Consider the following 55,892-nt stretch of genomic DNA (forward strand, 5'->3'; position numbering starts at 1 on the left):
TATCCATTATTCAGTGCCATCCCAACATTGCGCCCAATGATGAAATTGCGGGAAAAGCAGATGTTCGCCGTCAATTTCGCGTATCGGGCAGCGCTGTTGCCAGTAGCGCCGTTGATTCCGCGCCGGGAAAATTTTGTCTTTATTGCCGATCACCGCATGCGTCCAATCAATCAGATCAGTACGCGAATCCTGCCGTAAGGCCTGATAAAGTGCGGTCAGTTCGGCCTCAATTTGTGCAAGCGCAGGGCGCGCTGCAAGCTGTTGGTAGGCGCTGAAGGCCTGCTGATTGCCGCACATGCGGCGTTCGAATTTCAAACGGTTGGCCGCATTTAACCCCGCCACGGTGGCGGCAAAAATGTCACGCGGAATGCCGAAGCGGTCATCGCAAGGCAGCCCGGTGCCATTAATGGCGGTGGCGGAGGTCAGCGCATAAGGCGCCATCACCCGTTCCGCCGCCCAAACGCCCATTGACCACGCCACCAGCCGAATCTGCCGATAGGCGGTAAAGTCAAACTCGCAGTGTAGCTGACTGTAGTCATAACACAGCAAAACATCGTAATTTTGCGGCGCAAGCAAATGCCCGACCGCACTCGGCGGCGTTCCCCAGCCGGCAAAATAGACGATCAAATGCTGCCCATGATAATCAAAATATTGTGTTTTCATCCGGCGCAAGCCTCCAGACAGGCCGCCAGCCCCGCCACTTCTTCAAAGGTCATATCCGCGGTTAATGAAAAACGGATGCGCGAGGTGCCTTGCGGCACAGTCGGCGGGCGGATCGGCAGACAATAATAGCCCTGTTGCCGCAGCCGCTGCGCCAGCTTCACCGTGCGGTCGTTATCGCCCACAATATAAGGCACAATGCAGCTTTCGCTCGGCATCGGCACATCGAACGTGCGCGCAATATGCCGGCGTAAATTATCGCTCAGCTGCGCCAGATGCCGGCGACGGGCGGCAAAGTGCGGTAGTTTTTGGTACAGAAATAAACTCCATGCCACATTCAGCGGCGGCAGCGCGGTGGAAAAAATCAGCGGGCGCATGTGGTTCACCAGATAATCCTTCATCACCTGATCGCACACCACATAAGCGCCCATGGAAGCCAAGGCTTTGCCGAACGTCCCGACCAGAAAATCAATCTGCCCGCAACACTGCAACGGTTCGGCAAGTCCCAGTCCCTGTTCGCCGTAAACGCCGACGGCGTGGGCTTCGTCCACATACAGCAGCAGATTATCAAACTGCTTTTTCAGACCGACCAGCCGGGTTAAATCCGCCAGATCGCCGTCCATGCTGAATACCGATTCGGTCACTACAATCATGCGCGTGAAAGAGCGGTGGTGTTTGTGCAGAATCTGTTCCAAATGGGCATAATCGTTGTGGCGGTAACGCAGAAAATCCGCGCCGCTTAAGCGGATGCCGTCGATCAGGCTGGCATGCACCAGTTTATCGGCGACGATCAGCGTTTTCTTGCGCGCTATCGCCGGTAAAATCCCGATGTTAGCATGATAACCGCTGTTGAACAGCAATGCGCTTTGGCGCTGAAAACGCTGGGCGAGCAGGGTTTCCAGCTGCTGATATGCGGGAAAGGAGCCGGTTAATAAACGGGAGGAAGATGAGGTTAAGTGCGGTAATGCTTCCGCGTATCGGGCAAAAAACGCCTGTTTTAAGGCGCTGTCGTTCGCCAGCCCCAGATAATCGTTGGAAGACAGATTCAGCATGCGGCGCCCGTCCTGTTCGATATAGCGTCCGCAATGGTTCAATTCGGGCAGACGACGAAACTGTCCGATTTCCTGTAAATGCGTTAATTCCTGATAAAAATCAGTCACATGATTCATGATAAACGTCCCTGATCACCGCCAGCAAGCCGCCGGTCAGGCGGGATAACTGTTCCGTTGTAATAATAAACGGCGGCATAATGTAAACCAAGCGTCCGAAAGGCCGCAGCCAAATACCTTTGGCGACAAATTCGGGCTGTAGCCGCGCTATATTAACAGGTTCTTTCATCTCAAGTACACCGATCGCCCCCAGAACGCGGACCTCTCGCACCGATTTAAACCGCGCGGCGGGCGCCAGTTCGGCTTTCAGCTGACGTTCGATATGACGGACTTTGGTTTGCCAGTCGCTGGCCAGCAGTAAATCGATCGAGGCGCAGGCGATGGCACATGCCAGCGGATTGCCCATAAAAGTCGGGCCGTGCATAAAACATTGCGCCTCACCATTGCAGATAGTCTGTGCCACCGTTTGCGTGGTCACGGTGGCGGAAAGGGTCATATAACCGCCGGTCAGCGCCTTGCCCAGACAGATAATATCAGGCGTTATCGCGGTATATTCGGTGGCGAACAGTTTGCCCGTGCGCCCGAAGCCGGTGGCGATTTCATCGAAAATCAGCAATACGCCGTACTGATCGCATAAGGCGCGGGCGTTTTCCAGATAACGCGGCGAATAGAAATACATTCCGCCGGCGCCCTGCACCACCGGTTCCAGAATTAAGCCGGCGATTTCCTCACCGTGCCGCGCCAATAAATCGCGCAGCGGCTGCATATCCTGTTCGTTCCAAGGCTTGCCGAACGCCGTTTGCGGCTGCGGCAGAAAATACTGCACCGGCAGGCAGGCGGAAAACAGTTGGTGCATGCCGGTAACCGGATCGCACACCGACATGGCATGCCAGGTATCGCCGTGATAACCTGCCCGAATGGTGGCGAATTTGCCGCGTTTGCCCTCGCCTTTGGCCTGCTGATACTGCAACGCCATTTTCATCGCTACTTCCACCGCCACCGAGCCGCTGTCGGCAAAAAAGATTTTATCCAGCCCGTCGGGCAACAGCTTAACCAGACGCTGCGCCAGCTCGCCCGCCGGATCATGAGTAAAACCGCCGAACATAATATGGCTCATTTTCGCCAGCTGCGCGGCCGCCGCCTGATTGAGCGCAGGGTGATTATAACCGTGCAGCGCCGCCCACCAAGATGACATGCCGTCGATCAGGCGCTGACCGTTTTTCAGCGTAATCATCACACCGTCGGCGCGTTCCACCGCATACATCGGCATGTCAGAATCCATCGCGGCATAAGGATGCCAGAGGTGTTGTTTATCCAGTTGCAGTAAATCCTGTTCGTTCATAAGTGCGGTTCGATTTTCCCTGATTTTTTTAAACAGGCTACCCTACCGCGATTTCGCCGCCAAGGCAAGGCATTCGGCTTGCCGTTGCACAAGTGAAATAAGTTGTTATAATCCCAACTCAAATTTCATTGAGGGAATCGTTATGTATAACGCTGAAAAAAAACAACCTGATTACTGGCAGCGCCTTAAAATCGCCTTTCAATATGTGATGCCGCAGCTTTATTTAACCCGTCTGGCGGGCTGGTTTGCCAAGCAGCAATGGGGCGCGGTGACCCATTGGGTGATTAAACTTTTCGCCAAAAAATATGGTGTCAATATGGCGGAAGCGGCCAAAACCGAATTTAGCGATTATGCCAGTTTTAACGCGTTTTTTATTCGCCCGCTGGCGGACGATGCGCGAAAAATCGAGCAAAATCCGACCGCACTTTGCCTGCCGGCGGACGGCCGTATCAGCCAGCTGGGGCATATTGATGACAATTTATTATTGCAGGCGAAAGGGCATTATTTCCGGCTGGAAGATTTACTGGCGGGCGATCAGACATTGGTCGAGGCCTTTAAAAACGGCGAGTTCGTCACCACCTATTTATCGCCGCGCGATTATCACCGCGTGCATATGCCGTGCGATGCCACATTACGCAAAATGATTTATGTTCCGGGCGATCTGTTCTCGGTCAATCCGTTTTTAGCGGAACATGTGCCTAATCTGTTTGCCCGTAATGAGCGGGTAATCTGCCTGTTTGATACGCCGTTCGGTGCAATGGTGCAGATTCTGGTGGGCGCCACCATCACCGCCAGCATCAGCACCAGCTGGGCGGGCGTGATTAATCCGCCGCGCGCAAAAGAGGTGAAAACCTGGACTTACGAAGGTGAAAGCGCAATAACATTCACCAAAGGACAAGAAATGGGCGCGTTTCAGCTGGGTTCGACGGTTATCAATCTGTTTCAATCCGGCCGGGTTGTACTGGCGGATAATCTGAGCGTGGATGTGCCGGTGCGCGTCGGCGAAGTATTAGGCTATAAAAAATAATTTTTAACCATAAGGAAAAATAATGACAGCACAATTTTTTGCACAAATCAGTTTAGATGATGTCTCGGCCAAAGGCAGTTACGGCATCGGTTTACAAATCGGCCAGCAGTTGATCGACAGCAAACTGGCGGTCAAGGCCGAAGCGGTGGCAAAAGGCATTTATGACGCCCTAAACGGCAATGCGCCGGCTCTGGATTTAAACCAAGTCGGTCAGGCGTTACAACAATTGCAGCAACAGGCAGCACAAGCCGCTCAGGCGCAGTTCAAGCAGGTTGAAGAAGCCGGCAAGCAATTCCTTGAGGAAAATGCGAAAAAAGACGGCGTACAGATCACCGACAGCGGCCTGCAATATGAAGTATTGGTGGAAGGCAAAGGCGCGGTGCCGAGCCGTCAGGATCAGGTGCGCGTGCATTACACCGGCACCTTAATCGACGGCAGCGTGTTCGACAGTTCGGTGCAACGCGGTCAACCGGCGGAATTTCCGGTCAGCGGCGTCATCGCCGGCTGGGTTGAGGCGCTCTCGATGATGCCGGTCGGTTCAAAATGGAAACTGACCATTCCTCATCAATTAGCCTACGGCGAACGCGGCGCCGGCGCCTCTATTCCGCCGTTCAGCACGCTGGTGTTCGAAGTGGAATTACTTGATATTCTGTAAACCGCACAACGAAAAAGCAGCCCGCGCTGCTTTTTCACTTTTCAAATTACGACAAACTTAACCGCGGGCAAACATTCTGCGTTCTTTTTCAATCCCGAAAATTATTGCTCCCTTTAATCTGCCCGCCATCCGCGCTAAAGCACGATCATATCGTCGCGGTGCACCGCCACGGCGCCATATTCATAGCCGAGAATTTGTTCGATTTCCTGCGATTTTCGCCCTTTGATTAACGATAACGCGTCGCTGTTATAACGCGCCATCCCCAAGGCAATCGCTTTTCCGCCGCGGGTACAGATTTTCACCACTTCGCCGCGCGAAAAACGCCCTTCCACCGCCACAATGCCCGCCGGTAATAAGGATTTATACTGAATCAGCACCGCACTTTCCGCCCCGTCGTCAATAATCAGCGTGCCGGCGGAAGGCGCGGCAAACAGCCATTGCTTACGGCTTTCCAGATGATCGGTCTGCGCGCAGAAACGGGTGCCGATCGACTCGCCATAGGCCAAATCCACAATCACATTGGCGCGATTGCCCGGCGCAATAATGGTTTCCACCCCGGAACGGGTAGCCACATCCGCGGCGATCACCTTGGTGGACATCCCGCCGGTCCCCAGATGAGTGCCGCTGCCGCCGGCGATAGCACGAATATGATCGGTAATTTTTTCCACTTGCGGAATCAGTTGCGCCGCCGGATTTTTGCGCGGATCGCTGTCGAACAGGCCTTGTTGGTCGGTCAGTAAATACAGTTGCTCCGCCTGCGCCAAAATGGCAACCAACGCCGACAGATTATCATTATCGCCGACTTTGATCTCCGCCGTCGCCACCGCGTCATTTTCATTAATCACCGGAATAATGTGATTATCCAGCAGCGCGTGCAGGGTGTCGCGCGCATTTAAAAAACGCTCGCGATCTTCAATATCGGCGCGGGTCAGCAAAATCTGCCCGATATGAATATCATAAATGGCGAACAATTGTTCCCAGGTTTGGATTAATTGACTTTGCCCCACCGCGGCCAGCAATTGTTTTGAGGCAATGGTCGGCGGTAGTTGCGGGTGAGCCAGATAATGCCGCCCGGCCGCCATGGCGCCGGAAGTGACGATAATCATCCGAAAACCGGCGCGATGCAGCTGCGTAATCTGCCGTACGATTTCCATCATATGCGGGCGGTTTAATTTCGGCGTACCCTGAGTTAAGGTGCTGGTACCGAATTTCACCACGATCGTTTTCTGATTTGTTACATTTTCCATGATTTTGCGTTCTGTGAATTAAGCGTCGCCATAAATTAGCATTAAAAAGTTAAAAAATCATCCGATTTCCACCGCACTTCCATGACTTAGAACAAATTTTATTTTTATCAAGTGAATATAATAAAAGCGAGTTTATCGTCATGGGATCGGATAATGGAAACACAATGCGAACAAAGTGCCCAACACCAGCGCGAAGTGACCCGGCTGTGTGTTCAGGTCGCCTTAATGCTGCTGCAATACGGCGCGGAAAGCACTATCGTGGTGCAAATGGCGCACCGTTTGGGGCTGGCGCTGGGGATGGACAGCGTGGAATGCGCACTGACGCCGAACGCGGTGATCCTGACCACCTTATATCAGGGACACTGTATCACCACCGCGCGCAAAAACGCGGACAAAGGCATTAATATGCAGGTGGTGACCGAAGTGCAGCGCGTGGTGATTACCGCCGAACATAAAATTTACGGCATTCATCAGGTGCGCGAACGTCTGGCGCGGATCAAACCGCTGAAATACAACCGCTATTTCGTGGTGCTGATGATCGGGCTGTCCTGCGCCAGCTTTGCCCATTTATCCGGCGGCGATGCGCTGATTTCGCTGATCACCTTTTTCGCTGCGGCGGGCGCGATGTATGTGCGGCAAAGCCTTGCCCAGCGTCATTACAATCCGTTGATCGTCTTTTCCATCACCGCCTTTGTCGCCTCAATCATTTCGGGCATGGCGTTAAAATATCACCTCGGCAATGATCCGCAAATCGCACTGGCCTCCAGCGTTTTGCTGCTGGTGCCCGGTTTTCCGCTGATTAACTCGCTGGCGGATATTCTGAAAGGGCATGTCAATATGGGACTGGGGCGCTGGACCATCGCCACCATTCTGACGTTCGGCGCCTGTCTGGGCATTGTGTTCGCCCTCAGTCTGCTGAACATCACCAGTTGGGGGCGCTAAGATGATCGAATTATTACTGCACTTAGCCGACGATATGTTCTTCGCCGCCATTCCCGCCGTCGGGTTTGCTTTGGTTTTCAACGTGCCGCCGCAAGCGCTGAAATACTGCGCGATTTTAGGCGCGCTGGGACACGGGCTGCGCACCTTGCTGGTGCATTTCGATATGCCACTGGTCTTCGCCACTTTTTTAGGCGCCAGCCTGATCGGCTTTATCGGCGTGCAGCTCTCGCACCGCTATCTGGCACACCCGAAAGTGTTCACCGTCGCCGCCATTATCCCGATGATCCCCGGCGTCTATGCCTACAAAGCGATGATCGCCATCGTACAGATTCACCATTACGGCTTTTCCGATCAGCTGTTCACGCAAATGATTGACTATTTTATCAAAACCGGGTTTATTCTGGGCGCCATCGTTTTCGGCCTGGCATTGCCGGGATTATTGTTCTATCGTCAGAAACCTGTGGTATAGTAAGAGCCCGTAATCAAGACAGACAGAGAGACAGCATGACTTTAAGCCTTATCGTCGCCATGACCCGCAACCGCGTCATCGGCAAAGACAACCGAATGCCCTGGCATCTGCCGGCGGATCTCGCGTGGTTCCGCCAACAGACCACTGGAAAACCGGTGATTATGGGGCGCAAAACCTTTGAAAGCATCGGACGGCCGCTGCCGAAGCGCACCAATATCGTGCTGTCCCGCACGCCGTATCGACACAAGGGCGTTATCTGGCAACCCGATTTCCAAAGTGCGGTGGATTTTGTGCAAGATTCGCCGGAAATTCTGCTGATCGGCGGCGGCCAACTGTTCAGCCAATATCTTCCCGCGGCGGATAAACTGTACCTCACCGAAATTCAGACCGAACTCGACGGCGACACCTTCTTCCCCGCCATTCATCTGCCGGACTGGCACACCGAATTTGACACCTACCGCCCCGCCGACAACGACAATCCTTACGATTGCCGCTTTTTAATTTTGCGCCGGAAGGGGTAGCGGTAATCCGCTATTTCTTCTGACATGTCGGGCAAAAGAAACTGTTGCGCTGTCCGATCACTACACTTTCGATTTTTGTGCCGCACTTCGGGCAGGGGCGGGCTTTATGGCCGTAAACCTGCAATTCCTGCGCGAAATAACCCGGTTTGCCGTCGGGTTGCAAAAAATCTTTTAATGTCGTTCCGCCCTGTTGAATGGCGCGGGTCAATTCCTGTTTAATGGTGTGAACGAGGCGTTCGCACTGCGCTTTGGTCAGCGTTTTTGCCGTTTTCTGCGGATGCAGTCCGCATAAGAACAAACTTTCGTTGGCATAAATATTGCCGACGCCCACCACCACGGCGTTGTCCATTAAAAAGGTTTTCAGTGCGGTCTGTTTTTTGCGTGATTTTTTAAACAGATAATCCGCATTAAATGCGTCGCTAAGCGGTTCGGGGCCGAGTTTCAGAAACAGGTGAAAATCCGTCAGGTTATCCGTCCACAGCCAGGCGCCGAAACGGCGCGGGTCGTTATAACGCAGCAATTTGCCGTTATTCATCACAATATCCAGATGATCATGCTTTTCCACCGGGCTTGCATGCGGCACAATCCGCACCGAACCGGACATGCCCAGATGGCCGATAATATAGCCTTGCGGCGTATGAATAATCAGGTATTTGGCGCGGCGCGAAAGTGCGGTCACTTTTTGGCCGGAAAGTTGCAGTAATTCGGGGCTTACCGGCCAGCGCAGTTTGGCCTGACGCACAACAATTTTTTCAATCGTAAACCCTTTCAGATAAGGGCTTACACCGTTAAGCGCGGTTTCAACTTCGGGAAGTTCAGGCATTGCAGTTCTCTTATCACCAATGGAGGAAACGACATAAGGCGAATTATAGCCCATTTTGCGGGCAATAAAAAACCCGAACAGGTCGGGCTTTTTAAGTTGGTAAGAGCTAAATTATTTGATTTTAGCTTCTTTATAAACAACGTGTTTACGCACGACCGGATCAAATTTTTTGATTTCCATTTTTTCCGGCATATTACGTTTGTTTTTCGTTGTGGTATAGAAATGACCGGTTTCAGCAGTTGAAACTAAACGGATTTTTTCACGAGCACCTTTAGCTGCCATTTTTTAGCTCCTTAGATTTTCTCGCCACGGGCACGGATGTCAGCCAATACTGCATCGATACCTTTTTTATCAATAATACGCATACCTTTTGCGGTTAAACGCAAAGTTACGAAACGGTTTTCACTCTCAACCCAGAAACGGTGAGTGTGTAAGTTAGGTAGAAAACGACGACGTGTCGCGTTCAACGCGTGAGAGCGGTTGTTACCGACTGCCGGACGCTTGCCTGTGACTTGACAGACTCTAGACATACTAATCTCCAATAAATCAAATATAAGCTCGAGCTTAGGGTTCGGATTACTTCGAAATCGCAACGATTCCGACGCTACCTCGTCAGGCCGCGATAACCGACCCGTACTATATTAAAGGTGGCAAATTATACTGACTTTATTCATGATTCTCAAGTCAAAATACGCCGTTGTGTCAAATAAATGATAAAAATTTGCCCAAAAGCCGGTCGGGATCAGAAAACGATCTCAGATCCAACCGTTTTCGGAAAAGGAAAAATAATCGCCCTTACCAATCACAAAATGATCCAGTACGCGGATTTCCACCAGCTCCGCCGCCTGTTTGATAGTTTCGGTGATTTTCCGATCCGAAGCGCTGGGCTGCGCCACGCCGGAGGGATGATTGTGCGCCAGAATCAGCGCCGCCGCATTGCAGGTTAATGCGCTTTTTACAATTTCACGCGGATAAACCGCCGCGCTGTTAATGGTGCCTAAAAACATCTCTTCTTTTTTTATCAAACGGTGCTGATTATCCAGAAACAGCACCAGAAAAACTTCCCGTTCTTTATGCGCCAGCTCCGCCTGTAAATAGGTGCGCACCGTTTCCGGCGCGTTAAAGGTATGGCTGATTTCCAGTTGCTGCAATAAATAGCGCTTGGTCATCTCCGTGCAGGCGCGCAGCTGGATAAACTGCGTGACGCCCAGTCCTTTTACCGCGCAGAACTCTTGCCGTTCGGCGCTGATTAACGCGCGCAAACAACCGAAATGCGCCAGTACATGATGCGACAGCTGCATCACCGGGCAGTTTTTAATGCCGGTACGCAGGAAAATCGCCAGCAATTCCGCATCGCTCAGCGCAGCGGCGCCCAAACGCAACAGTTTTTCGCGCGGCATCAATTCGTTCATGCGTCTTCCCTCAACAATACATGACCTTACTCTGACGGAATGCGCACCGGCCGGCGAGACGATCATGCCGATTTTGCGCGCCGGATCGCAAAATGAATTTTTTCTTTGCCAAAATTACAGTAAAATGAACCGCACTTTTTGATTGTGATTAAAGGCTAACCATGCAACATATTCAGGGAAAACGCGTCCTAGTGGGGATTACCGGCGGGATCGCCGCCTATAAAACCATTGAACTGATCCGGCTGCTGCGCAAAAATGAAGCGCAGGTGCGCGTGGTGCTGACTCCGGCGGCAGCGGAATTCGTCACGCCGTTAACGCTACAGGCGATTTCCGGGCACGCGGTGGCGCAATCGCTGTTGGATCCGCAGGCGGAGCTGGCAATGGGTCATATCGAGCTGGCAAAATGGGCGGAAGTGGTGGTTATCGCCCCGGCCAGCGCGGATTTTATCGCCCGGCTCAATGCGGGCATGGCCAATGATCTGCTTTCCACCCTGTGTCTTGCCACCGCAGCGCCGATTTTGCTGGCGCCGGCCATGAATCAGCAAATGTATCGCCAGCCCGTCACCCAACAAAATTTACGCCGCCTGACTGAGCGTGGCATTTATACCGTCGGGCCGAACAGCGGCGAACAGGCGTGCGGCGATGTGGGATTCGGTCGGATGTCGGAACCGGCGGAAATTTACACCGCACTTTCCGAACTCGTCAATAAACCGTTGGATCTGCAAGGGTTAAATGTTGTCGTTACCGCCGGCCCGACCCGTGAAGCCATTGATCCGGTGCGCTATATCAGCAACCACAGTTCGGGCAAAATGGGCTTTGCGATTGCGCAGGCCTTTGCCGAAAGAGGGGCGAGCGTCACCTTAATCGCCGGGCCGGTTAATTTACCGACACCCCATCAGGTGAAACGGATTGATGTTATTTCCGCGCAGGAAATGTATGCGCAGTCGATGCAAAGTGCGGTGGAAAACCATCTGTTTATCGGTTGTGCGGCGGTCGCCGATTATCGTCTGGCACAAGTGGCGCCACAAAAAATCAAAAAAAGCGCCGAAAATGATGCGTTAACGCTTAATTTAGTGAAAAATCCCGATATTATCGCCGCGGTCGCCCGCTTAACCGAACGGCGTCCGTTTGTGGTCGGTTTCGCCGCCGAAACGCAACATATCGAACACTATGCCAAAGATAAATTGCAGCGTAAAAATCTGGATCTGATTTGCGCGAACGATGTTTCCGACGGGCAGGGATTCAATGCCGAGCAAAACGCGCTGCATTTATACTGGCGCGACGGCGACCATGCGTTGCCGAAAAGCGACAAAACGGACTTGGCCCGGCAGTTAGTGCAGCACATTATCGAACGCTATAATCGATCCTCTCAACAAGAATAAAAAAGGAACAACATGAAAAAAATCGATGTAAAAATTCTCGATCAACGCATCGGCTCGCAATTTCCGCTACCGACCTATGCCACCGCAGGCTCGGCGGGACTTGATTTGCGCGCATTGCCGGAACAAAGTATTGAATTGGCACCGGGCGCAACCGCATTGATCCCGACCGGTTTATCCGTTTACATTGCCGATCCCAATCTGGCGGCGGTGATTCTGCCGCGTTCGGGCTTAGGCCACAAACACGGGATCGTGTTGGGCAATTTAGTTGGGCTGATTGATTCGGATTATCAGGGCCCTTTAATGGTTTCAGTGTGGAACCGCGGTAGCCAGCCGTTTAGAATTGAAGTGGGCGATCGCATTGCGCAATTGGTTTTCGTTCCGGTGGTGCAGGCCCAGTTCAATATCGTCAATGACTTTGACCAAACCGAACGCGGCGAAGGCGGTTTCGGTCATTCGGGTACGCAATAATGGAGAAACCGGCCAAACGCAGCGTCAAAGAGCGCCGTCAGCAAGTGCTCACCGTACTGACCCATATGCTGCATTCGGAACGGGGCATGGAACGGATGACCACCGCACGTCTGGCGCAGGAAGTCGGGGTGTCCGAAGCGGCGCTGTATCGCTATTTTCCGAGCAAAACCAAGATGTTCGAGGCGCTCATCGACAATATCGAAACCAATTTGCTCAGCCGCATTGCGCATTCCATCAAAAATGAAACCAACACCATGCAGCGCATCCGTGATATTATGCAGATGATTTTGGATTTCGCGCGCAAAAATCCGGGTCTGACCCGCGTGCTGACCGGTCATGCGCTGATGTTCGAAGATGCCCGCCTGCAGGCTCGGGTGGCGCAGTTTTTTGATCGTCTGGAGCTGCAATTCGTCAATATTCTGCAAATGCGCAAACTGCGTGAAGGCAAAGCCTTCGCCGCAGACGAACGCACCATTGCGGCTTATCTGGTGACATTTTGTGAAGGACAGTTTATGCGCTATGTGCGTTCCAACTTCCGTCACAGCCCGAATCAGGGCTTTGAGCAGCAATGGAAACTGATTGAAGTGCTATTTGCATAATCCGAATTTTTAGGTAACATTATGATTATCCCCTGGCAGACACTGAAAGAAGAGACGTTACTGAATATCGTAGAAAGTTTCGTGCTGCGCGAAGGTACCGATTACGGCGCCGCAGAACTCTCTTTAGAGCAGAAAACGCAGAATCTGTTAACCGCGATCCGTCAGGGAAAGGTAGTGATAGTCTGGTCAGAATTACATCAATCCATTGATATCAAAAATAAAATGGAATTTCTTAAGTAACGGAAACATAACATTACGGGGGCTTCAGTGCAAGAACAGCAAGGTCAAATGACACAATCAATGGATCCAACCTTAGAATGGTTTCTTTCACATTGTCACATTCACAAATATCCGTCCAAAAGCACATTAATTCACGCCGGCGAGAAAGCGGAAACCCTTTATTATCTGATCAAAGGCTCCGTTGCCGTGCTGGTTAAAGATGAGGACGGCAAAGAAATGATCCTGACGTATCTCAGTCAAGGTGATTTTTTCGGTGAGGCCGGTTTGTTTGAAGAAGGTCAGTCGCGCTCCGCTTGGGTAAAAGCCAAAAGCTCCTGTGAGATCGCGGAAATTTCCTATAAAAAATTCCGCCAGCTCATTCAGGTTAACCCTGAAATTCTGATGTATCTGTCCGCCCAGCTCGCCCGCCGCCTGCAAAACACTTCAAGACAGGTCAGCAATCTGGCGTTTTTAGACGTCACCGGACGCATTGCGCAAACCTTATTGAATCTGGCCAAAATGCCGGATGCCATGACGCATCCCGACGGAATGCAGATTAAAATTACCCGTCAGGAAATCGGCCAAATGGTCGGCTGTTCGCGCGAGACCGTCGGGCGAATTCTGAAAATGCTGGAAGATCAACATCTGATTTCCGCCCACGGCAAAACCATTGTGGTGTACGGCACCCGCTAATCCGGCCGACAAAAAAAGCAAAAAGTGCGGTGAAAATCACCGCACTTTTTTGTATTCCACGCAAGTTATCACTGCCCGGTTAACGCCAGAAACGCCTCTTCCGTGAGAAGCTGTACGCCCAACTCCTGTGCTTTAGTCAATTTCGAGCCGGCGTTTTCCCCGGCAAGTACGAAATCGGTTTTTGCCGACACGCTGCCGCTGACTTTCGCGCCCAGCTGCTGCAACAGGGCTTTCGCCTCATTGCGCCCCATGCGGCTTAATGTGCCGGTCAGCACGACGGTTTTACCTTTCAGCGGGTTGTCTGCCGCCTCGTTGCTTTCCACATCGTCCCAATGTACGCCCTGAGCGATTAAATCCTCGACCACTGCCACATTATGCGCCTCGCGCCAGAAAACATAAATGCGGTTCGCCACCACTTCGCCCACATCCGGCACCTCCCGCAGCGCCTCGATGTCCGCCGCTTTCAAGGCGTTAAGACATTTAAAATGATTAGCCAGATTCAGCGCCGTCGCCTCGCCCACATCACGAATACCCAACGCGAAAATAAAGCGCGCCAAGGTGGTTTTTTTCGCTTTTTGCAGGCTGTTTAGCGCGTTTTCGGCAGATTTCGACCCCATGCGTTCCAAACGCATTAACTGCGCCGCATCCAGTTTAAACAAATCCGCCGGCGTGCGAATCAGTTCGCGATCCACCAATTGTTCAATCAGTTTCGCTCCGACGCCGTCAATATCCATGGCTCTGCGCGAAACGAAATGCTTCAACGCTTCTTTGCGCTGAGCCGCACAAATCAAACCGCCGGTACAACGCGCCACCGCTTCGCCTTCGATACGCACAATCTGCGAATCGCACACCGGGCAAGTCTGCGGAAAGACGATCGGTTGAGCATCCGCCGGTCGGCGTTCATGCAAAACGCCGATAATCTGCGGGATCACATCACCGGCGCGACGAATAATCACCGTATCGCCGATCGCAATATCCAGCCGCGCGATTTCATCGCCGTTATGCAGCGTGGCGTTGCTGACGGTAACACCGGCGACAAAAACCGGTTGCAGCTTCGCCACCGGCGTAATCGCACCGGTGCGTCCGACCTGAAATTCCACCGCGTTTAAAATCGTCAGTTCTTCCTGCGCCGGAAATTTATAGGCAATCGCCCAACGCGGCGCTTTCGAGATAAAGCCCAGTTGTTGTTGCAGCGCAATGTCATTGATTTTCAGCACGGTGCCGTCAATATCATAGCCTAAGGTAGTGCGCTTGCCGGCAATCGTGCGGTAAAAATCCAGCGCCTGTTGCGCGCCGTTGCACAGGCGGATTTCAGGATTTACCGGGATACCGATGGATTTCAGCCATTGCAGACGTGCAAAATGGGTATCCGGCAGGCGCACGCCTTCGGCGATGCCGATACTATACGCATTGAGTACCAACGGGCGACGGCTGGTGATTTTCGGGTCAAGCTGGCGCAACGAGCCGGCGGCGGCATTGCGCGGGTTGGCGAAGGTTTTTTCGCCCTTTGCCAGCGCCTCTTCGTTCAGTTTTTCAAATCCGGCCTGCGGCATAAATACCTCGCCGCGCACTTCCAGACGAGCCGGCGGATTATCGGTTAATAAACGCAGCGGAATATTGCGCACGGTGCGGATATTGGCGGTAATATCTTCGCCCGTCATTCCGTCGCCACGCGTCGCCGCCTGCGTCAATTGACCGTTCACATACAAAATGCTCACCGCTAGCCCGTCCAGTTTCGGTTCGCAGCAAAACGTCAGCGCTTCCGGCAATAACGGCAGGCGATCCTCAATCCGTTTGACGAAGGCATAAAACTCCGCATCGGAAAAGGCATTATCCAGCGACAGCATCGGAATTTCATGGGTAATCTGCGCAAAACCGGCCAACGGCTTGGCACCGACCCGCTGAGTCGGCGAGTTTGCGTCGGCAAATTCGGGATGCGCCTGCTCCAGCGCTTTCAGCCGGTGAAACAAACGGTCGTATTCCGCATCGGGAATCAGCGGATTATCCAAGACGTGATATTGATATTCATGATAGCGTAAGCTGTTTCTCAAGGCTTCGATTTGTTGTGAAACCGATTCGGGCATAATACATTCCTTATAAAAAAACCGCCGATATTCGCACCGCACTTTCGTGTTGCCGGCGCCCTGCAAACGACTTTCGCGCAAACAGGCGGCGGCTTATTATAGCAATTAGCCGGGCGAATACCTATGTTTAAAAATAACAATCCGCACTCAGGTCAAAGCCTCAAGTGCGGATTAAAAGTGCGGTGAAATTATTCGCCGTTTTCAGCTTAGGCGGAAACCCGGCTTAAATAATCCTTTTCCGCCTGTTCATTGAAAATAGCCTGTTGATCCGTCAGCACGAACCCGCCCAGTTCGTCGGCAATGGTTTTTGCCGCGCGAATCATCATGCGCAGGTTGGCCAGATCATTACCGTGCGACGGCAGCTGCATAAATAACGCGATGCCCACAGTATAGAAATCCGCCATATTCTCCGCATCAAAGGTACCCGGCTGCTGAATATTCGCCGCACTGAATAAAACCGGGCTGGCGACACTGAGATCCAAATGGCGGTGGTAAATCTGCTGCTCGCCGAAAATAAACCCGAGATCGTCTAAAACCTGAGCAAGATTGCTGCCGTTAAACTCGCGGTTTTCCGGCGCCACCACATACAGCATGAGAAACGCGTTCGCCGGCTTCTCCTGCCCCGCGTTATCGGCCGGCGCCGTTTGCGCTGAACTCGCCGCGGGTTCGTCCGGCTCGGAAAACGGTTTTTGCGCCGCCTCGGCCAGCTGTTCACGCAACGCGACGGAAGACGAATTAATACCTTCGTTGACATCGACGGAAGATTCGATATCGGCAATCGTGCGCTCGCCTAAATGGGAATGCTGCGTGTAAGACGGCGGCTCAATAGTGGCATTGACCGGCTGCGGCGAATCCGGCAGGCTGATTTTGATCCGGCTGACCGCCTGTTCCACATTGAGGGTTTCCTGCCCGGCGACAGACTGCGCGCTTTCAAAATCCAGATTTTGCTGAGTCGGCTGCGGCGGACGGGATTCGCTGCGGGAATAATCCGGTACGGGGGTTTGCAGGTTCGGATTCGGATTAACATTGTCCTGCGCCTGACGAATACGGGAATCTTTGGTAAAGGTATTGGCATTCTGGAAATAGCGGGATTTTTCACGGCGGTTTGCCCATAAGCCGTGCGCGACTAAAATAATTAATGCGATTACACCTAAAATAATTAAAATCGTATTTAAATCCATTATCTCTTCTCCCATTGCGTCTGCGGGCGAAACATTACAAATTGCGGTTAGCTTACCATATTTTCTCAATCCGATGATATGCAAAAATTGATTTTTTTCACCGCACTTTGCTATTCTTAAGCGCCTATTTTATGCAGGAAACTTATTATGTTACAAACAACCGAATTCAAGCTGGGATTTCATTATTTTGTGCTCGGCTGGCACTTAATCGCACAGAAAGGTTTACGCCGCTTTGTGATTATGCCGATTTTACTCAACATACTGCTGTTAGGCGGTTTATTCTGGCTTTTTCTGTCGCAAATGGAATCGCTGATCGACGGCATTGTCAGCTATATTCCGGACTGGCTGAGCTGGCTCGGCGCCGTTTTGCTGGTATTATCCGTCTTTATGGTGCTGATTTTGTTTTACTTTATTTTCACCACCCTGTCCGGCTTTATCGCCGCCCCGTTTAACGGGCTTTTGGCGGAAAAAGTGGAGAACAGGCTGACCGGGGAAACGCTGATTGACATGAATACGCTGGATTTTATTAAAGATATTCCGCGGATGTTACGGCGCGAATGGCAAAAACTGGTTTACAGTTTGCCTAAATTTATCCTGCTGTTTTTGCTCAGTTTTATTCCGCTGCTCGGGCAAACGCTGATTCCGCTGCTGACGTTTTTATTCAGCGCCTGGATGATGGCGATTCAATACTGCGACTACCCTTTTGATAACCACAAAATTCCGTTTTCCGTAATGCGGGACGAACTGAGCGGTAAACAAACCTTAAATATTACTTTCGGCACCTTCGTCACGCTCTGTACGCTGGTGCCGGGCGTCAATCTGGTGATTATTCCGGTTGCGGTCTGCGGCGCCACCGCCATGTGGACGGAACAATACCGCACACGACTGCTGCATCGTGCCAACAGCACCGAAGGCAGCACGCTGCCCGGCAGATTCGGCGCCGGCAGCCCGTCGGTTAAATAGCATTTGGTTATAAAATATAGCCAATAACTATTTTTTGATTATTAAACCTTATGTTAAAACTAGTATCCGCTTAATACAAAAAACCAAAAGGGGAGAGAACATGACCATCTATGCAGACAATTCCTATGCTATCGGTAACACACCTTTAGTCCGTTTAAAACACTTCGGTCATAACGGTAACGTTGTGGCCAAAATTGAAGGCCGCAACCCGAGTTTCAGCGTGAAATGCCGTATCGGCGCCAATATGATCTGGCAGGCGGAAAAAGACGGTACACTGACTAAAAATAAAGAAATCGTCGATGCCACCAGCGGCAACACCGGTATCGCGCTGGCTTACGTTGCCGCCGCCCGCGGTTATAAAATCACCCTGACCATGCCGGAAACCATGAGCCTTGAACGCAAACGCTTATTGCGCGGTCTGGGCGTGAATCTGGTACTGACCGAAGGGGCGAAAGGCATGAAAGGCGCTATCGCCAAAGCGGAAGAAATCGTTGCCTCCGATCCGAACCGTTATATCATGCTGAAACAGTTTGAAAATCCGGCTAACCCGGCCATTCATCAGGAAACTACCGGCCCGGAAATCTGGCAGGGCACCGACGGTAAAGTGGATGTTGTGGTCGCCGGCGTCGGCACCGGCGGTACGATTACCGGTATCAGCCGCTACATCAAACAGGATCAGGGCAAAAAAATCATCTCCGTCGCGGTGGAACCGGAAGAATCCCCGGTTATCACGCAAACCTTAGCGGGCGAAGAAGTCAAACCGGGTCCGCATAAAATTCAAGGCATCGGCGCCGGATTCATTCCAAAAAATCTGGATTTATCCTTAATCGACCGGGTAGAACGCGTCAGCAGCGACGTCGCTATCGCCACCGCTCGTCGCTTAATGGCCGAAGAAGGCATTTTAGCCGGTATTTCCTCCGGTGCCGCCGTAGCCGCCGCGGATCGTCTGGCAAAACTGCCCGAATTTGCCGATAAACTCATTGTGGTGATTCTGCCTTCCGCCGCGGAACGCTATTTAAGCACGGCCTTATTTGAAGGTATTGAGGGCTAACGATTTTCCCCTTTACGGTTAGCTTTCCGAGGTGGAACTAACCGTCTTTTTATTCCGTCGGAAAGTGCGGTGTGTTTTGTTAAAATTTTGCCAAAAAACACCGCACTTTTTCTATTTTTATACATAATTTATTCGGCATCGCTTGTTCTTTCAGGCGCGCGTGCATCATCCCGCCGGCAATTTTTGTGTATAATACACGACTTTATCGACGATCCATCTGAAAAAACACTATGAAAACAAACCTTATCACTCTCACCCTGTTAGTTTCTTTTTCCGGCATGGCGCTGGCGCAACGTGCTCAAACGGAAAACGAATTAGACGAAATAAACGTTTATTCCGCCTATGCCGCGCCGGTTAATCAAGACAAAGCGGCTTCGTCGGTCACGGTTTTAACGGAAAAAGAGTTCGCCGAACGTGACGCCACTTATGTAAGCGATGTGTTAAAAACCGTGCCGAGTGTGGCAATTTCATCAAGCGGCGGACGCGGCACCTTAACCAATTTTTATCTGCGCGGCGCAGACGCCAACCATACCGCTGTGATTATCGACGGTGTCAAAATGAACCCGGTTTCAGGTTACGGCTTTGATTTCGGCGGTTTGCCGTTAAGCAATATTGATCGCATTGAAGTGTTACGCGGCGAACAATCGGCACTCTGGGGCAGCGACGCTATGGGCGGCGTGATTTATATCACCACCAAAAGCGGCTTACACAAAGATAAACCGTTTAACGTGGATTTTGATTTAGGCACGGGCTCGCACCGCACGCGCGATGCTTCCGTCACCTTTTCCGGCTATGAAAACGGCTTCTATTATACCCTTCACGGCGACAGTCACCGCACCGCGGGCATTTCGGCGTTAAGCAAACATCAATTTGCTTACGCCGGCGAAACCGGCGGCGATGTGATAACCGGCGGCGCGGAAGAAAACGATAAATTCCACCGTGATAATGCCTCGTTAAAACTGGGCTACGACGACGATCACAAAGGGATTGAGCTCCTTGCTTCACATTTCTCACAAACTGCAAATTTCGATAATAATGTGGGCGATGAAACCGACCACCGCACCCGCAGCCGTGAAACCCTCTTTAAATTAGGCGGTTATGTCGGCGGCGATCAGGATCTGTTCAAACATAAAGCAAGCATTAGCCACATCAAAACCGACAGCGATACCTTTGGCTATTCAAGCGCTTATGACGCTAAAAAACTGAATGCGAACTATCAGTTAGATATTAATTTTGATCGTGAAGGTGATGTAACCCAAGCGCTGAGCTTATTGGGCGAATATCAAAAAACGCATTACGATTCGACTTACTTTTCTCCGCATGGTGAAAAAACGTTAATTGAGAAAAGCGTGGCGGCCGAATATCGCCTCTTTACCGAAGACGATCACAGCCTGTCGGTAAGCGGCCGTTTTACCGACAGTTCAGAATATGACGATTCGTTTACCGGACGCATCGCAGGCGCATATCGCCTTGCGCCGAACCTCAAAGCGCACGCCAGCCTCGGCAGCGCGGTGCAAAACCCAACGATAACCGAATATTACGGCTACAACGGCCGCTATATCGGCAACCCGGATTTAAAACCGGAGAAAAGCCGCGGCGGCGATGCGGGTTTGTTATTCGAAAGCAACGACAAACGCCACAGCCTTGATGTGACCTATTTTGCCCGCAATGTGAAAAACTTTATCAGCAGCCGCACCGTGGGGAACGCAAGTCAGGCCGTTAATCTTGACGGCACAACCAAAATCCGTGGCGCGGAATTCGCTTATCACGGCAACTTGACCGATGCACTCAGCGCTTATGCCAACTACACCTACACCCGCGGCAAAGACAGCCAAAACATGACATTAGTCCGCCGGCCGCGGCATCTGGCAAATGCGGGATTGGCCTACCAGATAACGCCTGAGCTTGGCGCAAACGCCAACATTTCCTATGTGGGTAAACGCAAAGATACTTATTTTGATCCGCTCACGTACGCCCAATCCCGGGTGAAACTGCCTTCTTACACGCTGCTTAACTTAGGTGTGGATTACCGGCTCAGCCAAGCTTTAACCGTTTATGCCAACCTGAACAACCTGTTCGACAAAAAATATGAAAATATTGTCGGTTACGGACAAGACGGTCGCAATCTGTATGTCGGTTTGAAAGGGAGTTTTTAAGAGCTTGACCGTGATTTTTGCTAACCCTGCGGGGGCTGGCACCTCCGTCTGCCCCGGCAAAACCGCGCGATGCCGAATATGTTAAAAACTCGCTCGTTTTTCACCGCACTTTTTCTGCTCTGCGCCGCGGATTTGCCACTCCCCGCCCAAGCCGAGCAGTTCATTTCGCTCAATTTGTGCAGCGATCGCCTGCTGATTGAGCTGGCTCGCCCGGAACAAATTGCGGCCATGTCGCCGTATTCTCAAAAGCCGTTGATGATGCTGGAGAAAGTCAACCGCACCAAACCCGTTGTCGAACCGAACTTGCTTGAACTGTTGCCCTATCAGGACAAAACCATTTTGCTTAACCCGCAGTTCTACCCCCGGCTGACCGAACAGCTCAAGCAACTCGGCGTAAAGGTGGTGCCGGTCAGCGATCCGCATACCGCCGAACAGCTTTTTGCCTTAATTGAACAATTAGGCGAACTGACGGGCAATCCGGATAAAGCCGAACGGTTAATCGAGCAATTACGCTTACCCAAAACCCGGCTGAACACCGCGCTTACCGACACGCTGATACTGACCGAAACCGGCGTGGCGGATCAGCATTTGCCACGATATCAGGCTTTGCTGGATTTGCTCGGCTTAAGCGCACTGAAAGAAGCGCTGACGCCGCAAAATTTCTCGTTGGAAACACTCCTGCTCGCCCAACCGAACCGGCTGATTTCCATTACCGACAAACAAAGCTACAATGCCCAATCGGCGCTGCTCAGTCACCCGATTTTACAAAAAATCTTCCCGCACCGAACCTTGGCAACGCTCCCCATGAAATACACCTATTGTTTTGATCACGGCCTCTGGCAAGGGGCGGAGCGGGTTTATCGGCAATTAAAATAACGGACGAAATATCAAGAACAACGATGCTAACCAAAATCACAAAACTCAATGTATGCCTCGGCACGCTGTTGCTGGCGATTCTCGCAATTGCCTGTTATGCCAATTTGTCGGCGTTTATCGCATTAAAAAACGCCGACGGCGTGCTGACGGATATGCGCTCGCTGGTGCTGTGGGACATTCGCCTGCCACGGTTGTTGCTTGCGGTACTGACGGGCGGCTGTCTGGCGTTGGCCGGCAATGCGATGCAGGGCGTGCTCCAGAATCCGCTGGCAAGCCCCGGCTTACTCGGCAGCGCAAACGGCGCAACCACCGCCAGCGTAGTGATACTTTATTATTTTTCGCTTCCGTTCGGCGGATTAGTCGTCGGCGGTATTAGCGGTGCGCTGTTGAGTTTTCTGCTGGTTTATCTGATTGCGAAAAATCACGGCACGACGATGATGATCTTAAGTGGCTTGGCGGTGAATATGTTGCTCGGCGCCATGATCGCGCTATTGCTTTCCAACGCCGACAGTCCGTGGGCTTTGGCGGAGCTGTATCGCTGGCTGCAAGGCTCGCTCGCTTGGGCAACATCGGATACGCTGTTGCTTTCTTTGCCGTTCGTGCTGTTGGGGATATTTTGCCTTTATTCACAACGCCGTTATGTGGATTTGCTCACCTTCGGCGAGGAAACCGCCGCCACTATGGGCGTGGATCTCAAACGCAGCTTTTTTATCACCGCTTTCGGCGTGGCGTTGCTGGTGGGCGCCACCATTCCGCAAACCGGCACCATCGGGTTTATCGGTTTAATCGCCCCGCATCTGGCGCGCATGTTGCTGCCGGCACCGCCTTCCCGGCTTTATCTCAGCAGTGCGTTATTCGGCGCCTTGCTGCTTGTCTGCGCGGATTTAGCGATTATCCATATTCCGCTGTTCGCGCATATTTATATCGGCACGCTCACGGCCATGATCGGCACGCCGTTTTTGATTTGGATATTGCTGAGCCAACGGAGAAGTTACCATGATTAAAGTTGAACATCTTTCGCTTGCCTATGGTTTAACGAACGTCAGTTGTCACATTCCACAGGGCAGATTGGTCGGCATTATGGGCGCAAACGGCGCGGGCAAATCCACGCTACTCAAAGCAATTGCCGGCATTTTACCGGCGGTCAGCGGTCGGATTTTGCTAAAAAATCACCCCATCGGCGAAATGACGGCCAAACAACGCAGCGAACAGATTGCCTATCTCGCGCAAAATCCGCAGGTTTATTGGGATTTAAGCGTTTATGATGTGCTCGCCCTCGGTCTGCCTTATGGGCATAAAAAAACGGACGAACAGGTAAAAGTGCGGTCGGTTTCCGCGCAGTTTTCCATCACCCATTTACTGCATAAACCCTTCCGCCGGCTTTCGGGCGGCGAAAAAACACGGGTGCAACTTGCCCGTTGCTGCATTAAAAACGCCCCGCTGTTACTTGCCGACGAACCGATTGCGGCGCTTGATCCTTATTATCAAATCGATATTATGCAGCAACTCAAAGCGCTTACCCCGCAACACACTTGCGTGGTGGTGATTCACCATTTATCGCTGGCGTATCGCTTTTGTGATGAGGTGGTGCTATTGCATCACGGCCGTTTGGCCGCAAGCGGTGCAACCAAAAGCGTACTGACCGCGGAGAATCTCGCTCAAAGTTTCGCTATCAAAGCGGAAATCTCGCCGCAGCGGGGTGAGATTTTTGCCGTGGATAAATGCTAAACTGCATTTATCCGCCCCGGCACGCCAACCACAGTGTTCCGTTTTTATAGTATGCCGAATGAGACTGGCGGGCGATTAAATCCACATAGGCGCCGTCAATCGGTCGATAGGAGCGATAAATCACTTCAAAACGCGTGGCACGGGCATTTAACGGCTGGTTCACAATATGGTCAAAGGGTTCGACCTGACCGCCATCCAATTGAAAATAAATGCCGAAATTTTCAGGCTTGCGGCTTTCCCGCGAGAGCGGAAAATAAGTGATCAAATAAGAATTTTGCGCCGTTTCAAGGTTGCTACAGGTGTAATAATAACGCTTGAAATTAGCCGGATTAGCAAGTTCGGCCGCCGAAATCTCGGTTTTTAAATAACCTAGTTGCGCGGTTTTTGGGGTTTTGGATGACTGACTCGTACAAGCGAATAAGGCCAAAAGTGCGGATGAAAATAAGATAAGTTTACATTTGTGCATAAAATCAGGTTCCGATAAAAAAAGAAAACGGCGGTTATCATAGCGGAAATTAAAGCCGGTGCAAGAATAAGCACGCGAATTTACCTTGCGCTGAATAAATCTGCCTGTTGTTCATCATCAACCTAAAACAAACTCTGCTGCCCGGTCAAAAATTCGGGCGGCGCTTTCAGGTTAAAGCCGCATTCTGTCAAATACCCTTTCAGGCTTGCGATATTATAGAACGCATGGCCTTTGGTGGTGTTTTGAAAATAAAGATACAGCCGGTCAAATTCCGCTTTTCGTTGCTTTAATAAGGCGGCGAGATGCCGTAATTCCGCATCGTTATACCGATAATCGTGCCGCTCTTTGGCGGATTGAGCTTTCCACCAATTCGGATTGCGGCCGTGCAGGCGCAAATAAGCCGTGCGTTGGTTGATATAAAATTGAAAGGCCGGCAAACCGATATCGGGCGGATAATCCACATTGCACCAAATCAAATTTTCTTTGCCACGAAAATACTCCAACACCGCGGGCGTATGCCAACTTGCGTGACGAAATTCAATGGCAAGGGGATAACCGTTAAACATTGAGACCAATTCGGCAAGATAATAGCGGTTAGTCGCCGTACGCTCAAAACGGGCGGGAAACTGCACAACCAAATTGGCTAAACAATGATTTTCCCGCAACGGTTGCAAGGCGTTCAAAAATGCCTGTGCCTGCTCGGCGCTTGCGCTGCGTTGATGGCTGAAATCCTGATGCAGTTTCACCGAAAACTGCAACCGCCCTTCCGCCTTTTCCACCATTCCCTGCAACGCCTTCGCCCCAATCGGCGCGTGAAAAGTGCTGTTGAGCTCAATGGCATCGTAATGCTGACTGTAAATCGACAAAAAATCGGCGTTATCCGTGCCGAAAGGATACAGCGAACCGATTAAATCCGTATCGCTATAACCGCCCGTGCCGATGTAAATGTGGGGTGTTTGCATTTTGGTTTGCTGAAAGTGAAAAACGGATAGTTTAGGGGGAATGGGGAGAAATGCAAACGCTTTTTGAACGGTTTAAATAAAAAGTGCGGTCGGATTTTTATTTATTTTCGCCGATTTCCCTCTTGACAAGGGTGCTATACTCAGAGCGTTTTTGCTTTTTCAGGAGAATATATGAATACAAACAAACCTTTTCCTTTACCAACGGGATATTTCGGCATCCCCCTTGGCTTGGCGGCGCTTTCGCTTGCCTGGACACGGTTTAGCCACTTTTCTATTTCAACGCTTATCAGCAATATCTTAGGTATCGCCGCCATTTCGGTGTGGTTGGTTTTTATCGGCATGTATCTGTATAAAATCCGCTATTACCGCCATGAAGTGCGAGAAGAATATCATTGCCCGGTGCGCTTCTCATTTCTGGCGTTAATCCCGATTACGACCATGCTGGTGGCGGATATTTTATACCGTTGGCAGCCTTTTATTGCTGAAATCATGATTTGGGTCGGCACAGTCGGACAACTGCTTTTTTCCTCCCTCCGCATCAGCGAATTATGGCAAGGCGGAGTTTTTGAACAAAAATCCACGCGCCCGCCGTTTTATTTGCCAGCCGTCGCGGCCAACTTCACCAGCGCCAGCTCACTGGCATTGCTTGGCTACAACGATTTAGGCTTCTTATTCTTTGGTGCGGGCTTAATTGCATGGATTATTTTTGAGCCGGTGTTGTTGCAACATTTACGCATTCAATCCATCGAACCGCCATTCCGGCCGACCATGGGCATCATCCTCGCCCCGGCATTTGTGGGGGCGTCCGCCTATTTGGCGGTGAATCACGGCGAAGTGGATACGTTTGTGAAACTCCTCTGGGGCTACGGCTTCTTGCAGCTTTTTTTCTTAATCCGTTTGCTACCTTGGATCGCCCAAAACGGCTTGAATATCGGCTTCTGGAGCTTCTCATTCGGACTGGCCTCCATGGCAAACAGCGCCGTCGCATTCTATCACGCCGGCGTACTCACCGGCGTCGCGATAGCCGCCTTTGCATTTGCTAATGTAATGATTTTAGGACTAATCGGTTTAACCTTTTACAAACTCGCCAAAGGGCAATTCTGGCTGAGAAAATAAGCATTTATTGAGATTTACTTATTTAAAGCTGAACCTAAAAGTTCAGCTTTATTCGTTTTAAAATAGAGAAAATTTTGACCGCACTTTTGCTCGGACAATCCACTTTGATGGCGCGTGTGTCCTAATGCGTGCCCAAGGAATTAAAAGTGCGGTTGGTTTTGGGATTGTTTTTAAGGACTGGAAATTAACTTCCAACTTAATGTCTACCTCAACAAATTGGAAGTTGAATTCCTATTTATCCCCACGGCTCACGCCATGGGTTAAGCATCATGTTGTGCCTTTGGCACAAAGTGAGCTTGGAAAGTGCTGTTAATTTCAATCGTGTCGTAATGCTGGCTATAAATCGATAAAAAGTCAGTTTTATCCGCACCAAAAGGATACAGCGAACCGATTAAATCCGTATCGCTATAACCGCCTATGCCGATGTAGATTTGGGGTGTCTGCATTGTTTTTAGGTATTTGACTAGTTTGTATCACTTACCTAAATTTACTCGGTAACTGAGTTATTCGGAAATACCGAATAGCTGAAAACCAATGAAGTTTTCTTAATAGATTTCAATACAAGCTGGTGCAAACATCCACGCTTGTATCCTAAATTACTTTTCTTTTCAGCTAAAATAACAAATAAGTAATTTAGATTAGGAGGCACAAATATGAATGCTTATACCATTTCCTTGGATAAAAAAATAGGGGATTCTATTAATCTAGATATTTCTCTAAGAGTTCTAATATAGAAAGAATAATTACTTTCTCTTTTTTCATTGTTAACCCAAGATTTCAGATAGTCATTAGGCGATATGACTTTACTTTTATCAGAACTAAACATCTTATTAGTATATTTCCTTAGGGACTCTTCACTTTCATGAGCAATATGGTTTCGGATTACTCTTAATTTTTCAAAAGCAGGGGCATAATTTTGATCAGAAATTAAAATATCAAAAGGATTTTGATTATCTTTAAATATATGCTTAGATAACAACTCTATTTTAGATATATATTCTATATACGTTCTATCTCCTTTTAAGAAAGCTTTGAAATGTTCTGCGTTATCAAACTTTAATTTTCGTATATCTTTATCTTCTGAACTGGATGGGGTAGTTGAAAATTCAATGAATTTTTCTATGAGAAATTTTTCAAATTTAATCCAACATCTAAATATTGCTATATCAAAGAATTCTGTTTCTTGTGCCCATTTATCTTGGGCATCTATATATTGCTCAAGATCTCTAATATTCATATTAGTCACCTAAAAGTCTAAAAATTCGTAAGATTCGTTCTTGTCTTTTATTTTTGTCAGTCGTATGTCTTCTATGCAGTTCATTAATTTCTTGATAAGTTGATTTTCTATCTGGACTCATTGTTGAATCTTTAGATAAGGCATTTTCAATATTAGAAATAAATTCATCTAGCTTATTATTCAAATTAAAACCATCTCTTTTCATTATGGATGCTGAGTTAGTGATACCATCTGTTAAATTAGATATAAAGCCTCTTTTTATTGCTAAAATTGCAAATAATGTATAGAAATAATTTTTATTGCTAAATATATTTCTTTGGATGAAAAATGAGAATAATTCAAAGATGTCATTCATCAGTAAATCAAATTTTTCGATAATAACATTAGAACCTTCGAAATTATCATTAAATTCCTCATATACTTCATCAATATATCTAGGATTCTCAGAGACAATACCTTTTATTAACAAAATTAAAAGAGAATTAATTAACTCAGCATCTTTCATTCTAGAAACTTCTTTTTCTGTTACAATTTTATTATCTATAATAAATGATCTATATTTTGATAATAGTTGGTATACTATAACCTTAAAATCCCCCCAATATTTAGAGTTTCTTATTTCTTGTTTATTTAATACTACATTGTTTGAATTTAATCTAGAGAACATATCATAAATAACTGATTCATCTTCTTCATTTATTACTTGAGCAACAATCTCATATTGTAATATTTCTCTTTTATAATCATCATCAAGTTGTTCAAAATACATATCTCCGACATCTTGATTATGCTTCTTCATAATACTAAATGATTCATTATGGACAAAATCAATAATTGCTCTTAGTCTTTGTTGTCCATCTATGACTTCTCTATTGTTTTTTCTAGTAGAAATATCTACTCTTTGATGTAAAAAAATAGGAGGTATAGGCATCCCTCTTATTATTGTATCAATTAAATAAGATTTGGCATTATTATTCCAAACACTATTTCTTTGATATTTTGGGGAATAATTAATTTCTCCCTTCGAATACCATTCGACAATATCACTAATTTGTACAATTTTTGCTGTAAATTTTTTTTGCATATATAACCTCTCTGCTATATTAAGAAATTTTCTTATGGAACTATACTAAATAGTCTAATTGATAAAGTAACATTTTATGACTCTAAGTCTAGAGCCGGCAGACTATTTTAAAATACCTCTAAAATCAATGAGTTAAAATTTATACCCTACTTCATCGCCACAGTCAACCACTTGTGAACCATTTCATCGTCCCAGCCTTTGCGTTTGGCGTAGTCGTCGGCTTGATCTTGGTCGATTCTCCCGAGCGTGAAGTAGTTGGACGCTGGGTGGGTGAAGTACCAGCCGCAGACGGAAGCGGCTGGGAACATTGCGTAGCTTTCGGTAAGTTTCATTCCGATGCGTTGTTCCACTTCGAGTAAGTCCCAGATAATTTGTTTTTCCGTGTGTTCTGGGCAGCTTGGGTAGCCTGGCGCTGGGCGAATGCCGACGTAGTTTTCGGCAATTAAGCCATTGTTGTCGAAGGTTTCATCGGAGTAGCCCCACACTTTGGTGCGGAGTTCAAAGTGCAGGTATTCCGCCATTGCTTCGGCTAAGCGGTCGCCGACGGCTTGCAGCTGAATTGCATTGTAGTCATCGCCTGCGGCTTTGTAGCCTTCAACTAACTCATATTCTTCCACGCCTGCACAGACGGCGAACATTCCAAACCAATCTTGCTTGCCGCTTTCACGGTCGGCGATAAAGTCGCTCAAACAAAGGTTGTGGGCGTTTTTGCTGTTTTTGCCACGTTCGGTTTGTTGGCGGAGATTGTAGGCTTTGCCAGCCAATAAAGTGCGGTCGGTATCTTGGTAGATTTCGATATCATCGCCCACTCGGTACGCTGGGAAAATCCCCATTACGCCGCTTGGTTTGAGCTTGCCTGTTTGTTCGATCTCGTCTAGCACTTTTTGTGCGTCGTTCCACACACGGCGTGCTTCCGCACCGCTTTCTGGGTGGTCGAATGCGTCTGGGAAGCCGCCTTTTAAGCCCCATACCATAAAGAACGGCGACCAGTCGATAAACTGGCGAAGCGTCGCCACTGGCACGTTTTTGTATTCCACAATGCCTGTCTGCTTCGGCGTTGGCGGCGTGTAGTCTGCCCATTCGCCGCTGAATGGGTCAAATCGATTGGCACGAGCTTCTTCAATGGCAAGCTGTTTGCGTAACGGCTTGCGGTTGGCAAAGGATTGCTGGATTTTTTCGTAGTCCGCTTTGAGTTTCGCCCACAATTCCGCTTTGGTGTCAGGGTTCATCAAGGCGGCACAAGCAGAAACGGCACGGGAAGCGTTGGTGGTGTAAACCACTTCGTGCTTATATTTTGGATAAAGTTTAATCGCTGTATGCTCTTTGGACGTGGTCGCGCCGCCGATCATCACAGGCAAGTTGAGATTTAAGCGAGTCATTTCGCCTAAAAAATACTCCATTTCGTCAAGCGATGGCGTAATCAAGCCGCTTAGGGCGATCACGTCCGCTTTTTCCCGAATGGCGGTTTCGATAATACGATCCGCAGGCACCATTACGCCCAAGTCAATCACTTCAAAGTTATTACATTGCATTACCACGCTTACGATATTTTTGCCGATGTCGTGCACGTCGCCTTTCACGGTCGCAATGACCACTTTGCCGTTCGACACGCCTTTTTGCTTGGTGGCGTTGATAAACGGCTCTAAGTAAGCGACCGATTGCTTCATCACGCGTGCCGATTTCACCACTTGCGGCAAGAACATTTTGCCGTCGCCGAACAAATCGCCGACCACGTCCATTCCGTCCATTAGCGGCCCTTCGATCACTTCCAGCGGCGAGCTAAATTTTTGGCGAGCTTCTTCGGTGTCTTCCACAATGTAGGTGGTAATCCCTTTCACGAGAGCGTGCTTCAACCGCTCTTCCACCGCCCAAGTTCGCCACTCTGCAACACCAGTTTCTTCTGCGGAAACGGTCTGATTTTTCAATTTTTCGGCAAAATCAAGCAGGGTTTCGGTTGCGTCCGACTTGCGATTTAACACCGCATCTTCCACCACTTCACGCAGTTCCGGATCGAGATCGTCATAAATCGCCAGCTGCCCAGCGTTTACGATCCCCATATCCATACCTTGCTTAATGGCGTGATATAGGAAGACGGCGTGGATTGCTTCACGCATTGGGTTGTTGCCCCTAAACGAGAACGACACGTTCGACACACCGCCCGAGATTTTGGCGTGTGGCAGCGAGCGTTTAATCCGACCTGTGGCGTTGATAAAATCCACGCCGTAGTTGTTGTGTTCTTCAATCCCCGTGCCAATCGCAAAAATGTTCGGGTCGAAAATAATATCTTCGGGCGGGAAGCCGACTTCATTTACCAAAATGTTGTAAGCCCGAGTACAGATTTCCACCTTGCGATCTTCGGTGTCCGCTTGCCCCACTTCGTCAAACGCCATTACGACCACCGCCGCCCCATATTTGCGGACGAGCTTGGCTTCACGCACAAATTTTTCCACGCCTTCTTTAAGCGAAATGGAGTTCACAATCGGCTTGCCCTGCACCACTTGCAAGCCTGCTTCGATCACGTCCCATTTGGACGAGTCGATCATAATCGGCGCTTTTGCCGCTTCGGGTTCGGTGGCGAGAATGTTCAGGAATTTGGTCATCGCCTTTTGTCCGTCGAGCAAGGCTTCGTCCATATTCACGTCGATGACCTGTGCGCCGTTTTCCACTTGGTCAATGGCAATCTCAATCGCTTCCGCATATTTTTCTTCTTTAATCAGCTTTTTGAACTTCGCCGAACCTGTTACGTTATTGCGTTCGCCGACGTTCACAAACAAGCTGTCGTCATCAATGTTAAGCGGCTCTAAGCCCGACAAACGCATTGCTGTTTTAAAGGTTGGAAGTCTTCGTGGTTTCACGCCCTTGGTGACTTCCGCAAAGGCTTTGATATGTTCAGGCGTTGTGCCACAACAGCCGCCGACAATGTTCAAAAAGCCGCTTTCCGCCCACTCTTTGATATGCTCCGCCATTTCATCTGCACCCAAATCATAGTCGCCAAAGGCATTCGGCAAGCCTGCGTTCGGGTGAACAGAAACATAGGTTTCGCAAATGTTGGAAAGGGTTTCCACATAAGGACGCAACTCTTTCGGACCTAAGGCACAGTTCAAGCCAAAAGTGATTGGTTTAGCGTGGCGGAGCGAGTTGTAAAAGGCTTCGGTGGTTTGCCCCGAAAGGGTTCGCCCCGATGCGTCGGTAATCGTGCCTGAAATCATCACAGGCAGCCGAACGCCCAGCTCTTCAAACACATTTTCAATCGCAAATACCGCCGCTTTGGCGTTGAGCGTGTCGAAAATGGTTTCGATCATAATCAGATCCGAACCGCCTTTGATTAAGCCTTTGGTCGCTTCCGCATAGGCTTCCACGAGCTGCATAAAGGTAACGTTACGAAACCCAGGATCGTTTACATCAGGCGAGATTGACGCTGTTCTATTCGTTGGACCGAGAATCCCAGCGACAAAACGGGGCTTGTCAGGTGTGGAGAATTTATCCGCCGCCAAACGTGCGAGTTTTGCCCCTGCGAAGTTTAATTTATAAGCGTAATCTTCCAGTTCGTAATCCGCTTGGGCAATGGTGGTGGAGCTAAATGTGTTGGTCTCAATAATATCCGCCCCTGCTTCCAAATATTTTTCGTGAATGGCGGAAATCAACATCGGTTGGGTGAGGGTGAGCAGGTCATTATTGCCGCGTAAATCCACCGCACTTTCTTTAAACGCCTCGCCGCGGAAATCCGCTTCGGTCAGTTTATATTGTTGGATCATCGTCCCCATCGCACCGTCTAAAATCAGAATCCGTCGGGCAAGGGCATTATTCAATTGCTGGATTGTGTTTTTCAAAGTCAGATTCCCGCTTACAGATATGAGTTCAATAAACAAAGATAATAGGAAGATGGAAACAGGCTGTCAAACATTATCATCGCGGCACCAAGGCGTTACCTACCGCCGCAATATCACTATCGTCGGAATGCAGCGCAATGCTATTTTTTTAGCGATAACAAAAAACAAGCGTTTGCCGACAATCCGGTATCGCTGCAATACCTTGCTTGACGGCAAACACTTATTCGCACATAACCATGATCATTTATAAGCGGATAATCAATTTATCATACGCCCGTTTAACTTTTTCCACCGCTTGCGCCACAGAAATATCGCGCGCCAGCACAACGCCCATACGGCGGTGGCCATTCACTTCGCCCTTGCCGAATAAACGAATATCGGTATTCGGTTCCGCCAGCACATCGGCCAGATTGCCGAATTGTACCTGTGCAGATTGCCCGTCCACCACAATCGCCTTGGACGCGGCAGGGCCGAGCAGATTAATAACGGGAATCGGTAAGCCCAGAATCGCACGGGCATGCAGGGCAAATTCCGATAATTCCTGCGAAATCAGCGTCACCATGCCGGTATCGTGCGGTCGCGGCGAAACTTCATTGAAAATCACCTCATCGCCGCAAACAAACATTTCGACCCCGAAAATCCCGCGCCCGCCCAGTGCGGCAGTGATTTTGGCGGCGACATCCTGCGCTTTCGCCAGTGCGGCCGCCGACATCGCCTGCGGCTGCCAGGATTCGCGGTAATCGCCGTCCTGCTGACGATGCCCGATCGGCGCCAGAAATGAAGTGCCGTTAATATGACGCACGGTCAGCAAGGTGATTTCATAATCGAATTTCACGAAGCCTTCCACAATCACCCGCCCGCCGCCGGCACGTCCGCCCTGCTGGGCGTAATCCCAGGCTTTTTGTATCTCTTCCGCCGTCCGCACAACACTCTGCCCGTGACCGGAAGAAGACATAATCGGTTTAACCACGCAAGGAACGCCGATTTTTTCCACCGCACTTTTAAAATCGGCAAAATTATCCACAAACTGATAAGGGGATGTCGGCAATCCCAGCGTTTCCGCCGCTAGACGGCGAATCCCTTCACGATTCATGGTCAGCTGTGTGGCTTTTGCCGTCGGCACCACATTAAACCCCGCCTGTTCCAGTTCGACTAAAGTCGCCGTAGCAATGGCTTCCACTTCCGGCACGATATAATCCGGCTTCTCTTTTTCCACCAACGCTTTCAGTGCCTCACCGTCCAGCATGGAAATCGTATAGGCGCGGTGCGCCACTTGCTGTGCCGGTGCGTTGGCATAACGGTCCACCGCAATCACTTCCACCCCTAAGCGCTGTAGTTCAATGGCAACCTCTTTGCCGAGTTCACCGGAACCGAGCAGCATCACTTTGGTTGCCGTCGGCGTTAACGCCGTGCCTAATGTTGTCATTTGCTTTATCCTTATGCGGTTATGAGTTGAGGAAACTGTCGTCTAATAATAAATCGGCATTTTTATTGATACCGATCCCGCGCGCAAGCACATGTTCGGCGATCGCATGCGCTTCCGGCAGGGAATGTTCGGTATAAGTGCCGCACTGATATTCATTTAATTCCGGAATGGCTTTTTGCTCGCGCACAGTCAGAATATCCTGCATCGACGCCCGCCAAGCATCGGCAACCTGCTGTTCGTCCGGCGTGCCGATCAGCGACAGATAAAACCCGGTGCGGCAACCCATCGGGGAAATATCAATGATTTCCACTTTGTCATCATTTAAATGCTCGCGCATAAACCCGGCAAACAGGTGCTCCAGCGTATGAATCCCTTTCGGCGGTAAAATTTCTTTATTCGGCAGGCAAAAACGCAGATCAAAAACGGTGATGGCGTCGCCTTTCGGGGTGCGCATGGTTTTCGCCACGCGAACCGCCGGCGCCTGCATTCTGGTGTGATCCACTTTAAAACTATCAAGTAACGGCATAATTTCTCCTCAAGTATAAATTCTCAACGTTGTGCTGAACTTTCCGGTTAAGGCTCTGTCCTATAAAGTACAGCAACTTGCAGTTGTTTTAATAAAATTGGTTCCTTAGGTTATCCGCCGCCCGTTTCAGGCGGCCTTTCTTATCCCTTGAATTTTGTAAAGCTATGTAAACGACAAATACCGACATACCGGTGATAACATCTCATACAAAAGAGATAATCTTTTGATAATTATAGCTTTTCGCACCTATCATAGAAAAACCTTTCCGGCTCACTCATTTTTTTTCGAAAAAATGTAAATTTTCGTAAAGATTTAACCAATTTTATGCTAGACTACAATCTCTTGAAAATAGCAACTTGCAGTTGTTCAATAAAAATTGGTTCCTTAGGTTATTTGGCCGTCTGTTCAGACGGTCTTTTTTTTATGAATGAGATAACGTGCGGTGTAAAATTCGCCCGAATTCGCACCGCTTGTCGATTAAGGGCGCAGATAGCGTGCTATGTAATCGTCGCGATCCTGTTCCGTGATATTGCGTATCACCCGGCAGGGATTGCCCACCGCCAGCGTATTCGCCGGAATCGCTTTACTGACCACCGACCCCGCCCCGATCACCACATTATCGCCGATCGTCACGCCGGGCAAAATCACCACATCACCGCCGACCCAAACATTATTCCCGATAACAATCGGCTTTGCCTGTTCCCAGCCGTCGTTACGCAGCTGCGGATGCAGCGGATGACCTACGGTATAAAGACTGACATTCGGCGCAAACATTACGTTATCGCCGATTTTCACCCCGCCGCTGTCCAGGATCGTGCAATGATAATTGGCGAAAAAATTCTCGCCGACTTCAATGAAACAACCGTAATCACAAAAAAACGGCGCATTAACGTGCGGCGTATTTTTGGCTTTGCCGAAAATGGCTGAAATCAACCGCACTTTTGCCGCCTCATCAGAGGGGCGAATCTGCGTATTATATTCAAACAGCCGTTCTTTGGTTTCCAAACGCAGCCTCGCCAGTTCCGCCGAATACGGCTGATGCGCAAGGCCCGCTAGCATTTTTTCTTTTTCCGACAACATCAGATTTTATCCCTTAATCACTCGGTTAATTCGTACATCAAACACATCCATGCCCGCGGCCAATCCCGCCTGCACCCCCAGATCCGCATCTTCAAACACCAGACAATCCGCCGGTTTCACCGCAATCAACTCGGCACAGCGCAGAAAGGTATCCGGCGCCGGCTTGTGTTTTTGCACGTCTTCCGCCGTCACCACCGCATTGAAATACGCATGCAGCCGGAACTTATCCAGCAAAATATCCGTCATTTTACGGTGCGAGCCGGTACCCAGCGCCAGAGGCTTTTTACCGACAAAGGTCTTCACTACCTGCGCGGCGGGCAGCAGCGAGGAGTGCTGCATAATCAATTTAACGCCATATTCGCGTTTCAAGCTAATCACCTCATCAAGCAACGCCGCCGGCATATTGGCTTTCTTCATCATGGCTTGCGCAATCGTCCGCACCGGCGCGCCGCCAAGCTGATACATAATCTGCCCGTCCAGCGGATAGCCCATTTGTTCGCCCACCATATCCCAGGCTTTTTTATGGCTCGGCATGGTATCGATAACCGTTCCGTCCATATCAAAAATCAATCCTTTATATCGCTCAAAAAGCCGTTTATCCAACATCCTGCCACCTTCACAAAAAGAATTTCGGCTATTTTGCTATAAAATTGTGATCTTCGCACTATTTCATTGACAAATATTCGGTTAAAGTAACGCCTGATTAATCAATTCGTCGTGATAACGGAAATGGATCTGCAACAACGCCTTATTTTTTTACAACAGCGCCGGCTGATTGATGACAATGTGTGTCAGCTTGTGCTGGAGATTCGCACATATCTGTTCGAACACTGGCATGCCGATGTGGAAACCAAACAAGCCGGTATGCTGTTTATTCATCTGGCGATGGCGCTGGGCCGAATTAAACGCGGTTACGCCGCGCAAAGTCTGCACCGGGATATAGTGGCGGAAATCAAAAGTGCGGTCAGTTTTCCGCAAGTTTTACAGCGTCACCGCGAAATTCTGACGCTGATTCCGTTTGCCGTGCCGGAAAGCGAGCAAACCCATTTCATCGCCAATATTTACGCCCTGTCGCTGGCTCAACCGGATATTCTGAAAAATCTGTGAAATAAACTGAAGATAAGAAGAGAAATGAAATGGCGCACCCGAAAGGATTCGAACCTTTGACCGCTCGGTTCGTAGCCGAGTACTCTATCCAGCTGAGCTACGGGTGCGCATAATCGTGTATGCCGACCTGTCATTTCATCATTTTAATCTTATTGTAGAGTTCAATAAGATGGCGCACCCGAGAGGATTCGAACCTCTGACCGCTCGGTTCGTAGCCGAGTACTCTATCCAGCTGAGCTACGGGTGCCCTGAGTAAATGGCGGTGAGAGAGGGATTCGAACCCTCGATGGAGTTTTTGACCCCATACTCCCTTAGCAGGGGAGCGCCTTCAGCCTACTCGGCCATCTCACCACAATCGGTTTGTGGGCGGTATGATACGAATAGACCTGTCATAAGTCAAATTATTTTTTCTAAATCGCGGCTCATTTGCATGATTTATCTACAACACCATGCGGCAACGTTAGCCGCGCAGGATAGCGCGCAGGTTGGCGATATGGCTTTTCGTGGTTTCCTGTTTCTGTATCTCGCTTTGCGGCGGTTTATCCCGCTCCCACTGTACATCATCCGCCGGCAGCTCGGCTAAGAACCGGCTCGGTTCAGGTCTCAGCAGTTCACCGAACTGACGCCGTTCTTTGCATAAAGAAAAGGTCAGCGTTTGCTGAGCGCGGGTAATGCCGACGTAAGCCAAACGGCGCTCTTCCTCCACATTATCTTCGTCGATACTGCTCTGGTGCGGCAGGATATTCTCTTCCATGCCGACCAGAAAAACATGCGGAAATTCCAGCCCTTTTGAGGCGTGCAGCGTCATTAACTGAACCTGATCGGCCTCTTCATCCTCCTCGCCGCGCTCCAACATATCGCGCAGCGTCAGCCGGGTGACAACCTGACTTAAACTCATCGGCTCATTAAACTCATCGCCTTTCAGCATATCCGCGACCCATTCGAACAAGGTTGCCACGTTTTTACTCTGCATTTCCGCCATCTTCGGGCTGGCGGCATGTTCGTACAAATATTCTTCATAGCTCAGCTGCGCCAGCATACGGCGCACCGCCTCTTCCGGCTCGGCACGCAGCAGCTCGTCGTTCAGCTCCACCATCCAGCGGGCAAATCCTTGCAGCGCATTATAGGCTTTCGGCGTAACCCGCTGAATCAGCTCAAAATCAAAAATCGCCTCAAACAAACCGCACTGTTTTTCCTGCGCCAACACACCCAGTTTTTCCAGCGTCGCCGCGCCGATTTCCCGTTTCGGCGTATTAATAATCCGCAGCAACGCCGAATCGTCGTCCTGATTGACCAGTAAACGCAGATACGCCATCATATCCTTAATTTCCGCCCGCGCAAAAAACGATGTGCCGCCGGAAATCTTATACGGAATCCGGTTCTGCATTAATACTTTTTCAAACAGGCGGGATTGATGATTGCCGCGGTATAAAATGGCATAATCACGATATTTGGTCTTCCGCATAAAACGGTGTGCGATTAACTCGCCGACCACTCGTTCCGCTTCATGTTCTTCATTTTTCGCTTCGATCACCTGTAGTTTTTCGCCTTCTCCCAGCGTGGAAAACAGTTTTTTGTCAAACACATGATCATTATTGGCGATCAGGATATTGGCGCAATGCAAAATACGTTCGGTGGAACGGTAATTCTGCTCCAGCTTAATCACTTTCAGGTGCGGAAAATCGTTTTTCAGCCGCATCATATTCTGCGGCCGCGCCCCGCGCCACGAATAAATGGACTGATCATCATCGCCGACCACCGTGAAACACGCCCGCTCGCCGACCAATAATTTAATCAGTTCATATTGGCTGGTATTGGTATCCTGATATTCGTCCACCAGCAGATAACGGATTTTTGTCTGCCATTTCGACCGCACTTCGGCGTTGTGCCGGAATAACAACGTCGGCAACATAATCAAATCGTCAAAATCCAGCGCATTATAGGCGCGCAGCTGATTGGCATAACGCGCATAACAGCGGGCGAAAAGCTGCCGTTTCTCATCCGTTGCCTGCATCAGCGCCTGAGGCGGCAAAACCAAATCGTTTTTCCAGTTGGAAATGGCGCTCATCAGCTCGCGCAGGGTTTCTTTATCTTCCTCGGGCAATAAATCCGTCGTCAATTCCTTTAATAGCGCCGCCTGATCATGTTCGTCAAACAGCGTCATCGCAGATTTCAACCCCAACGGCTTATATTCGCGTTTGATAATATCGAATCCCAGCGTATGAAAGGTGGACACCATCAAACCGCGGCTTTGCGCCTTACCGATTGAATGCGCCACCCGCTCTTTCATTTCGCGCGCCGCCTTGTTGGTAAACGTCACCGCTGCAATATGTTGCGGTAAATAACCGCACTTTTCCACCAGATACGCGATTTTGTTAATAATCACCCGGGTTTTGCCGGATCCCGCCCCGGCCAGAACCAGACAAGGGCCGGATACATAACTCACCGCCTGTTGCTGCTGACTATTCAGTTTCATCACTTATTCCTGCAACCAAACGTAAGGCAGCAACGCCGTATCCAATAAAAACGACAACGGCAGATCCAAAATCGGCAATCCCCATCGCTGTGTCATCTCCCAATCGTATTTTGTCCCGGCATAAGTCGTATAAGGCGCCGTCGGATCAATCAGTTTCACCACCGTCCCGCAGGCGGATAACCCGCAAAGTGCGGTGAGAATGAGTAAGGTTTTATACATACAATTCCATATTAATTTTTTGCCCCATTATAAGGGAAATTATCCGGACAGCGAGAAAAAATAAAGCACCGTTTTATACATAAAACGTATAACCGAAATCAGAAAAAGAATTTCTGTCCACATTTTAGCCCATGTTACATTTCCTCAAAGCACAGAAGCGGTAACGATTGTTCTGTAATCCCAATCCGACACAAGAGGTGAGTATTATGGCTGAAAAAGTAATTCTAACCGCCGCATTAACCGGCGCCGTCACACCAAAAGAAATTGCACCATCTATCCCGATTACGCCCGCAGAAATCGCCGAAGACGCCTATCAATGCTGGAAAGCCGGCGCCTCTGTCGTGCACTTGCATATGCGCGATGAACAAGGATTAGGTACGATGGATAAACATAAATTTAAAGAAACCATTGACAGAATTAAAGACAAATGTGATGTGGTTATTAATGTGACCACAGCAGGTGATCACCGGGCAACCGATGAACAGCGAATGGAACATTTGGCTTACGTTCAACCTGAAATCGCTTCTTTTGATGCGGGTTCGTTTAACTGGATGCCGGGCGGTGTGTTTGTGAATTCGCCGCAGTTTTTATCCCGATTAGGCTCAACCATGTTAGCGCTCGGTATTAAACCTGAAATTGAAATTTTTGACAGCGGCATGGTTCATGCCTGCAAGTATTATCTGGAAAAAGGTCATTTAACCGCACCGCTGCATTTTCAGTTGGTTCTAGGTGTCTTGGGTGGTGCGATGGCCAATGTCGAAGATCTTGTGTATTTAAAAAGTTTACTACCCGAAGACGCTAGTTGGGGAGCGTTTGGTATTGGACGCAGCCATTTGCCGATCATGCTGGCGACGCTCGCAATGGGCGGCCATATCCGCGTCGGATTGGAAGATAATGTTTACTATTCCAAAGGCGTACCTGCAACCAATGTTTCACTGGTGGAACGCGCAATTCGTATTATTCATGAAGCCGACAAAGCCGTCGCGACACCAAATGAAGCAAGAACCATTTTAGGGTTAAAACAAAGAAGTTAAACCACGCCGGTTAAAAGAGAGGAAATAACAATGTTTATCACAACGTCAGCTAAAAAAGTTGTTTTATCCTTCAGTACAATTGCAATAGCTATGGCAATCAGTTTTTCTTCCTCCGCTCAAGAAGGAGTCACGCCGTTACAGCCCGGCGCAACGACGGGCAATCATGCCGGCGCATTACCTCCGCCAGGGCTGTATTTTTCTTATGACGTAGATTACGAATGGGGTAAGTTACATTCTCCTTATGTTAATATTAAAGCCAGCAATGTCAGCATGGCGGCGGCATTACTATGGTCAACTCCCTACAAATTCCTTGGTGCGAATTATGCGCTCGGCATCGCACAACCCTACAAAATTGCCCATACGACACTAAATACGCCATCCGGCGAGTCTAAATATTCCAATCATGGTTTGATGAGCACGACTATTATGCCGTTACTTCTATCATGGGATTTAGGTAACGGATTCCATTTAGGAACAGGGACGGCTTTTGTCTTTAAGAACGGTAAACATGCTACCGTCTGTCATAACGGTTCGTGCGCGAATACGCCGGAAAACCTGGCAAACCGTTATTATACCGTTCAGCCTAATCTTGCCCTAAGTTATTTTCATAACGACTGGGCGTTTACGATGAATAACACCTTTGATTTCAATACCAGAAATAAGAAAACGGATTACCGTTCGGGTAACACCTATTATTTAGATCTGACCGCCACGAAACGTCTCAATAAATGGACTGTCGGATTAATCGGTAACTGGACTAAGCAGTTTACCGACGATAAAAAAGGCGGACGCGTAGTACAAGGTCTGTATTCGGAAGGCAGCCGTGTCGAACATGTTATGTTCGGTCCGATACTGGGATATGATTTCGGCACGTTTTCCCTAACCGCCAGATTTTTAGCATCCGTCCATTCGGAAAACGATCCTAAGATGCGCTTTTTCCATCTGGGCGTCGCTATTCCGCTTTAAACCCTGAACACAATGGCAGGCATGCCTTTCAGCAAACATAAAAGGAATCCGTAATATGGTGAAAAATAAGATCTACTCAAAGGCAGAAATTGCCGAAAAATTTCATGATGGAATGAAGTTAATGGCCGGTATCTTTGCTTGCCGGGGTTGTGCCGATAGACTCGTCGATATTATCGTTGAAAAAGGCTGCAAAAACTTAGAACTCATCGCCAATGATGCCGGTGATCCGGGAGTGGCATTAGGTAAACTTTATGATGCGCATTTAGTCACCAAAGCGCATCATTCACATATCGGTATGAATCCTTATGTCACAGAGTTAATTAATCAAGGCATTCTGACCGTTAATCTCTATCCTCAGGGCACACTGGTTGAAAAAATCCGCGCCGGCGGAGCGGGACTCGGCGGAGTGCTGACCAAAACCGGATTGGGCACTATGGCTCAGGAAGGACGCCAAGTGATGGAAGTTGACGGGCAACAGTATATTTTCGAGAAACCGTTCCGAGCCGAAATTGCGTTGATTCGTGCGGCGAAAGCCGATAAATCGGGCAATTTAGTCTATAAAGGTTCAGCACGAAATTTCAACCCGGTCATGGCAATGGCGGCGGATTTAGTGATTGTGCAAGCCGATGAGATCGTTGATGTAGGAACGATTGATCCGGAAGCAGTAATCACGCCGGGAGTTTTTGTCGATATGATTTTAACTAATGAGGAATAACGATATGTCTGATGCAAAAGAACTGATTGCCCGAAAAATAGCAAGCTTTTTTCACGCAGGTGATGTGGTAAATCTAGGTATCGGTATTCCCGGTTTAGTGAGAAATTATATTGAAGAGGGCGTACAGCTTCACGCGGAAAACGGTTTACTAGGCTATGGAGGCTCGCCAAAACCGGGAGAAGAAGAACCGGATTATGTTAATGCCGGCGGTCAAATGGTCACACTCTTACCCGGTGCCTCCGTTTCCGACAGCGCCGGGGCATTCGCGCTGGTTCGCAGCGGAAAATTAACCGCCGTCGTACTGGGTGCGCTGCAAGTGGACGCCGAAGGCAGCATTGCAAACTGGAGTATTCCGGGCGGACGTATTATGGGAATGGGCGGTGCGATGGATTTGGTATCCGGCGCCAAACAGGTAATCGTCGCCATGGAACATAACGCCAAAAATGGTGCGCCTAAAATTTTATCCCGATGCAGCTGGCCGCTGACCGGCTACAAAGTCGTAGATATTATTGTTACGGAATTAGGTGTCTTTGATATCACCGCTAACGGTGTGGTGGTCAGAGAATTATTTCCGAACATCAAGAAAGAGGATGTGATTAAGCGTACCGAAGCACCATTAATCTTTAAAGATTAACCGAAAGTGCGGTGTTTTTCAGACAAGTTTAAGCCAATATAAGGAGAATTTTATTATGCGTGAAGCCGTGATTGTGTCTGCGGTACGAACTCCCGTAGGAAAAGCAAGAGGTGCGTTGGCTTCTGTTCCGGCCTGGGAATTGGGCAGATTAACGGTACAAGAGGCGGTGAAACGGTCAGGCGTTGAGCCTAAGGAAATCGACGAAATCATTTTCGGTAACCTGCTGAATACGGATTGTGTCAATATGGCGCGTGTCGTCGGGTTAGCCGCCGGATTGCCGATGACCGTTCCCGGCATTACTTTAAATCGTCAATGCGCCTCGGGTATTAACGCTATCGCCTATGCCGCCGCCTTAATTCAAGCGGGTTATGGCGACATCATGGTTGCCGGCGGCGTAGAAAGCGATTCGACTCGTTGCTATATCATGGAAAAACCGACAACGGCATATCAGACCCGCCCGCCGGCATGGGTCGTACCGATTTCGGCACCCAAAGCAATCGATATTCCGATGGGCATTACCGCGGAAAATTTAGCGCAAAAATATCATCTGACCAGAGAAGAATGCGATCAGTTTGCCGTGGATAGTCATAGAAAAGCAGCAACGGCCTGGCAACACGGTTACTTTGATCAACAAATCGTGCCGGTAACAGTTAAAAACCGCAAAGGTGATAGTGTAATCACCCGAGACGAAGCATTACGTCCGGATTGTAATTTGGAGGCGCTGTCCAAATTACCGCCGGCGTTTACTGAACAAGGTATCGTCACGGCCGGAAACAGCTCGCCGATGAGTGACGGTTCCGGTGCCGTTGTGGTGATGGAACGCAAAAAGGCAGAGGCCTTAGGATTAAAAATCTGGGCCAAAGTGGTGAGTTTTGCCGCTACCGGCGTTGATCCGTCAATTATGGGTATCGGTCCGGTCAGTGCGACACAAAAACTGCTGCACAACCTGAAAATGTCGCTTGATGATATTGATTTAATCGAAATGAATGAGGCCTTCGCTGCGCAATCTATCGCCTGTATCCGGGAATTAAATCTGGATACCGCCAAACTTAATGTCAACGGCGGTGCACTCGCGCTAGGTCATCCGCTAGCCGGAACGGGCGGTATTTTAGCCACAAAACTTGTTTATGAACTTGAACGCCAAAATTTAGGCACGGGGTTAATAACCTTCTGTGTTGGTGGCGGACAAGGTTTTGCCGCATTATTAGAACGGCTCTAAAACGGAGATAAAATAAGGCTTATAACTAAGCCTTATTTTGACCCTATACAGTACGGTTCATATCACTTAAAAAGTCTGCAAAATATCACCGCACTTTTCTTATTCAGATGGGGAGAGTTGTTGATTTTGTGCTAATAATCGTTCAAATTCTTTAACAAATTTCGGAATGCTTGAATTCGGGTTACGGGGATCCCAAATTAATTCCATAATATAATGATAATCTTCTTTAATATTAATTAACGTGCTGTTTGGCCCAAGTAATTTTGCTCTATGTTTTGGAATTAATAATACTACATCTTTATTAATCTCCAAATTAAAAGCACAGGTTTTTAAATTCGGGTATTCTTTATATAATTTAAAATCCAATCCCTGCATTAATAATACATCCGTACTAAAAATTTTGGAAAATAAAAACCGTTTAGGATCTTCACGAATAATTAAACAATTCTCCAGCTCCTTTAAAGAAATCGTTTCCCGCGCGGCCAGCTGATGATGTTTATTTACCGCTATACACAACGGGTCAGTCTGAAACGATAATCGGTTAAAATTAAATTTTTCTTTTAGCCATCGTCTGGTTGTGCGATTAAGAAAATTCGGGCGTAAAACAAATCCGACATCATATTCTCTTAATGATAAGAGATTTAATGCATCATCAAGTTCCGCGTCATGATAGGAAGTCGCTATATCAGGATATTTTTGCTTAAAATTGCTTACCACGCCACTAAGCAAATGACTAAATGCATCCCCCAAATAAACGATGGATAATTTTAAACGACTTTTTCCGGTAAAACGATGAATTACTGCGATTGAATCATCATATTGCTGAAGAATTTTTTTAGCCTCAATAAATAAAACTTCTCCGGCACTGGTTAACGCCACTCGATGAGTATCGCGAATTAATAACTCGGTACCGATACTGGCTTCTAATTCTTTTATATGGCGACTTAATACCGGTTGAGTCATATATAATCGATTAGCGGCTTTAGTAAAATTAAGCATTTCGGCTAAAGCGACAAATTCACGTAAAAGTTGCAGTTTCATAACATATATCCCCTTTCATTCATTTCATTTACTCTCACATTCTGTGAGAACCCATATGATTTTATTAAATATAAAGATTACGCTCTAATAATGATTAGTGATTATGCAATATTCACATAATGAAAAAGATAAAAAGAATTTCAACCGAAAATGTACGCACGGTAATCTTTATGACAAGTCAGGATTATGATTGAGACCGTAAGTTCTGACGTGAAAGTTTAAATAAATGATGATTAAGGAGTCCGCTATGACTATCAAAGCAAATTATGAATCAGATTATGATAAACGTAAAGAGATGTCTCACGAAGAGCTTGGTACGCTGCCACATATGACATTTGAGGAATACTCAGAAAAATTAAAAGATTGTTTCATTATGAAGCGTAAGAACGGCATCCTTGAAGCCAGAATGCATACTAACGGCGGCCCTGTCCAGTGGGGGGCGCAGCTTCATCAAGGGTTACATTATTTCTTTGATTGGGCCGGCCGTGATCCGGATAACGAAGTAATTATTCTTGGCGGTATAGGCCCGGACACCTTTAAAGGTATCGGACGGGTAAACCAGGCCGGAGAATGGCAGCCTGCAACGGAATTTGCCTCCGATCCTGATGTGGCCTGGCGTATGTATAACTATCAGTTTTACGACGGAACCAACGACATCGAAGGACAAATCTTTGATCTTGAAGTGCCGACTATCGGCGTTTGGGCCGGCGCAACATTTCATTCCGATTTAGTTTTGTTTAGTGATATCACTTTAGCAACGGAAGATGCCTGGACAACCGAAATGCACTTCAGAACCAATATGGTTCCCGGAGACGGTGTTCAAATCGCATGGCGCGAACTCATGGGACGGAAACGTTTTGCGTATGCAGAATTAACCGGTGAAATTATTACCGCTCGAAAAGCACTGGCACTCGGCATGATAAATGAAATTTGTGAGGATACCGAAGCGGCATATAAACGGGCATGGGAAATTGCCGAATTGATCATGCATACCGGTACCCGCGTTACCCGCCGCATTACCACTCAAATCCTCCGTCAGCCTTGGAAAGAAGATATTGCAAAAGAGTTGCGTACTTCCTTTGCGACAGAAATGTTCGTTACTGCAACCGAACATTCTCCGCATGAAGCCGACTACTGGGATCGGGCAAAAGAAGAAGCCTCATTAGTCCGAGCTGCCGAGAAAAAAGGTAAAGTCATCCGACCACGAATCGACGGCGGTCAGGAAGAGGATGAAATCAAATAATTGTCATTAAATGCTATTCAAAGGGAGTTCTGTCATTAAGTTTAACGATAGCCTCCCTTTTTTATAACCGATTTCCATCACATTGTACTTTTTAAGTCTCATTGGAGGAACTGAAGATGAGTCATACCGAAAAACAACTTAATTTCGGAAAACATGGCTGGACAGTCATTATTGTGCAAGCCTGTATGTTTTGGGTCGGTGCGGGTGTCACGACTCATGGTTTAAATTTAATCGTTCCCGGTCTGTCTGAATTTTATGGTTTGGATCGCAATGAATTATTGTTTTTAGTCACCCCCGCGTCTTGGGCGGCGATCCCAGCGGCCCCCATCTGTGCCTGGCTATGTACCAAAAAAGGAAGTAAATTCACGACATTGCTTTGTCTGGTTATCTGTGCAATTTGTTTCGGTTTACTCGGTTATGCCAGTACACTTACCACTTTTACCCTCTTATTTGCCGGCGTCAGTTTTTTCGGAACCGGTTATGCCTACATAGCCGGAACATCTTTAGTGGCCAACTGGTTTGTACGGAAACAAAGCCTGGCCCTGGGTTTTTGCACATTCGGGCAAACAACATCAAGTGCGTTTTTCGTTCCGGTATTATCACTTTCATTTGCGTTATTTAACTTTAATCACGGTTTTTGGACGATATCCGCCATTATGCTGATTCTCTTTGTGATTGTGTTAACTTCAATAACGAACCGCCCGGAAGATATCGGACTATATCCCGACAATGAACCTTTAGATCAACAAATCACCTCTGCCCAAGAAGAAATACGTCTGTCCGAAAGCCTAACCACCAAAAAATTATTAAGTATGAAAGATGTTTGGTATATGGGAATCGCAACCGGGGCGGTTTACATTATGCTCGTCGGTATCGTCAGTCAAATCGTGCCTCGTCTTATCGAACTTGGATTCGATCTTAATACAGCGATTTTTTATATGAGCGCCTCAGCCTTAATCGGAACAATAGGAGCCTACGCATGGGGTTGGCTAAATCACCGTATAGGCATTAAACCTGCATTTCTTATCTACAATCTATGGTGGATGATTGCTATTTTTCTCAATATCTTTTCATCTGAAATCGCATTATTCATCTCATTGGGGATGATTGGGCTGGCCTTACCCGGCGCAACCAATTACAGCACCGCATTTATCGCAACAAAATTCCCACGCTCTTCCTATGTCAAAGCCTTAGGTATCATTCATCCGATTCAATCCATTATTCGTTGCTGCGCTTTTTCTGTTCTCGCTTTCGGGCTTGCCTATCTCGGAGGATTCAGAGGCGCCTATATGCTGCTTATCGGCATCGGTTTCATTTCATTTCTTTTAATCTGGGCCACTAATCTGACCCCTGTTCAAAATAATCAAAGTCAGAATTAAGGAGTTTACTATGAAATTACAAAATAAAGTTGCCATCATAACCGGCGCCAGTTCAGGTATAGGGGCTACCACAGCAGAATTATTCGCAGCGCAAGGCGCATCCGTCGTTATGGTTGCCCGTCGTCAAAATAAATTAACTCAGATAGCGGAAAAAATCCGCAAAATCGGCGGCAATGTCAAGGTCATTCCGGTAGATGTCAGCCGCGAAGATGAATGCCAACGAGTCATATCCGAAACATTCGACGCATTCGGTCGCTTAGATATCTTAGTGAATAATGCAGGTATCGCCGATAAACATATGCCAATTACAAAATGTTCTACCGAGTGGTGGAATGAAGTGATCCTGGTTGATCAAACCTCCGTATTTTATCTTACCAAAGCGGCACTGATGAAAATGACGAACGGTTCAATTGTGAATATTTCCTCTATTGGCGGTGTATTCGGTTCCGCCGGTATTGCGTATTCCGCCGCTAAAAGTGCGGTTATCGGAATGACGAAAAATATCGCCATGCAATATGCCGGCAAAGGAATACGCTGCAATGCCGTATGTCCCGGACCGACGCCGACTGAATTAAATACGCCGGAAAAATTGGCTACCTTTGATGAATTCGCCGCACAATGCGCCAAACATATGAATATGGAATTGCCGCACACAACAACAGAACAACAGGCTCAAGCGATATTATTTTTTGCTTCCGATGAATCCTCAGGCATAACTGGACAAATTCTGGTTGTGGATAACGGTATTACATTATAGGGGATGTTAATATGAAAGAAGTTGTTATTGTTTCCGCGACAAGAACACCGATCGGGAGTTTCGGCGGCTGCTTTAAAGAGATGAGTGCGGTAGATTTAGGCAAATGTGCCGTTATTGAAGCCATTAAAAGAGCGGGACTATCCCCTACTGACATAGACGAAGTCATTTTAGGTAATACCCTGTCTGCCGGGCTTGGGCAAAATATAGCAAGACAAATCGCTATCTCAGCAGGAATCCCCGAACAAACTCCGGCCTTTACGGTTAATAAAGTATGTGGTTCAGGGCTGAAATCCGTCGTACTGGGCGCGCAGGCAATTTGCTGTGATGATGCAGATATCGTCGTTGTCGGCGGAAGCGAAAGTATGAGTAATGCCGCTTATGCGCTCCCACATATTCGTTGGGGAACCAAAATGGGCGACAGTAAACTGATTGATACAATGATAAAAGACGGGTTAACCGACGCTTTTTCACATGTCCATATGGGGATAACAGCGGAAAATCTGGCCGAGCAGTTTGGTTTCAGTCGCCAAGAATTGGACGAATTTGCGCTACAAAGCCAGCAGCGTGCAGAAAAAGCCCAGAAAGCAGGCCGCTTCAATGATGAAATCATCCCCGTAGAAGTCAAAACCAAAAAATCAACGATGCTTATCTCCGCAGATGAACATATCAGACAGGGTTCAACTCTCGAAGGACTGGCTAAGCTTGCCCCAGCGTTTAAAAAAGACGGTGTAGTTACGGCAGGTAATTCATCGGGTCTCAACGACGGTGCGGCTGCACTAGTATTAATGAGCAAAGAAAAAGCCGCGCAATTAAAACTCACACCGTTGGCAACGATCAAATCTTGGGCCAGCGCCGGTGTAAATCCCCAAATAATGGGTTATGGTCCGGTGCCCGCAACACAAAAAGCATTGAAAAAAATTCACTTATCTATTGCGGATCTGGATTTAATCGAAGCAAACGAAGCCTTTGCCGCACAAGCGTTAACCGTAATAAAAGAGTTAGATTTAGATCCGAATAAAACGAATGTAAATGGCGGCGCAATCGCACTAGGTCATCCTATCGGCGCATCCGGAGCAAGAATTCTGGTCAGCCTACTTTATGAAATGAAAAGAAAAAACGCCCGATACGGTTTGGCGACACTCTGTGTCGGCGGCGGTCAGGGCGTTTCGCTTATTGTGTCGAAAAACAGCTGATATTTGTGCATTTATTACGCTGTTGCCTTTATCCTATTGTGCCTGTGGAACGGTCAATTCCGGTTCTGCAGGTTTTTCAACGTCAGCGAATTGTTTGCTTTGGTTGGCCTGAATGAGGGTTTCGGTCTGATTGGCCAGTTGGGTCAGGTGCATGTTTTCATAAGCCGCTTTCATTAACGGTAACGCATCGTGTGTGGCCTGAGTGTCCGGGTATTGTTGCAGCATACCGACCACACGGTTGGCAACGGCGACGTGCGCATTGCGTTTGGCGTAGAATTTGGCGATCGCCAGTTCATGACGGGCGAGGCTGGCTTTGATGTAGGCCATGCGTGCAACGGCGTCCGGCGCATAGACGCTGTTCGGATAATGCTGAACTAAGGCTTGAAAATTGGCAAATGCCGCTTTGATTGAGGTACTTTCGCGGGTGGCGCGATCGACACCGAAGAAATCCTGGAAGAAATTCTCCCCTGAGGCGAAATTGGTTAAGCCCGCCATATACAGAACATAATCAAGATGCTGACTGTTCGGATATTGCTGGATGAAACGATCCGCCGCCACCAGCGCTTTGGTGTAATCCTGCGATTTATAATACGCGTAAATCAGATTAAGCTGGGTCTGTTCGCCGTAACCCATGCCCGGATAACGGTTTTTTACCGCTTCCAGATAGCGGATTGCCTGAGAATAATTGCCGTCTTGTAAATAGGTCTGGCTTTTCGCGTAAAGCTCCTGTTCGGTGCCGTCCTCCACCTCTTTTTTTGACCCGGAACAGGCGGCGACAGCCAGTGCGGTTAATGCGACGAGAGTGAAATTTTTTAATTTACGCATAGTAATCCTTTTTTTACGAGCAATAATAAATGAGTTACAATAATCCGGTATTTTATAGAACATCGCTGAATAAGCAAACTATTAACTGACGGATTTTTTTATTTATGGCACAAATCACGTTGTCGGCCGAAGTTCAGCCGCATCAAATGGGACAACGCTTAGACCAGACATTAGCGGAAATGTTCCCGGATTATTCGCGTTCACGGTTAAAAGCGCGGATTGAAAATAATGCGGTTTTGGTGAACGGTGAAATCATCAATGTGCCGCGCAGCAAAGTCTATGGCGGAGAGCAAATTGAGGTGCGGATTGAGGCGGACGATGAAACCCGCTTTGAAGCGGAGAATCTGCCGCTGAATATCGTTTATGAAGACGAACACATTTTAGTGCTCAACAAACCGAAAGAATTGGTGGTGCACCCCGGCGCAGGAAACCCGAAAGGCACCGTTTTAAACGCGCTGCTGTATCATTATCCGTCGATTGCCGAAGTGCCGCGCGCCGGCATTGTCCACCGTCTGGATAAAGACACCACGGGCCTGATGGTGGTGGCGAAAACCATTCCGGCGCAAACCAAACTGGTGCGCGATTTGCAAAAACGGAAAATCACCCGCGAATACGAAGCGGTCGCATACGGCATAATGACCCAAGGCGGCAGCGTGGATGAGCCGATGGCGCGGCACCCGACCAAACGCACGCAAATGGCGGTGCATCCGCTCGGCAAGCCCGCCGTTACGCATTACCGGATTATGGAACGCTTCCGCAATTATACCCGCCTGCGGCTGCGTCTGGAGACCGGGCGAACCCATCAGATCCGCGTGCATATGGCGCATATTGCGCATCCGTTGCTGGGCGATCAAACTTACGGCGGGCGTCCCCGTCCGCCGAAAAATGCCAGCGACGCGTTTTTAAGCGTACTGCGCGACTTTAAACGTCAGGCGCTGCATGCCGTGATGCTGCGCCTGAACCATCCCGTCAGCGGCGAATTAATGGAATGGCATGCGCCGCTGCCGGATGATTTCGTACAGCTAATTGAGGCGTTGAAAGCGGATTATCTGGCGCATAAAGATGAACTGGATTATTGATATGGATGCCATTCAACCGCACTGGCCGGCGCCGGCCAATATTCGGGCGTTCACTACCGTACGGCGCGGCGGTGTCAGCCAAGCGCCCTATCACAGTTTTAATCTGGGCGCTCATGTGGGGGATGAGGAAAGTGCGGTCAAAATTAACCGCACTTTGCTGACCGAACGGTTCGGCCTGCCGCAAGCGCCCGTATTTCTCAATCAGGTTCACGGTACGAATGTGATTAGATTGCCTTATAGGGGCGATATACCGCCCGCGGACGCTGCCTACAGCGCGCAGCCGAATCAGGTTTGTGTAGTGATGACCGCCGACTGCCTGCCGGTGCTGTTGTGCGATCGACAAGGCACCCAGGTTGCCGCGGCTCATGCCGGCTGGCGGGGCTTGTGCGACGGCGTACTGGAACAAACCGTAAAGCATTTTCAATGTCCGCGCGAAGATATTATCGCTTGGCTGGGGCCGGCTATTGGGCCGGCGTGTTTTCAGGTCGGCGCTGATGTGGCGGAGCGGTTTATGGCGCACGATGCCGAAGCGGAAACTGCGTTTATGCCGGATCCCGATGCGGCGGGAAAATACTTGTGTGATTTGTACTGTCTGGCCGCTCAGCGCCTGAGGCATGTCGGCGTGCGACACATTAGCGGCGGCGAGCATTGTACTTACCGGCAGGCAACGGATTTCTTTTCTTTCCGCCGCGATAAGCAAACGGGGCGCATGGCGTCGTTGATTTGGTTTACGGAAACATAACATTGCCGCCATAAAGTGCGGTTATTTTTTTCGTAATTTATGCCACATTTTATCTTCCTGTCCGCGCCATAAACGCTGAATATTATCATGATGACGGTAAATCAGCAGACAGCACACCAACGCGACAGGAAAAGTGAATTCCGGCTTAAACCACCATACATAAAACGGCACCAGCAAAGCGGTGAGCACGGCGCTGAGGGAAGAATAACCGCTGATTAAAAACACCAGCAGCCAAGTGCCGAGCATAGAACCCGCCACCGACCAGCTAATCGGCGCAATGGCACCGAATGCGGTGGCGACCCCTTTCCCGCCTTTGAATTTGAAAAACAGCGGAAAAATATGCCCTAAACAGGCGCCCAGCGCGACCATGCCCAGTTCGAAATGGCTAAGCCCCAAATAATATCCCAGCCACACCGGCAACATCCCTTTCAGCATATCGAATATCAGCACGCTTAAGGCGACCCCGCGGCCGCCGATACGCAGCACATTGGTGGCGCCGGGATTATGTGAGCCGGCATCGCGCGGATCAGGCAATCCGAATACACGGCAAAGTAAGATTGCACTGGAAATCGAGCCTAATAAATAAGCAAACAGCATATAACAGAGGGCGAAAACGCTCATCGGCAATCTCCAATGTAGATAAATGAAAAAATTTTGTTCGTCTATTGTACATAAAGTTGATAGCATAATCCTAATAGAATTTCACGCAACCGAGGGACAACTTGATCGATCGCATTTTTATTGAAGAATTAAGCGTCTATGCGCAAATCGGCGTGTATGACTGGGAGCAGCAAATCAAACAACAACTGCTGTTTGATATTGAAATGGCGTGGGACAGCCGGCAGGCGGCGCAAACCGACAGCGTGGAATATTGTCTGAATTATGCCGAAGTGAGCGAATTTATTATTGATTATGTGCAATCAAAACCTTTTTTGTTAATCGAACGGGTGGCTTATGAGGTCGCCGCCCGGCTCAGACAACGCTTCGGCATCTCATGGCTGCGCCTGAAGCTGCGCAAACCGGACGCCGTCGCGCAGGCGCGCAGTGTCGGCATTATTATCGAACAGGGGACGCTTAGCGGGCGTTAAATGCGCGTTATCGCGCACAATCGGTCTAGCGCCTCAATTTCCACCGTCGGCAAAAGCCGGCATTCGGCAAACCGATTCAGGGAATTGCCCGACAGATTAAGCCACACCGCTTGGCATCCCGCCTGCAGCGCGCCCTGCACATCCGTCAGCAGACTGTCGCCGACATGCAGAATTTGTGACGCCGGCAGATGAAAATACGCCGCAGTACGGCGGAATAAATCCGGATGCGGTTTCGCCCGCCCCTGCACGCCGCCGCGTAAAATCAAATCAAACTGACTCAGCCCGATACGTTCCGGCTCCACATTGCCGTTGGTGATGGCCGCCAGTTTATACTGCTGCGCCAAACGGTTCAGCAGGGCGATATGGTGCGGCGCAACGCGAATGTTATGTCGCCATTGCAAAAAATGCTGCATGGTTTGTTCGGCAATGCGCTGAATTTCCACCGCACTTTTACCGTGACATGCCAGCAGCGCCCGCATGGTTTCCAGACGCCAGGCGGTAACATCTTCGCTTAGCCGCGGATGTTGCGCGGCGATGCGGGTTTTCCACTGCAACCAGTCTGCGCCGTCCAGCTGCGCCAGTCCGCTGAGCGCGCGCAGGCTGTCGATACAACGCTGTTCGGCCACACGAATCACCGCCGAATTGTCATACAACGTATCGTCCAAATCAAAGCTAATCACCTTAAAAGGCTGTAAAGTGCGGTAGAATTTCATGCGGTTTTCCTATTTTTTGCGTTTGGCGCGCGGATGGGCGGCATCATAAACCTGAGCCAGATGCTGAAAATCCAAATGGGTGTAGATCTGAGTGGTGGACAGATTGCTGTGCCCCAGCAATTCCTGTACCGCGCGCAGATCCGAGCTGTTTTCCAGCATATGGGTGGCGAAGGAGTGGCGCAGTTTATGCGGGTTTAAATGGCTGTTCAGCCCTTGCCGGATGCCCCAGATTTCCATGCGTTTCTGAATGGCGCGGTGCGAGATGCGGTTGCCGAGTGCGCTGACAAACAGGGCGTCATCTTTCGGATTAAATAACAACCGCACTTTCAGCCATTGCTGAATGGCGTGCAGGGCATAGCGCCCGAAGGGTAAGATCCGTTCTTTATTGCCTTTCCCGATCACCCGCACTTCTCGTACGCGGGTATGAATACTGTTCAGATTTAATCCCTGTAATTCCGATAAACGCAAACCGGCGCTGTACATCAGCTCGATCATGGCTTTATCGCGCAGATCAATGGGGTCTTTGCTGTCATTGGCAAGCAGCCGCTGCACCTGCTCCGCATCAATGTTTTTGGGTAAATGTTTGGCCTGCTTCGGTGCCGAAATACCGACGGCGGGATTAACTTGCAACTCCCCTTGGCTGACCAGATAGCCGAGAAAGCGGCGCAGCGCAGATAAGCGCAGGGCAAGGCTTTTTTCGTGCAGCCCGTCTTTGCGGCTTTGCGCCAGAATAAACCGCACCACGCTTGGCGTCACCTGTCGCCAGCTCTCAATACCGTTTTGCCGCAACAATTCGACGATGCGCGTCAGCTGGCGCTGGTAATTACTCAGCGTATGCGGGCTGAGCTGACGCTCAATGCGCAGATAATTCCAATAGCTTTGCAGCAGCGCCTGCATTACAGATTCTCCGCATAATTGGCCAGCCAGCGTTGTAGATGCAAGGTGACAATATCCACTAAGTGTTTGAGAAAAGTGGTATCCTGCCCGTTGTGAAAATGCAGCCTGTCATGAGCGCTGAACAGCAAAAGTGCGGTCGGTTTGACGCCGGTTTTGGCGCCCAGCAAACAGCACGCCACCGAGCCGACGGGAAATTCTTCCGGCAGAAATAACAGGCTTTTTTCCCGGTTGCTCATTTGACCGAGATAAAAATGGCGCAGACCGAAACGTTCCAGCCGGATGAGCTCGAAAGCGTTGCGATCCAGCCAGTAGGGTTCGCCGATGGCGGCGTGTTTTTGCCAGCTGTCATTAAATAGCAGAATTTTCGCCTGTTGCAGTTCCCATTTTTGCGCCCAACGATTGAGCACCGCAACGCCGTCGCTCAGCTGCCGGCAGGCGCTAAGTTGTTGCTGCAACGGCATTAAGGCCAGAAAAATATCCTGTTCCTGATTCGCCAGCCTGCCGAAAAAGGCCAGCTCGCTTTCCAGTTCTTTTATGCGTTGGCGCTGACGTTCCAGCTGCACCTCAATTAATGACAGCGTCCCCTGCTGCCTGTGGTTAACCTGTAGGCTGTCCAGCAGCGCCAGATGAGAGGCGAAAAAATCCGGATGCTGTTCGAGGTATTGTGCGATTTGCTGTTCGGTTAATGGCTCGTTCATTCTGATCACCTTATCACTTATCGGCACGATAAAAGTGCGGTGGATTTTTCGCACGTTTTTACAGTCTTATCACGCCGTCATAAACATGGGTGGCATCGCCGGTCATATACAGCGGCCGGCCTTCGCCCGCCCATTCAATGGTCAGGCTGCCGCCGGGTAAATCCACCTGCACGCGCGAATCCAGCAAGCCCTGCATAATCCCCACCGCCACGGCGGCACAGGCACCGCTGCCGCACGCCTGCGTTTCGCCCGCGCCGCGTTCGTAAACCCGCAGTTTAATATGATCGCGCGCCACCACCTGCATAAAACCGGCGTTCACCCGCTCCGGAAAACGTTCGTGGCTTTCCAGCAATGGCCCGAGCTGCGCCACATTGGCGCGGCTGATATCCTCCACCTGCACTACGCAATGCGGATTACCCATCGACACCGCGCCGCACAGCACGGTCTGGATCGCCGTGCGCAGAATATAATTTTTCTCGAATTTATTGGCGCTAAACGGAATTTTCGCCGGCTCCCACACCGGCTCGCCCATA

General features: G+C 49.2%; 59 protein-coding genes, 3 tRNA genes and 1 pseudogene (2 of these 63 running past the window's edge). 30 read left to right on the forward strand and 33 right to left on the reverse strand.

The features are described 5' to 3' along the window. The 4 genes in view from bioC to bioA are tightly spaced (each overlapping or abutting the next) and all read right to left on the reverse strand, a layout consistent with a single transcriptional unit that may run on beyond the window. Nucleotides 1-7 carry the beginning of a malonyl-ACP O-methyltransferase BioC gene (gene bioC, locus ACESOH_RS09695; protein WP_373100953.1) on the reverse strand. The gene continues 740 nt to the left of window position 1, outside the view, so 7 of the gene's 747 nt are visible here — the first part of the coding sequence; the start codon lies at nt 5-7; the stop codon falls past the left edge of the window. Further along, complete coding sequence (locus ACESOH_RS09700; RefSeq protein WP_373100954.1) at nt 7-663, reverse strand: pimeloyl-ACP methyl esterase BioG family protein; 657 nt, start codon at nt 661-663, stop codon at nt 7-9. Before ACESOH_RS09700 ends, bioC begins: the two co-directional genes overlap by 1 nt. Further along, entirely contained in the window at nt 660-1,820 is a 1,161-nt protein-coding gene (locus ACESOH_RS09705; RefSeq protein WP_373101026.1) for an 8-amino-7-oxononanoate synthase, read from the reverse strand. The genes ACESOH_RS09700 and ACESOH_RS09705 overlap by 4 nt, the downstream gene beginning before the upstream one ends. Then, on the reverse strand, nt 1,813-3,111 hold the full coding sequence (gene bioA, locus ACESOH_RS09710; protein ID WP_373100955.1) for an adenosylmethionine--8-amino-7-oxononanoate transaminase: 1,299 nt from the start codon (nt 3,109-3,111) through the stop codon (nt 1,813-1,815). The genes ACESOH_RS09705 and bioA overlap by 8 nt, the downstream gene beginning before the upstream one ends. A gap of 142 nt (nt 3,112-3,253) precedes the next feature. On the opposite strand from bioA, the gene asd reads away from it, so the two are divergent. Beyond that, on the forward strand, nt 3,254-4,138 hold the full coding sequence (asd, locus tag ACESOH_RS09715; RefSeq protein WP_373100956.1) for an archaetidylserine decarboxylase: 885 nt from the start codon (nt 3,254-3,256) through the stop codon (nt 4,136-4,138). A gap of 22 nt (nt 4,139-4,160) precedes the next feature. Then, nucleotides 4,161-4,793 carry a BamJ family beta-barrel-assembly machinery protein gene (gene bamJ, locus ACESOH_RS09720; RefSeq protein WP_373100958.1) on the forward strand — a complete coding sequence of 211 codons (633 nt, stop codon included), beginning with the start codon at nt 4,161-4,163 and terminating at the stop codon, nt 4,791-4,793. 134 nt (nt 4,794-4,927) lie between these two features. Here the strand turns inward: bamJ and proB are convergent, their stop codons facing one another. Continuing rightward, nucleotides 4,928-6,040: a glutamate 5-kinase gene (gene proB / locus ACESOH_RS09725; RefSeq protein ID WP_032093749.1), complete on the reverse strand. Its 1,113-nt coding sequence runs from the start codon at nt 6,038-6,040 to the stop codon at nt 4,928-4,930. A gap of 153 nt (nt 6,041-6,193) precedes the next feature. Between proB and ACESOH_RS09730 the strand changes: the two genes are divergently transcribed. From ACESOH_RS09730 to folA, 3 genes are read left to right on the forward strand one after another with little or no spacing between them, the layout of a single operon-like run. Continuing rightward, entirely contained in the window at nt 6,194-6,982 is a 789-nt protein-coding gene (locus ACESOH_RS09730; protein ID WP_032093748.1) for a threonine/serine exporter family protein, read from the forward strand. A gap of 1 nt (nt 6,983) precedes the next feature. Next, the gene (locus tag ACESOH_RS09735; protein ID WP_084703497.1) at nt 6,984-7,451 is read left to right on the forward strand and encodes a threonine/serine exporter family protein; all 468 of its coding nucleotides are present in this window, start codon (nt 6,984-6,986) and stop codon (nt 7,449-7,451) included. A 35-nt stretch (nt 7,452-7,486) separates the two neighbouring features. Then, nucleotides 7,487-7,972: a type 3 dihydrofolate reductase gene (gene folA, locus ACESOH_RS09740; RefSeq protein ID WP_373100959.1), complete on the forward strand. Its 486-nt coding sequence runs from the start codon at nt 7,487-7,489 to the stop codon at nt 7,970-7,972. Between the two features lie 10 nt (nt 7,973-7,982). Here folA and mutM read toward each other — a convergent pair whose 3' ends face one another. The 4 genes from mutM to radC form a co-directional block, all read right to left on the reverse strand. Continuing rightward, nucleotides 7,983-8,795: a bifunctional DNA-formamidopyrimidine glycosylase/DNA-(apurinic or apyrimidinic site) lyase gene (gene mutM / locus ACESOH_RS09745; RefSeq protein ID WP_373100960.1), complete on the reverse strand. Its 813-nt coding sequence runs from the start codon at nt 8,793-8,795 to the stop codon at nt 7,983-7,985. 111 nt (nt 8,796-8,906) lie between these two features. Then, the gene (gene rpmG / locus ACESOH_RS09750; protein WP_005544948.1) at nt 8,907-9,077 is read right to left on the reverse strand and encodes a 50S ribosomal protein L33; all 171 of its coding nucleotides are present in this window, start codon (nt 9,075-9,077) and stop codon (nt 8,907-8,909) included. An 11-nt stretch (nt 9,078-9,088) separates the two neighbouring features. Continuing rightward, complete coding sequence (rpmB, locus tag ACESOH_RS09755; protein ID WP_011201102.1) at nt 9,089-9,325, reverse strand: 50S ribosomal protein L28; 237 nt, start codon at nt 9,323-9,325, stop codon at nt 9,089-9,091. Between the two features lie 225 nt (nt 9,326-9,550). Continuing rightward, a complete protein-coding gene (gene radC / locus ACESOH_RS09760) occupies nt 9,551-10,207 on the reverse strand; it encodes a RadC family protein (RefSeq protein ID WP_373100961.1) in 657 nt (218 codons plus the stop codon). A gap of 161 nt (nt 10,208-10,368) precedes the next feature. Here radC and coaBC point away from each other — a divergent pair, with 161 nt between their 5' ends. From coaBC to crp, 5 genes are read left to right on the forward strand one after another with little or no spacing between them, the layout of a single operon-like run. After that, nucleotides 10,369-11,589: a bifunctional phosphopantothenoylcysteine decarboxylase/phosphopantothenate--cysteine ligase CoaBC gene (gene coaBC / locus ACESOH_RS09765; protein ID WP_373100962.1), complete on the forward strand. Its 1,221-nt coding sequence runs from the start codon at nt 10,369-10,371 to the stop codon at nt 11,587-11,589. A 12-nt stretch (nt 11,590-11,601) separates the two neighbouring features. Next, entirely contained in the window at nt 11,602-12,057 is a 456-nt protein-coding gene (dut, locus tag ACESOH_RS09770; protein WP_373100963.1) for a dUTP diphosphatase, read from the forward strand. Next, nucleotides 12,057-12,656 carry a nucleoid occlusion factor SlmA gene (gene slmA / locus ACESOH_RS09775; RefSeq protein ID WP_032094082.1) on the forward strand — a complete coding sequence of 200 codons (600 nt, stop codon included), beginning with the start codon at nt 12,057-12,059 and terminating at the stop codon, nt 12,654-12,656. Before dut ends, slmA begins: the two co-directional genes overlap by 1 nt. Before the next feature lie 21 nt (nt 12,657-12,677). Then, a complete protein-coding gene (locus ACESOH_RS09780) occupies nt 12,678-12,896 on the forward strand; it encodes a YheU family protein (RefSeq protein WP_032094081.1) in 219 nt (72 codons plus the stop codon). Nucleotides 12,897-12,944: 48 nt separating this feature from the next. Beyond that, nucleotides 12,945-13,568 carry a cAMP-activated global transcriptional regulator CRP gene (crp, locus tag ACESOH_RS09785; protein WP_373100964.1) on the forward strand — a complete coding sequence of 208 codons (624 nt, stop codon included), beginning with the start codon at nt 12,945-12,947 and terminating at the stop codon, nt 13,566-13,568. A 68-nt stretch (nt 13,569-13,636) separates the two neighbouring features. On the opposite strand, the gene ligA is transcribed toward crp, so the two are convergent. After that, nucleotides 13,637-15,652, reverse strand: coding sequence for an NAD-dependent DNA ligase LigA (gene ligA / locus ACESOH_RS09790; protein ID WP_373100965.1), 2,016 nt, complete (start codon nt 15,650-15,652; stop codon nt 13,637-13,639). Nucleotides 15,653-15,858: 206 nt separating this feature from the next. Further along, nucleotides 15,859-16,833, reverse strand: coding sequence for a cell division protein ZipA (gene zipA, locus ACESOH_RS09795; RefSeq protein WP_373101027.1), 975 nt, complete (start codon nt 16,831-16,833; stop codon nt 15,859-15,861). Nucleotides 16,834-16,980: 147 nt separating this feature from the next. Between zipA and cysZ the strand changes: the two genes are divergently transcribed. The 6 genes from cysZ (at nt 16,981) to ACESOH_RS09825 (ending at nt 23,607) form a co-directional block, all read left to right on the forward strand. Continuing rightward, nucleotides 16,981-17,796: a sulfate transporter CysZ gene (gene cysZ, locus ACESOH_RS09800; protein WP_373100966.1), complete on the forward strand. Its 816-nt coding sequence runs from the start codon at nt 16,981-16,983 to the stop codon at nt 17,794-17,796. 100 nt (nt 17,797-17,896) lie between these two features. Further along, nucleotides 17,897-18,847 (forward strand): cysteine synthase A, encoded by a 951-nt coding sequence (cysK, locus tag ACESOH_RS09805; protein WP_032094077.1) that lies wholly within the window; start codon nt 17,897-17,899, stop codon nt 18,845-18,847. A 230-nt stretch (nt 18,848-19,077) separates the two neighbouring features. Then, complete coding sequence (locus ACESOH_RS09810) at nt 19,078-21,003, forward strand: TonB-dependent receptor plug domain-containing protein (RefSeq protein WP_373100968.1); 1,926 nt, start codon at nt 19,078-19,080, stop codon at nt 21,001-21,003. Nucleotides 21,004-21,081: 78 nt separating this feature from the next. Then, nucleotides 21,082-21,879, forward strand: coding sequence for a TroA family protein (locus ACESOH_RS09815; protein ID WP_373100969.1), 798 nt, complete (start codon nt 21,082-21,084; stop codon nt 21,877-21,879). A gap of 23 nt (nt 21,880-21,902) precedes the next feature. Next, a complete protein-coding gene (locus tag ACESOH_RS09820) occupies nt 21,903-22,883 on the forward strand; it encodes a FecCD family ABC transporter permease (RefSeq protein ID WP_373100970.1) in 981 nt (326 codons plus the stop codon). Then, nucleotides 22,876-23,607 carry an ABC transporter ATP-binding protein gene (locus tag ACESOH_RS09825; protein WP_373100971.1) on the forward strand — a complete coding sequence of 244 codons (732 nt, stop codon included), beginning with the start codon at nt 22,876-22,878 and terminating at the stop codon, nt 23,605-23,607. The genes ACESOH_RS09820 and ACESOH_RS09825 overlap by 8 nt, the downstream gene beginning before the upstream one ends. A 7-nt stretch (nt 23,608-23,614) precedes the next feature. Here the strand turns inward: ACESOH_RS09825 and ACESOH_RS09830 are convergent, their stop codons facing one another. After that, entirely contained in the window at nt 23,615-24,073 is a 459-nt protein-coding gene (locus tag ACESOH_RS09830; protein WP_032094072.1) for a hypothetical protein, read from the reverse strand. A gap of 122 nt (nt 24,074-24,195) precedes the next feature. Beyond that, nucleotides 24,196-25,035 carry a DUF72 domain-containing protein gene (locus ACESOH_RS09835; protein WP_373100972.1) on the reverse strand — a complete coding sequence of 280 codons (840 nt, stop codon included), beginning with the start codon at nt 25,033-25,035 and terminating at the stop codon, nt 24,196-24,198. A gap of 171 nt (nt 25,036-25,206) precedes the next feature. Between ACESOH_RS09835 and tehA the strand changes: the two genes are divergently transcribed. Then, complete coding sequence (tehA, locus tag ACESOH_RS09840; RefSeq protein WP_373100973.1) at nt 25,207-26,151, forward strand: dicarboxylate transporter/tellurite-resistance protein TehA; 945 nt, start codon at nt 25,207-25,209, stop codon at nt 26,149-26,151. A gap of 275 nt (nt 26,152-26,426) precedes the next feature. Here the strand turns inward: tehA and ACESOH_RS09845 are convergent. The 8 genes and pseudogenes from ACESOH_RS09845 to ACESOH_RS09880 all read right to left on the reverse strand — a co-directional run. Continuing rightward, nucleotides 26,427-26,597 (reverse strand): annotated as a pseudogene (locus ACESOH_RS09845) (DUF72 domain-containing protein); the annotation flags it as partial. A 215-nt stretch (nt 26,598-26,812) separates the two neighbouring features. After that, entirely contained in the window at nt 26,813-27,388 is a 576-nt protein-coding gene (locus ACESOH_RS09850) for a hypothetical protein (RefSeq protein WP_032093767.1), read from the reverse strand. A gap of 1 nt (nt 27,389) precedes the next feature. Continuing rightward, on the reverse strand, nt 27,390-28,472 hold the full coding sequence (locus ACESOH_RS09855; protein WP_051977471.1) for a GmrSD restriction endonuclease domain-containing protein: 1,083 nt from the start codon (nt 28,470-28,472) through the stop codon (nt 27,390-27,392). 146 nt (nt 28,473-28,618) lie between these two features. Continuing rightward, nucleotides 28,619-32,302: a methionine synthase gene (gene metH / locus ACESOH_RS09860; protein WP_373100974.1), complete on the reverse strand. Its 3,684-nt coding sequence runs from the start codon at nt 32,300-32,302 to the stop codon at nt 28,619-28,621. 244 nt (nt 32,303-32,546) lie between these two features. After that, nucleotides 32,547-33,728 carry a formate-dependent phosphoribosylglycinamide formyltransferase gene (gene purT, locus ACESOH_RS09865; RefSeq protein ID WP_373100975.1) on the reverse strand — a complete coding sequence of 394 codons (1,182 nt, stop codon included), beginning with the start codon at nt 33,726-33,728 and terminating at the stop codon, nt 32,547-32,549. A 19-nt stretch (nt 33,729-33,747) separates the two neighbouring features. Further along, nucleotides 33,748-34,254, reverse strand: coding sequence for an S-ribosylhomocysteine lyase (luxS, locus tag ACESOH_RS09870; protein ID WP_032093770.1), 507 nt, complete (start codon nt 34,252-34,254; stop codon nt 33,748-33,750). A gap of 477 nt (nt 34,255-34,731) precedes the next feature. After that, nucleotides 34,732-35,334 carry a sugar O-acetyltransferase gene (locus ACESOH_RS09875; protein ID WP_032093771.1) on the reverse strand — a complete coding sequence of 201 codons (603 nt, stop codon included), beginning with the start codon at nt 35,332-35,334 and terminating at the stop codon, nt 34,732-34,734. A gap of 6 nt (nt 35,335-35,340) precedes the next feature. After that, nucleotides 35,341-35,940: a beta-phosphoglucomutase family hydrolase gene (locus tag ACESOH_RS09880; RefSeq protein WP_032093772.1), complete on the reverse strand. Its 600-nt coding sequence runs from the start codon at nt 35,938-35,940 to the stop codon at nt 35,341-35,343. Between the two features lie 123 nt (nt 35,941-36,063). Between ACESOH_RS09880 and ACESOH_RS09885 the strand changes: the two genes are divergently transcribed. Continuing rightward, nucleotides 36,064-36,441: a hypothetical protein gene (locus tag ACESOH_RS09885; protein WP_373100976.1), complete on the forward strand. Its 378-nt coding sequence runs from the start codon at nt 36,064-36,066 to the stop codon at nt 36,439-36,441. Nucleotides 36,442-36,471: 30 nt separating this feature from the next. Here ACESOH_RS09885 and ACESOH_RS09890 read toward each other — a convergent pair. From ACESOH_RS09890 to ACESOH_RS09910, 5 genes are all read right to left on the reverse strand, one after another. Further along, nucleotides 36,472-36,548 (reverse strand) — tRNA-Arg (locus ACESOH_RS09890). Between the two features lie 63 nt (nt 36,549-36,611). Further along, a tRNA-Arg gene (locus ACESOH_RS09895) sits at nt 36,612-36,688 on the reverse strand. A 10-nt stretch (nt 36,689-36,698) separates the two neighbouring features. After that, nucleotides 36,699-36,792: transfer RNA gene (locus tag ACESOH_RS09900), tRNA-Ser, on the reverse strand. Nucleotides 36,793-36,901: 109 nt separating this feature from the next. After that, nucleotides 36,902-38,917 (reverse strand): DNA helicase Rep, encoded by a 2,016-nt coding sequence (gene rep, locus ACESOH_RS09905; RefSeq protein ID WP_373100977.1) that lies wholly within the window; start codon nt 38,915-38,917, stop codon nt 36,902-36,904. A gap of 3 nt (nt 38,918-38,920) precedes the next feature. Then, a complete protein-coding gene (locus ACESOH_RS09910) occupies nt 38,921-39,136 on the reverse strand; it encodes a YceK/YidQ family lipoprotein (protein ID WP_373100978.1) in 216 nt (71 codons plus the stop codon). A gap of 206 nt (nt 39,137-39,342) precedes the next feature. Between ACESOH_RS09910 and ACESOH_RS09915 the strand changes: the two genes are divergently transcribed. Genes ACESOH_RS09915 through ACESOH_RS09935 form a run of 5 tightly spaced genes read left to right on the forward strand, consistent with a single transcriptional unit; the run spans nt 39,343 to nt 43,704 of the window. After that, nucleotides 39,343-40,170: a beta-keto acid cleavage family enzyme gene (locus tag ACESOH_RS09915; RefSeq protein ID WP_373100979.1), complete on the forward strand. Its 828-nt coding sequence runs from the start codon at nt 39,343-39,345 to the stop codon at nt 40,168-40,170. Nucleotides 40,171-40,200: 30 nt separating this feature from the next. Continuing rightward, entirely contained in the window at nt 40,201-41,136 is a 936-nt protein-coding gene (locus ACESOH_RS09920; protein ID WP_373100980.1) for a SphA family protein, read from the forward strand. Between the two features lie 55 nt (nt 41,137-41,191). Then, nucleotides 41,192-41,851 carry a CoA transferase subunit A gene (locus ACESOH_RS09925; protein WP_373100981.1) on the forward strand — a complete coding sequence of 220 codons (660 nt, stop codon included), beginning with the start codon at nt 41,192-41,194 and terminating at the stop codon, nt 41,849-41,851. A 4-nt stretch (nt 41,852-41,855) separates the two neighbouring features. Further along, nucleotides 41,856-42,485 (forward strand): 3-oxoacid CoA-transferase subunit B, encoded by a 630-nt coding sequence (locus ACESOH_RS09930; protein WP_373100982.1) that lies wholly within the window; start codon nt 41,856-41,858, stop codon nt 42,483-42,485. A gap of 55 nt (nt 42,486-42,540) precedes the next feature. Next, entirely contained in the window at nt 42,541-43,704 is a 1,164-nt protein-coding gene (locus ACESOH_RS09935; RefSeq protein WP_373100983.1) for a thiolase family protein, read from the forward strand. Nucleotides 43,705-43,803: 99 nt separating this feature from the next. Here ACESOH_RS09935 and ACESOH_RS09940 read toward each other — a convergent pair whose 3' ends face one another. Next, nucleotides 43,804-44,745: a LysR family transcriptional regulator gene (locus ACESOH_RS09940; RefSeq protein ID WP_373100984.1), complete on the reverse strand. Its 942-nt coding sequence runs from the start codon at nt 44,743-44,745 to the stop codon at nt 43,804-43,806. Nucleotides 44,746-44,992: 247 nt separating this feature from the next. Here ACESOH_RS09940 and ACESOH_RS09945 point away from each other — a divergent pair, with 247 nt between their 5' ends. The 4 genes from ACESOH_RS09945 to ACESOH_RS09960 all read left to right on the forward strand — a co-directional run bounded on the left by ACESOH_RS09945 (nt 44,993) and on the right by ACESOH_RS09960 (nt 49,317). Then, nucleotides 44,993-45,988: an enoyl-CoA hydratase/isomerase family protein gene (locus ACESOH_RS09945; RefSeq protein ID WP_051977473.1), complete on the forward strand. Its 996-nt coding sequence runs from the start codon at nt 44,993-44,995 to the stop codon at nt 45,986-45,988. 116 nt (nt 45,989-46,104) lie between these two features. After that, nucleotides 46,105-47,367 (forward strand): MFS transporter, encoded by a 1,263-nt coding sequence (locus tag ACESOH_RS09950; RefSeq protein WP_373100985.1) that lies wholly within the window; start codon nt 46,105-46,107, stop codon nt 47,365-47,367. A gap of 10 nt (nt 47,368-47,377) precedes the next feature. Continuing rightward, nucleotides 47,378-48,124 (forward strand): SDR family NAD(P)-dependent oxidoreductase, encoded by a 747-nt coding sequence (locus ACESOH_RS09955; protein ID WP_373100986.1) that lies wholly within the window; start codon nt 47,378-47,380, stop codon nt 48,122-48,124. A gap of 11 nt (nt 48,125-48,135) precedes the next feature. Beyond that, nucleotides 48,136-49,317, forward strand: coding sequence for an acetyl-CoA C-acetyltransferase (locus ACESOH_RS09960; RefSeq protein ID WP_373100987.1), 1,182 nt, complete (start codon nt 48,136-48,138; stop codon nt 49,315-49,317). Nucleotides 49,318-49,350: 33 nt separating this feature from the next. On the opposite strand, the gene bamD is transcribed toward ACESOH_RS09960, so the two are convergent. After that, nucleotides 49,351-50,142: an outer membrane protein assembly factor BamD gene (bamD, locus tag ACESOH_RS09965; RefSeq protein ID WP_373100988.1), complete on the reverse strand. Its 792-nt coding sequence runs from the start codon at nt 50,140-50,142 to the stop codon at nt 49,351-49,353. Nucleotides 50,143-50,246: 104 nt separating this feature from the next. Here bamD and rluD point away from each other — a divergent pair, with 104 nt between their 5' ends. Both rluD and pgeF read left to right on the forward strand, forming a co-directional pair. Next, nucleotides 50,247-51,221 (forward strand): 23S rRNA pseudouridine(1911/1915/1917) synthase RluD, encoded by a 975-nt coding sequence (gene rluD, locus ACESOH_RS09970; protein WP_373100989.1) that lies wholly within the window; start codon nt 50,247-50,249, stop codon nt 51,219-51,221. 1 nt (nt 51,222) lies between these two features. Further along, nucleotides 51,223-51,963, forward strand: a complete 741-nt coding sequence (gene pgeF, locus ACESOH_RS09975; protein WP_373101028.1) for a peptidoglycan editing factor PgeF — start codon at nt 51,223-51,225, stop codon at nt 51,961-51,963. Between the two features lie 21 nt (nt 51,964-51,984). Here the strand turns inward: pgeF and plsY are convergent, their stop codons facing one another. Next, a complete protein-coding gene (gene plsY, locus ACESOH_RS09980) occupies nt 51,985-52,584 on the reverse strand; it encodes a glycerol-3-phosphate 1-O-acyltransferase PlsY (protein WP_032093786.1) in 600 nt (199 codons plus the stop codon). 101 nt (nt 52,585-52,685) lie between these two features. Between plsY and folB the strand changes: the two genes are divergently transcribed. Continuing rightward, a complete protein-coding gene (gene folB, locus ACESOH_RS09985; protein ID WP_373100990.1) occupies nt 52,686-53,051 on the forward strand; it encodes a dihydroneopterin aldolase in 366 nt (121 codons plus the stop codon). Here folB and ACESOH_RS09990 read toward each other — a convergent pair. The 4 genes in view from ACESOH_RS09990 to dapF are tightly spaced (at most 58 nt apart) and all read right to left on the reverse strand, a layout consistent with a single transcriptional unit that may run on beyond the window. Next, a complete protein-coding gene (locus ACESOH_RS09990) occupies nt 53,048-53,764 on the reverse strand; it encodes an HAD-IA family hydrolase (protein WP_373100991.1) in 717 nt (238 codons plus the stop codon). The two genes, folB and ACESOH_RS09990, sit on opposite strands and share 4 nt — an antisense overlap. 9 nt (nt 53,765-53,773) lie before the next feature. Next, entirely contained in the window at nt 53,774-54,661 is an 888-nt protein-coding gene (gene xerC / locus ACESOH_RS09995; RefSeq protein ID WP_373100992.1) for a tyrosine recombinase XerC, read from the reverse strand. Next, nucleotides 54,661-55,359 (reverse strand): DUF484 family protein, encoded by a 699-nt coding sequence (locus tag ACESOH_RS10000; RefSeq protein ID WP_032093790.1) that lies wholly within the window; start codon nt 55,357-55,359, stop codon nt 54,661-54,663. Before ACESOH_RS10000 ends, xerC begins: the two co-directional genes overlap by 1 nt. A 58-nt stretch (nt 55,360-55,417) precedes the next feature. Further along, nucleotides 55,418-55,892, reverse strand: partial view of a diaminopimelate epimerase gene (gene dapF / locus ACESOH_RS10005; protein WP_032093791.1) — the 3' portion only. Its footprint extends 350 nt past the window's final position; 475 of the gene's 825 nt are visible here — the last part of the coding sequence; its start codon lies beyond the right edge, outside the window — the gene reads right to left on this strand; its stop codon occupies nt 55,418-55,420.

Origin of the sequence: Necropsobacter rosorum (assembly GCF_964241405.1) — a bacterium.
In the GTDB taxonomy this organism is placed as follows: Bacteria; Pseudomonadota; Gammaproteobacteria; order Enterobacterales; family Pasteurellaceae; genus Necropsobacter; species Necropsobacter rosorum.

Bases quoted from the DNA above. Each gene is read 5' to 3' on its own strand.
- ACESOH_RS09830 (WP_032094072.1), bottom strand. From the start codon at position 24,073: ATGCACAAATGTAAACTTATCTTATTTTCATCCGCACTTTTGGCCTTA.
- rluD (WP_373100989.1), top strand. From the start codon at position 50,247: ATGGCACAAATCACGTTGTCGGCCGAAGTTCAGCCGCATCAAATGGGA.
- ACESOH_RS09880 (WP_032093772.1), bottom strand. From the start codon at position 35,940: ATGTTGGATAAACGGCTTTTTGAGCGATATAAAGGATTGATTTTTGAT.
- pgeF (WP_373101028.1), top strand. From the start codon at position 51,223: ATGGATGCCATTCAACCGCACTGGCCGGCGCCGGCCAATATTCGGGCG.
- luxS (WP_032093770.1), bottom strand. From the start codon at position 34,254: ATGCCGTTACTTGATAGTTTTAAAGTGGATCACACCAGAATGCAGGCG.
- ACESOH_RS09910 (WP_373100978.1), bottom strand. From the start codon at position 39,136: ATGTATAAAACCTTACTCATTCTCACCGCACTTTGCGGGTTATCCGCC.
- ACESOH_RS09915 (WP_373100979.1), top strand. From the start codon at position 39,343: ATGGCTGAAAAAGTAATTCTAACCGCCGCATTAACCGGCGCCGTCACA.
- purT (WP_373100975.1), bottom strand. From the start codon at position 33,728: ATGACAACATTAGGCACGGCGTTAACGCCGACGGCAACCAAAGTGATG.
- ACESOH_RS09875 (WP_032093771.1), bottom strand. From the start codon at position 35,334: ATGTTGTCGGAAAAAGAAAAAATGCTAGCGGGCCTTGCGCATCAGCCG.
- ACESOH_RS09990 (WP_373100991.1), bottom strand. From the start codon at position 53,764: ATGAAATTCTACCGCACTTTACAGCCTTTTAAGGTGATTAGCTTTGAT.
- cysZ (WP_373100966.1), top strand. From the start codon at position 16,981: ATGTTACAAACAACCGAATTCAAGCTGGGATTTCATTATTTTGTGCTC.
- rep (WP_373100977.1), bottom strand. From the start codon at position 38,917: ATGAAACTGAATAGTCAGCAGCAACAGGCGGTGAGTTATGTATCCGGC.
- ACESOH_RS09930 (WP_373100982.1), top strand. From the start codon at position 41,856: ATGTCTGATGCAAAAGAACTGATTGCCCGAAAAATAGCAAGCTTTTTT.
- coaBC (WP_373100962.1), top strand. From the start codon at position 10,369: ATGCAACATATTCAGGGAAAACGCGTCCTAGTGGGGATTACCGGCGGG.
- ACESOH_RS09730 (WP_032093748.1), top strand. From the start codon at position 6,194: ATGGAAACACAATGCGAACAAAGTGCCCAACACCAGCGCGAAGTGACC.
- ACESOH_RS10000 (WP_032093790.1), bottom strand. From the start codon at position 55,359: ATGAACGAGCCATTAACCGAACAGCAAATCGCACAATACCTCGAACAG.
- plsY (WP_032093786.1), bottom strand. From the start codon at position 52,584: ATGAGCGTTTTCGCCCTCTGTTATATGCTGTTTGCTTATTTATTAGGC.
- xerC (WP_373100992.1), bottom strand. From the start codon at position 54,661: ATGCAGGCGCTGCTGCAAAGCTATTGGAATTATCTGCGCATTGAGCGT.
- ACESOH_RS09835 (WP_373100972.1), bottom strand. From the start codon at position 25,035: ATGCAAACACCCCACATTTACATCGGCACGGGCGGTTATAGCGATACG.
- ACESOH_RS09945 (WP_051977473.1), top strand. From the start codon at position 44,993: ATGACTATCAAAGCAAATTATGAATCAGATTATGATAAACGTAAAGAG.
- ACESOH_RS09920 (WP_373100980.1), top strand. From the start codon at position 40,201: ATGTTTATCACAACGTCAGCTAAAAAAGTTGTTTTATCCTTCAGTACA.
- ACESOH_RS09955 (WP_373100986.1), top strand. From the start codon at position 47,378: ATGAAATTACAAAATAAAGTTGCCATCATAACCGGCGCCAGTTCAGGT.
- ACESOH_RS09815 (WP_373100969.1), top strand. From the start codon at position 21,082: ATGTTAAAAACTCGCTCGTTTTTCACCGCACTTTTTCTGCTCTGCGCC.
- zipA (WP_373101027.1), bottom strand. From the start codon at position 16,833: ATGGATTTAAATACGATTTTAATTATTTTAGGTGTAATCGCATTAATT.
- folA (WP_373100959.1), top strand. From the start codon at position 7,487: ATGACTTTAAGCCTTATCGTCGCCATGACCCGCAACCGCGTCATCGGC.
- ACESOH_RS09820 (WP_373100970.1), top strand. From the start codon at position 21,903: ATGCTAACCAAAATCACAAAACTCAATGTATGCCTCGGCACGCTGTTG.
- ACESOH_RS09735 (WP_084703497.1), top strand. From the start codon at position 6,984: ATGATCGAATTATTACTGCACTTAGCCGACGATATGTTCTTCGCCGCC.
- ACESOH_RS09950 (WP_373100985.1), top strand. From the start codon at position 46,105: ATGAGTCATACCGAAAAACAACTTAATTTCGGAAAACATGGCTGGACA.
- ACESOH_RS09780 (WP_032094081.1), top strand. From the start codon at position 12,678: ATGATTATCCCCTGGCAGACACTGAAAGAAGAGACGTTACTGAATATC.
- cysK (WP_032094077.1), top strand. From the start codon at position 17,897: ATGACCATCTATGCAGACAATTCCTATGCTATCGGTAACACACCTTTA.
- ACESOH_RS09885 (WP_373100976.1), top strand. From the start codon at position 36,064: ATGGATCTGCAACAACGCCTTATTTTTTTACAACAGCGCCGGCTGATT.
- radC (WP_373100961.1), bottom strand. From the start codon at position 10,207: ATGAACGAATTGATGCCGCGCGAAAAACTGTTGCGTTTGGGCGCCGCT.
- tehA (WP_373100973.1), top strand. From the start codon at position 25,207: ATGAATACAAACAAACCTTTTCCTTTACCAACGGGATATTTCGGCATC.
- bamJ (WP_373100958.1), top strand. From the start codon at position 4,161: ATGACAGCACAATTTTTTGCACAAATCAGTTTAGATGATGTCTCGGCC.
- ACESOH_RS09850 (WP_032093767.1), bottom strand. From the start codon at position 27,388: ATGAATATTAGAGATCTTGAGCAATATATAGATGCCCAAGATAAATGG.
- bioA (WP_373100955.1), bottom strand. From the start codon at position 3,111: ATGAACGAACAGGATTTACTGCAACTGGATAAACAACACCTCTGGCAT.
- dut (WP_373100963.1), top strand. From the start codon at position 11,602: ATGAAAAAAATCGATGTAAAAATTCTCGATCAACGCATCGGCTCGCAA.
- ligA (WP_373100965.1), bottom strand. From the start codon at position 15,652: ATGCCCGAATCGGTTTCACAACAAATCGAAGCCTTGAGAAACAGCTTA.
- asd (WP_373100956.1), top strand. From the start codon at position 3,254: ATGTATAACGCTGAAAAAAAACAACCTGATTACTGGCAGCGCCTTAAA.
- ACESOH_RS09925 (WP_373100981.1), top strand. From the start codon at position 41,192: ATGGTGAAAAATAAGATCTACTCAAAGGCAGAAATTGCCGAAAAATTT.
- proB (WP_032093749.1), bottom strand. From the start codon at position 6,040: ATGGAAAATGTAACAAATCAGAAAACGATCGTGGTGAAATTCGGTACC.
- ACESOH_RS09855 (WP_051977471.1), bottom strand. From the start codon at position 28,472: ATGCAAAAAAAATTTACAGCAAAAATTGTACAAATTAGTGATATTGTC.
- mutM (WP_373100960.1), bottom strand. From the start codon at position 8,795: ATGCCTGAACTTCCCGAAGTTGAAACCGCGCTTAACGGTGTAAGCCCT.
- ACESOH_RS09810 (WP_373100968.1), top strand. From the start codon at position 19,078: ATGAAAACAAACCTTATCACTCTCACCCTGTTAGTTTCTTTTTCCGGC.
- bamD (WP_373100988.1), bottom strand. From the start codon at position 50,142: ATGCGTAAATTAAAAAATTTCACTCTCGTCGCATTAACCGCACTGGCT.
- ACESOH_RS09825 (WP_373100971.1), top strand. From the start codon at position 22,876: ATGATTAAAGTTGAACATCTTTCGCTTGCCTATGGTTTAACGAACGTC.
- rpmB (WP_011201102.1), bottom strand. From the start codon at position 9,325: ATGTCTAGAGTCTGTCAAGTCACAGGCAAGCGTCCGGCAGTCGGTAAC.
- slmA (WP_032094082.1), top strand. From the start codon at position 12,057: ATGGAGAAACCGGCCAAACGCAGCGTCAAAGAGCGCCGTCAGCAAGTG.
- ACESOH_RS09935 (WP_373100983.1), top strand. From the start codon at position 42,541: ATGCGTGAAGCCGTGATTGTGTCTGCGGTACGAACTCCCGTAGGAAAA.
- ACESOH_RS09940 (WP_373100984.1), bottom strand. From the start codon at position 44,745: ATGAAACTGCAACTTTTACGTGAATTTGTCGCTTTAGCCGAAATGCTT.
- ACESOH_RS09700 (WP_373100954.1), bottom strand. From the start codon at position 663: ATGAAAACACAATATTTTGATTATCATGGGCAGCATTTGATCGTCTAT.
- rpmG (WP_005544948.1), bottom strand. From the start codon at position 9,077: ATGGCAGCTAAAGGTGCTCGTGAAAAAATCCGTTTAGTTTCAACTGCT.
- crp (WP_373100964.1), top strand. From the start codon at position 12,945: ATGACACAATCAATGGATCCAACCTTAGAATGGTTTCTTTCACATTGT.
- ACESOH_RS09960 (WP_373100987.1), top strand. From the start codon at position 48,136: ATGAAAGAAGTTGTTATTGTTTCCGCGACAAGAACACCGATCGGGAGT.